Source organism: Streptomyces sp. A012304 (assembly GCF_026008495.1).
Classification (GTDB): domain Bacteria; phylum Actinomycetota; class Actinomycetes; order Streptomycetales; family Streptomycetaceae; genus Streptomyces.
This window is the reverse complement of the sequence record NZ_BQUN01000030.1, coordinates 1-41,679: the sequence shown is the minus strand read 5'-3', so window position 1 is coordinate 41,679 and position 41,679 is coordinate 1. Positions and strand designations below refer to the sequence as shown.

Annotated in this window: 46 protein-coding genes and 1 pseudogene; 15 read left to right on the top strand and 32 right to left on the bottom strand. The window is 69.7% G+C overall.

The window, feature by feature from the left end; genetic code table 11:
* Positions 1-434 precede the first annotated feature (434 nt).
* Both ALMP_RS06550 and ALMP_RS06545 read left to right on the top strand, forming a co-directional pair.
* Positions 435-1,586: a bacterial transcriptional activator domain-containing protein gene (locus tag ALMP_RS06550; protein ID WP_264925267.1), complete on the top strand. Its 1,152-nt coding sequence runs from the start codon at positions 435-437 to the stop codon at positions 1,584-1,586.
* 136 nt (positions 1,587-1,722) lie between these two features.
* On the top strand, positions 1,723-2,004 hold the full coding sequence (locus tag ALMP_RS06545) for an HU family DNA-binding protein (protein WP_007490405.1): 282 nt from the start codon (positions 1,723-1,725) through the stop codon (positions 2,002-2,004).
* Positions 2,005-2,064: 60 nt separating this feature from the next.
* Here the strand turns inward: ALMP_RS06545 and dndC are convergent, their stop codons facing one another.
* The 13 genes from dndC to ALMP_RS06480 all read right to left on the bottom strand — a co-directional run bounded on the left by dndC (position 2,065) and on the right by ALMP_RS06480 (position 9,579).
* Positions 2,065-3,669, bottom strand: a complete 1,605-nt coding sequence (dndC, locus tag ALMP_RS06540; RefSeq protein ID WP_375803444.1) for a DNA phosphorothioation system sulfurtransferase DndC — start codon at positions 3,667-3,669, stop codon at positions 2,065-2,067.
* A 108-nt stretch (positions 3,670-3,777) separates the two neighbouring features.
* Entirely contained in the window at positions 3,778-4,623 is an 846-nt protein-coding gene (locus ALMP_RS06535) for a hypothetical protein (RefSeq protein ID WP_264925266.1), read from the bottom strand.
* Positions 4,624-4,674: 51 nt separating this feature from the next.
* Positions 4,675-5,112 carry a hypothetical protein gene (locus ALMP_RS06530; protein ID WP_264925265.1) on the bottom strand — a complete coding sequence of 146 codons (438 nt, stop codon included), beginning with the start codon at positions 5,110-5,112 and terminating at the stop codon, positions 4,675-4,677.
* A 34-nt stretch (positions 5,113-5,146) separates the two neighbouring features.
* A complete protein-coding gene (locus ALMP_RS06525; protein WP_264925264.1) occupies positions 5,147-5,824 on the bottom strand; it encodes a GNAT family N-acetyltransferase in 678 nt (225 codons plus the stop codon).
* Positions 5,825-5,938: 114 nt separating this feature from the next.
* Positions 5,939-6,571 carry an RNA ligase family protein gene (locus ALMP_RS06520; protein WP_264925263.1) on the bottom strand — a complete coding sequence of 211 codons (633 nt, stop codon included), beginning with the start codon at positions 6,569-6,571 and terminating at the stop codon, positions 5,939-5,941.
* Entirely contained in the window at positions 6,558-6,965 is a 408-nt protein-coding gene (locus ALMP_RS06515) for a hypothetical protein (RefSeq protein ID WP_264925262.1), read from the bottom strand. Before ALMP_RS06515 ends, ALMP_RS06520 begins: the two co-directional genes overlap by 14 nt.
* A 133-nt stretch (positions 6,966-7,098) precedes the next feature.
* A complete protein-coding gene (locus ALMP_RS06510; RefSeq protein ID WP_264925261.1) occupies positions 7,099-7,425 on the bottom strand; it encodes a hypothetical protein in 327 nt (108 codons plus the stop codon).
* Positions 7,426-7,447: 22 nt separating this feature from the next.
* Positions 7,448-7,837, bottom strand: coding sequence for a hypothetical protein (locus tag ALMP_RS06505; protein ID WP_264925260.1), 390 nt, complete (start codon positions 7,835-7,837; stop codon positions 7,448-7,450).
* Between the two features lie 59 nt (positions 7,838-7,896).
* Positions 7,897-8,379, bottom strand: coding sequence for a hypothetical protein (locus ALMP_RS06500; RefSeq protein WP_264925259.1), 483 nt, complete (start codon positions 8,377-8,379; stop codon positions 7,897-7,899).
* Between the two features lie 92 nt (positions 8,380-8,471).
* Positions 8,472-8,882 carry a hypothetical protein gene (locus tag ALMP_RS06495; RefSeq protein WP_264925258.1) on the bottom strand — a complete coding sequence of 137 codons (411 nt, stop codon included), beginning with the start codon at positions 8,880-8,882 and terminating at the stop codon, positions 8,472-8,474.
* Positions 8,872-9,129 (bottom strand): hypothetical protein, encoded by a 258-nt coding sequence (locus ALMP_RS06490; RefSeq protein ID WP_264925257.1) that lies wholly within the window; start codon positions 9,127-9,129, stop codon positions 8,872-8,874. Before ALMP_RS06490 ends, ALMP_RS06495 begins: the two co-directional genes overlap by 11 nt.
* A 7-nt stretch (positions 9,130-9,136) precedes the next feature.
* Positions 9,137-9,403, bottom strand: a complete 267-nt coding sequence (locus ALMP_RS06485) for a hypothetical protein (protein ID WP_264925256.1) — start codon at positions 9,401-9,403, stop codon at positions 9,137-9,139.
* Positions 9,400-9,579, bottom strand: coding sequence for a hypothetical protein (locus ALMP_RS06480; protein ID WP_264925255.1), 180 nt, complete (start codon positions 9,577-9,579; stop codon positions 9,400-9,402). The genes ALMP_RS06485 and ALMP_RS06480 overlap by 4 nt, the downstream gene beginning before the upstream one ends.
* Before the next feature lie 315 nt (positions 9,580-9,894).
* On the opposite strand from ALMP_RS06480, the gene ALMP_RS06475 reads away from it, so the two are divergent.
* The 4 genes from ALMP_RS06475 (at position 9,895) to ALMP_RS06460 (ending at position 13,184) form a co-directional block, all read left to right on the top strand.
* Positions 9,895-11,832, top strand: coding sequence for a hypothetical protein (locus tag ALMP_RS06475; protein WP_264925254.1), 1,938 nt, complete (start codon positions 9,895-9,897; stop codon positions 11,830-11,832).
* An 88-nt stretch (positions 11,833-11,920) separates the two neighbouring features.
* Positions 11,921-12,280: a hypothetical protein gene (locus ALMP_RS06470; RefSeq protein WP_264925253.1), complete on the top strand. Its 360-nt coding sequence runs from the start codon at positions 11,921-11,923 to the stop codon at positions 12,278-12,280.
* An 81-nt stretch (positions 12,281-12,361) separates the two neighbouring features.
* Positions 12,362-12,814: a hypothetical protein gene (locus ALMP_RS06465; protein WP_264925252.1), complete on the top strand. Its 453-nt coding sequence runs from the start codon at positions 12,362-12,364 to the stop codon at positions 12,812-12,814.
* 166 nt (positions 12,815-12,980) lie between these two features.
* Complete coding sequence (locus ALMP_RS06460; protein WP_264925251.1) at positions 12,981-13,184, top strand: isochorismatase family protein; 204 nt, start codon at positions 12,981-12,983, stop codon at positions 13,182-13,184.
* A gap of 257 nt (positions 13,185-13,441) precedes the next feature.
* Here the strand turns inward: ALMP_RS06460 and ALMP_RS06455 are convergent, their stop codons facing one another.
* Both ALMP_RS06455 and ALMP_RS06450 read right to left on the bottom strand, forming a co-directional pair.
* A complete protein-coding gene (locus tag ALMP_RS06455) occupies positions 13,442-14,575 on the bottom strand; it encodes a hypothetical protein (protein WP_264925250.1) in 1,134 nt (377 codons plus the stop codon).
* Positions 14,576-14,677: 102 nt separating this feature from the next.
* Positions 14,678-16,207: a hypothetical protein gene (locus ALMP_RS06450; protein ID WP_264925249.1), complete on the bottom strand. Its 1,530-nt coding sequence runs from the start codon at positions 16,205-16,207 to the stop codon at positions 14,678-14,680.
* Positions 16,208-16,428: 221 nt separating this feature from the next.
* On the opposite strand from ALMP_RS06450, the gene ALMP_RS06445 reads away from it, so the two are divergent.
* Positions 16,429-16,695 carry a WhiB family transcriptional regulator gene (locus tag ALMP_RS06445; RefSeq protein ID WP_375803445.1) on the top strand — a complete coding sequence of 89 codons (267 nt, stop codon included), beginning with the start codon at positions 16,429-16,431 and terminating at the stop codon, positions 16,693-16,695.
* A 132-nt stretch (positions 16,696-16,827) separates the two neighbouring features.
* Here ALMP_RS06445 and ALMP_RS06440 read toward each other — a convergent pair.
* The 8 genes and pseudogenes from ALMP_RS06440 to ALMP_RS06405 all read right to left on the bottom strand — a co-directional run bounded on the left by ALMP_RS06440 (position 16,828) and on the right by ALMP_RS06405 (position 25,964).
* Positions 16,828-18,612, bottom strand: a pseudogene (locus ALMP_RS06440) (RNB domain-containing ribonuclease).
* A gap of 284 nt (positions 18,613-18,896) precedes the next feature.
* Positions 18,897-20,321 carry a DNA cytosine methyltransferase gene (locus ALMP_RS06435; RefSeq protein WP_264925248.1) on the bottom strand — a complete coding sequence of 475 codons (1,425 nt, stop codon included), beginning with the start codon at positions 20,319-20,321 and terminating at the stop codon, positions 18,897-18,899.
* Between the two features lie 252 nt (positions 20,322-20,573).
* The gene (locus ALMP_RS06430) at positions 20,574-21,161 is read right to left on the bottom strand and encodes a hypothetical protein (RefSeq protein WP_264925247.1); all 588 of its coding nucleotides are present in this window, start codon (positions 21,159-21,161) and stop codon (positions 20,574-20,576) included.
* 122 nt (positions 21,162-21,283) lie between these two features.
* Positions 21,284-21,616 (bottom strand): HU family DNA-binding protein, encoded by a 333-nt coding sequence (locus ALMP_RS06425; RefSeq protein WP_264925246.1) that lies wholly within the window; start codon positions 21,614-21,616, stop codon positions 21,284-21,286.
* Positions 21,617-21,808: 192 nt separating this feature from the next.
* On the bottom strand, positions 21,809-23,857 hold the full coding sequence (gene ligA, locus ALMP_RS06420; RefSeq protein WP_264925245.1) for an NAD-dependent DNA ligase LigA: 2,049 nt from the start codon (positions 23,855-23,857) through the stop codon (positions 21,809-21,811).
* Positions 23,858-23,967: 110 nt separating this feature from the next.
* Positions 23,968-24,462: a hypothetical protein gene (locus tag ALMP_RS06415; RefSeq protein ID WP_264925244.1), complete on the bottom strand. Its 495-nt coding sequence runs from the start codon at positions 24,460-24,462 to the stop codon at positions 23,968-23,970.
* Between the two features lie 84 nt (positions 24,463-24,546).
* On the bottom strand, positions 24,547-25,203 hold the full coding sequence (locus ALMP_RS06410) for a GNAT family N-acetyltransferase (RefSeq protein WP_264925243.1): 657 nt from the start codon (positions 25,201-25,203) through the stop codon (positions 24,547-24,549).
* Between the two features lie 149 nt (positions 25,204-25,352).
* The gene (locus ALMP_RS06405) at positions 25,353-25,964 is read right to left on the bottom strand and encodes a hypothetical protein (protein ID WP_264925242.1); all 612 of its coding nucleotides are present in this window, start codon (positions 25,962-25,964) and stop codon (positions 25,353-25,355) included.
* 281 nt (positions 25,965-26,245) lie between these two features.
* On the opposite strand from ALMP_RS06405, the gene ALMP_RS06400 reads away from it, so the two are divergent.
* Both ALMP_RS06400 and ALMP_RS06395 read left to right on the top strand, forming a co-directional pair.
* On the top strand, positions 26,246-27,061 hold the full coding sequence (locus ALMP_RS06400; RefSeq protein ID WP_264925241.1) for a GNAT family N-acetyltransferase: 816 nt from the start codon (positions 26,246-26,248) through the stop codon (positions 27,059-27,061).
* A 219-nt stretch (positions 27,062-27,280) separates the two neighbouring features.
* Positions 27,281-27,781: a hypothetical protein gene (locus tag ALMP_RS06395; RefSeq protein WP_264925240.1), complete on the top strand. Its 501-nt coding sequence runs from the start codon at positions 27,281-27,283 to the stop codon at positions 27,779-27,781.
* A 211-nt stretch (positions 27,782-27,992) separates the two neighbouring features.
* Here the strand turns inward: ALMP_RS06395 and ALMP_RS06390 are convergent, their stop codons facing one another.
* From ALMP_RS06390 to ALMP_RS06380, 3 genes are all read right to left on the bottom strand, one after another.
* Entirely contained in the window at positions 27,993-28,256 is a 264-nt protein-coding gene (locus ALMP_RS06390) for a hypothetical protein (RefSeq protein WP_264925239.1), read from the bottom strand.
* 19 nt (positions 28,257-28,275) lie between these two features.
* Positions 28,276-28,635 (bottom strand): hypothetical protein, encoded by a 360-nt coding sequence (locus ALMP_RS06385; protein ID WP_264925238.1) that lies wholly within the window; start codon positions 28,633-28,635, stop codon positions 28,276-28,278.
* Between the two features lie 136 nt (positions 28,636-28,771).
* Positions 28,772-29,878 carry a hypothetical protein gene (locus ALMP_RS06380; RefSeq protein WP_264925237.1) on the bottom strand — a complete coding sequence of 369 codons (1,107 nt, stop codon included), beginning with the start codon at positions 29,876-29,878 and terminating at the stop codon, positions 28,772-28,774.
* Between the two features lie 269 nt (positions 29,879-30,147).
* On the opposite strand from ALMP_RS06380, the gene ALMP_RS06375 reads away from it, so the two are divergent.
* A complete protein-coding gene (locus ALMP_RS06375) occupies positions 30,148-30,444 on the top strand; it encodes a hypothetical protein (protein ID WP_264925236.1) in 297 nt (98 codons plus the stop codon).
* A 92-nt stretch (positions 30,445-30,536) separates the two neighbouring features.
* Here the strand turns inward: ALMP_RS06375 and ALMP_RS06370 are convergent, their stop codons facing one another.
* The gene (locus ALMP_RS06370) at positions 30,537-31,085 is read right to left on the bottom strand and encodes a hypothetical protein (protein WP_264925235.1); all 549 of its coding nucleotides are present in this window, start codon (positions 31,083-31,085) and stop codon (positions 30,537-30,539) included.
* A 45-nt stretch (positions 31,086-31,130) separates the two neighbouring features.
* Positions 31,131-31,856, bottom strand: a complete 726-nt coding sequence (locus tag ALMP_RS06365) for a SpoIIE family protein phosphatase (protein WP_264925234.1) — start codon at positions 31,854-31,856, stop codon at positions 31,131-31,133.
* A gap of 248 nt (positions 31,857-32,104) precedes the next feature.
* Between ALMP_RS06365 and ALMP_RS06360 the strand changes: the two genes are divergently transcribed.
* The 5 genes from ALMP_RS06360 to ALMP_RS06340 all read left to right on the top strand — a co-directional run bounded on the left by ALMP_RS06360 (position 32,105) and on the right by ALMP_RS06340 (position 37,152).
* On the top strand, positions 32,105-33,355 hold the full coding sequence (locus tag ALMP_RS06360; protein ID WP_264925233.1) for a hypothetical protein: 1,251 nt from the start codon (positions 32,105-32,107) through the stop codon (positions 33,353-33,355).
* A 176-nt stretch (positions 33,356-33,531) separates the two neighbouring features.
* On the top strand, positions 33,532-34,497 hold the full coding sequence (locus tag ALMP_RS06355) for a DNA-processing protein DprA (protein WP_264925232.1): 966 nt from the start codon (positions 33,532-33,534) through the stop codon (positions 34,495-34,497).
* On the top strand, positions 34,494-35,237 hold the full coding sequence (locus ALMP_RS06350) for a ComF family protein (RefSeq protein WP_264925231.1): 744 nt from the start codon (positions 34,494-34,496) through the stop codon (positions 35,235-35,237). The genes ALMP_RS06355 and ALMP_RS06350 overlap by 4 nt, the downstream gene beginning before the upstream one ends.
* A gap of 271 nt (positions 35,238-35,508) precedes the next feature.
* On the top strand, positions 35,509-36,390 hold the full coding sequence (locus ALMP_RS06345) for a M48 family metalloprotease (RefSeq protein WP_264925230.1): 882 nt from the start codon (positions 35,509-35,511) through the stop codon (positions 36,388-36,390).
* A 213-nt stretch (positions 36,391-36,603) separates the two neighbouring features.
* Entirely contained in the window at positions 36,604-37,152 is a 549-nt protein-coding gene (locus ALMP_RS06340; protein WP_264925229.1) for a hypothetical protein, read from the top strand.
* Positions 37,153-37,381: 229 nt separating this feature from the next.
* Here ALMP_RS06340 and ALMP_RS06335 read toward each other — a convergent pair whose 3' ends face one another.
* From ALMP_RS06335 to ALMP_RS06320, 4 genes are all read right to left on the bottom strand, one after another.
* The gene (locus ALMP_RS06335) at positions 37,382-37,912 is read right to left on the bottom strand and encodes a hypothetical protein (RefSeq protein WP_264925228.1); all 531 of its coding nucleotides are present in this window, start codon (positions 37,910-37,912) and stop codon (positions 37,382-37,384) included.
* Between the two features lie 384 nt (positions 37,913-38,296).
* The gene (locus ALMP_RS06330; RefSeq protein WP_264925227.1) at positions 38,297-38,980 is read right to left on the bottom strand and encodes a hypothetical protein; all 684 of its coding nucleotides are present in this window, start codon (positions 38,978-38,980) and stop codon (positions 38,297-38,299) included.
* A gap of 287 nt (positions 38,981-39,267) precedes the next feature.
* Positions 39,268-39,864: a hypothetical protein gene (locus tag ALMP_RS06325; RefSeq protein WP_264925226.1), complete on the bottom strand. Its 597-nt coding sequence runs from the start codon at positions 39,862-39,864 to the stop codon at positions 39,268-39,270.
* A 710-nt stretch (positions 39,865-40,574) separates the two neighbouring features.
* Complete coding sequence (locus ALMP_RS06320) at positions 40,575-41,207, bottom strand: TetR/AcrR family transcriptional regulator (RefSeq protein WP_264925225.1); 633 nt, start codon at positions 41,205-41,207, stop codon at positions 40,575-40,577.
* Between the last annotated feature and the right edge of the window lie 472 nt (positions 41,208-41,679).

Below are 41,679 nucleotides of genomic sequence, written 5' to 3'. Positions count from 1 at the left end.
CAGCTCGGTAGCTCGCTGGGCTCATAACCCAGAGGTCGCAGGTTCAAATCCTGTCCCCGCTACTTCTCTCTCAGGCCCCGGCGCGTCAGCCGGGGCCTGAGTCGTCCGTGGCGCAGAAAAGCCGGACCTCCATGTCACACGGACACCACATTTCACGCCTCTATAGGCACGTAGATACCCGACCGGGTTCCTCGATGCCACGGAGGCGAGACATGCCCGCTGCTTCATCACCCATCCCCTGCTCGGCTTCACCGGCCGGCATCCCCGTGACGTCTTCGGCGCAAGGCGGTCGCGAGGCCTGTCCCGACGTGCCCGCCGTGGCGACGTGGAGCACCACCTGCACATCACCGGCCTGCTGAACCAAGCGCGCACCAGCAGTGGCCTCCGACAGCAGTGAACACCGCAGTCCAGCAAGGGATCTGATCTGGAGCATCATGACCACTCTCTCCGCGCTCCCCTCCACCGCCCCTGTGCCGGTCGACCGGAATCCCGAGTTCCTTCACCCGGGTTCCGTGTACCGCCTCGGGCAGATCACTCATCGACTTCTCCAGGAGGCCGAGACACTCGACGCCAACAGTCCGATCTCCGTCCTCGCCCGCTGGCGAGCGGCCGCCCTGGTTGTCATCCAGTCCCTCTGCCGGCCCGAGGACCCCGCATGGCAGATCCTTCGGCCCGAGGCGCCATGGACCATGCCGAGCACCGTCGACGGCGACGCGCGGGAGGAGATGTTCGCCGAGGGGTGGGCGATCACGTGCGGCGTGCTGGAAGGCCTGCTCCATGCGCTGCCGCTCCCAGAACATGACCGCCCGGAACCGGCAGAGCCTCCTGTTCCCGTCGAGCGGGAACAGGCCATCGACTGGGCCACGCTGCCCTTCCCCCAGCCGTCGGCCGGCATCTACCTGGTGTTGCTGGGGTCCCCCCAAGTGCACGGTGCCCGAGGCCGCGTCGAGACCCAGCGACTCTCGCGGCTGACCGAGTACGCGATCTGGCTCCACCTGAACCCCGGCACCGACCGGCACGCCATGGACGCAGCTCTGTGGCCGGAACAAGTGACGCGGGCGGACAGCCGCAACACGGCCATGAGCCGACTGCGGGCCTGGCTCGGAGTCGCCCACTTCCCCAAGTGGACGCAAGAGAGCGGGTACGTCCTCGCCCCGTCAGTCACCAGCGACTGGAGCCAGTTCCGCGCACTTGCTGCCCTGGGCGAGAGCGACGGCTCGCCGACCGGCACGCGATGCCTGCGCGCCGCCCTTCAGCTCGTCGAGGGCCCGCCCTTCGCCGATGCCGTACGCCCGGACTGGTACGGATGGGCGGCCCCCTATGTCCGGGAGATGACCGAGGCCATCGTGAGCGCGGCGCGGGAACTGGCCCACCGCTACCTCAAGGACGGTGACCTGCCGGGCTCGAGGTGGGCAGTCAAGCGCGGCTACCGGGCACTTCCGGGCGGACTCCAGCAGTTCAAAATCGCGGCTGAAGGAATCACCAATGCACATTCCGAACCCGACGGGCTACGCCAGCTCGCCGACCAGATGACGTACGCCCCCGTGCCCGACCCGCCAGCACACAAGCAGACGCTGCTCGGCTGAGTCAGTGGACTGTACAGATGTCGCCGCAGTGCACCGCCCCGCAGGCGGCGGGAGTGCTCGGTGGCGAATGCAAGGATTGACCGACCCGTCGCGCCGCTCCGCCGCGGTGCGATGTCACGAGATACGGAGATGCTGTATGAACCGAAGTGAGCTGATCGCCGCACTGTCCGACCGAGCCTCGGTGGCCCGCAAGGACGTCGATGCCGTGCTGACCGCTTTCGCCGAGACGGTCGGCGAGGTCGTCGCCAAGGGCGACGAGAAGGTCACCATCCCCGGCTTCCTGACCTTCGAGCGCACCCACCGCTCGGCGCGCACCGCGCGGAACCCGCAGACGGGCGAGCCGATCCAGATCCCGGCCGGCTACAGCGCGAAGGTCTCCGCCGGGTCCAAGCTCAAGGAAGCCGCCAAGGGGGCCTGAACAGCTCCGGCCGGCCTTCCCGGCGCCGGAGCCGCACGGCAAACGCCATGAGGTTCCGGCCTACGGGCCATCCAACGATGTGTCGGCCGGCACCAGTCCGGCGGCACGCAGGTCCGCGGCCAACGTCTCCGCCTCCGTAGGGGAACGCTCCTCCGGTGGCGGGGACGGCTGCAGCTCGCCGGCCGCGGGCAGGTCCCGCAACTCGGCCGTGTGCTGCTCCCGCCTGAGCGCGAAGTCGAGAGCGTCCTCCTCGTCCTCGAACGCGTACTTGCCGACGACCTTCTCCAGGGCGTCGAACAGACCCGCGCGGCGCGTCATCGTCCGGAAGACCCGCTCTACGCCCAGAAGTTCGCGGATCATCAGGAACTGCTGCTCGTCGTCCCCGCACACCTCGCGCAGGGTGTCGACCATCTCGGCACCGTTCACGGCCAGGGCGCTGTCCACCGGCGGGTCCGGATAGGGCTCACCGGTCGCAGACTGGTAGATGCCGGGAAGCGAGTCCTCGATCTCGTGCTTGACATACACCCACTCGTGCCGGATGGCCCGCAGCTCCTCCAAGGTGATCAAGGTCAGGTCCCGGACGTACTGCGGCCCGTTCGCCCGGATCCACGTCTGCGCCTCCAGAAGCCGGCGCAGCCACTCCTCACGGGCCTGCTGCAGATAGGCGCCGTGCACCAGCCGGCCCTTGAACGGATGAAGCCGCCCGCTCATTCGCCGGAAGTCCCTCAGTTCCCGGTCATCGTCCACGTCCAGGGCGTTACGCAGCTCCAGCAGCGGCAACATCCACTCCTTCTCCGCGTCATTGCTGATCATGGCCTGCATCGACTTGTCCTCGGAGACCAACGTGCAGGTCCAGCAGCCGAACCGGCTGTCGCCGCACGACGGCGTCGTGGAATCCACGACCAGCGGGCACTCGGCGTCCGGAGACGCCCCCTGGTACATGGTGAGCAAGTCCTTGTTGCTGTGCCCCCACGGGTTGGGATGCTGCATGAGCAGCTCCCACACCTCGTCATTGCTGAGGTCCTCGATCGGCGAGTACACCAGGGAGTTGGGCAGCGAACCGTTCGGGCTGAGACGGTCGCGCACCCTGCGCTTCTCGTGGCGGGCCATGGTCCGCGCCCGCGCCCGCGACTCGGCCTTGCGGGTGCCCAGCACCAAGATGACCTCGCCGAACGCGGCCACCACAGCGCGGATGAACGCATTCGAAGGCTTGATCTTCAAACGTTCTGTGCACCACCGGAACTTCGGCCTCGGCGCGGCGTAACCGCGGCCGATGAGGCACACCCAGAACGAGTCCTCGACCGCCGGCGTCAGCCGGTGCGCCTCGATCGGCAGACCCTGCTCTGCGGCTGCCCGCCGCATCGAGTCGAGCGAGGCGTTCACCCAGGCGGCGACCACCGGGTTCTCGACACCGGTGTCGGTGCTGATGACGTGCACCACCTTGGTGCGCTCGCCCGGAGGCAGGCCGGCCAGCGCCATCCACACGAGCATGAGGCACAGCGTCGAGTCCTTGCCGCCGCTGTAGCCCACCACCCAGGGCACCTGATCAGCCCGGTACAGATCGCGGATCTCTTCGAGGATGCCGGTGAGCCACTGGCCCATGGTCTGGCCGGCGAACGGCACGGCTCGGGTGGGGGAGAGGTCCAGGAGCACAGGAGGACGCATACGGAAGCCTTCGCGCAGAAGCCGGCCCGAACGGACTGCGGTCGTCCGTGCTGCCGGAGGAGAGTGGACGTGGGGCCGGGGCGCGGACAGCGCCCCGGCCGGTGCAGATCAGATGTCGGTGTGGAAGCGGCGCACGACGGCGCAGACACAGGCACCGAGCACCTCCAGGTCGTCGGCGTCGGACACGTCGTTCAGGTAGGTGCGGGACTCGTCGACGAGGTCGGCCGACACGTACAGGTGGCCCTCGGCGACAGCCAGGGTGTAGCCGGCGCCGGGGGTGTCCCGGTGCGCGATATGTGCGGCGACGCCCCACGGTGACGACGTTGCGCTCCAGCCGTCGCCGAGGAGCAGGGCGGCCGCCTCGCCGATGTCGCCGATGCTGAACCGCCGTGCGGTGCCCGCCGCGCTGTGCAGCACGGCGAACACGGTGGCCGCACCGCGCGCCCTGGTGATCTCGATGCACGGGGAGGAGATGACTCCTTCGTCGCTCGCCCACAGCACGGCGCGGCCTCCCTCCCAGCGGATGTCGGCCACCCCGGGGCGCGAGCCGTAGGAGACGGTGGCCCCGGTGATCTCGGCGGCGCGGGGAGCGAAGTGCCGGATCGCCGCCCGCGTCCGGGCCGTGCGGGCCTCAAGCTCGGTGACCAGCTCCTGCCAGGCGGGCATGATGTGGGAGCGGATCTCATCGGCGACCGGCCCCGGGTCCCCGATGACCCCTGATGCCTCTCCGCGGTAGTCCGAGCGCCTGCTCCAGACCAGATCTCCCCGCGGGCGGGTCGACACCGCCACCGGGGTGTGCGCCCGTACGGGTGCGGTGGTGCGGACGTCGAATTCGACGCCGGGGCCTTCGAGTACGGCGAACGTCGACGAGTCGGCGCTCGCCGCGCGCCACTGCGGCCCCAGGAGGTCAGCGAGTTGGGCGGCGTACTGAAGGGCATAGCGGGCGACGGGCACGAGAAGCTCCTGAAGAGGTGAGGCGGTGGAAGGGAGGGGCCGCGAGGGCGGCTACTGGTCCTTGAACGGGTGCCAGTGCGCTGCCGCACGGTGACGGAAGACGGCCGCCACGATCGCGGGCCAGTCCGTGTCCAGGTGTTCGCGGGGCGCGACGGGGCGGGCGTCCCAGTTCTGGGCCCCGGTGTCGTCGGCGAGGAATGCCTCGCGAAGGCATTCGCCACACACGCCGTCCACTGGGGCGGGGTAGTGCGGGTCGTCCTCGGCTACGAGGTCGGGGTGAAGCCGTAGGTGACGGGAAGCCGCCTCGAACAGCAGCCGGGGCCAGTTCACGGCCCCGGCCAGGCGCTGCACGATCGCTGCCGCGCCGTCGCGCATCTCGTGGTACGCGCTGGTGGGCATGGACTCGCATTCACGAGTCAGGCCGTTCCAGCGCTGGTTGCCGAGCGCGTCCTGGGTCAGGACACGCACGGCCGCTTCGTAGTTGGGCATGGGGTGGCTCTCGGAGGCGGTAGGAACGGCGAGGTCAGTAGCACAGCCCGGCGCCGTCGAACCAGGCATGCTCGGGCACCTGGCTGCCGGGCAAGACACCGGAGATGACGGGCGCGGGCGCGAACGCGACGTCGGCCAGGCGGACGTCGGGAGACAGCGGCTTGAGCGCGGTGAGCATGTCGAGGAAGTCCTGCCCGATGAAAGGGTGCGGGCTGGGGAGATTCATCAGGAGCGCCGGGTGCGACACGTAGCCCAGCCGCTCGTAGTAGGTCGCCAGCGACGGGGCGTGGATGAGCATGGACAGGCCCCAGCCGAGTGCTCGGTAGCGCTGCTCGGCCTGGCGGATCAACGCCCGGCCGATTCCGCGTCTGCGATAGCGCGGTGCGACAGCCACTCCGTGGATCATGGTGATCCGGTGCACCAGGTCCAGCAGCAGTGCGGAGTTCTGCAGCCCGGGATGCGCCACGAGCCACTCCGGCGGGCCGGCCACCAGCGCCCCGACGGCCTTGCCGCGCTGGTCCTCGGCGATGAGACAGAGGTCGAGCTGGTGGGACAGAGGCGGTTCCGGCGGGAGGCTCAAGGTGAGCCGGGCCGCGTGGAACGGCGAGGGGTGCTCGGGATCGGCGTGACGGATCAGCTCCATGAAGACCTCCACATCGCGCTGACCGGCGTCGCGGAGGCGGAACGGGGAACGGGAGCGTCGAGAAGACATTGCGGTGTCCTGAGAAGTGGCAGCGAAGCGGGCGCGGTGCGGCACCGGGAGAGACAGCGCGACCGATGCCGCAACCGATACCTCAACTCTACTGCGGTAAATCCAATTACGCAATCAATGATTGGCGGGCCATCGCGCTCCGGTCCGCACATGACCGCTGCGGACCCACTTGGCCACCCGCCCGGCGAACTCCCCTCGCGCGAAGCCCTGCGCGTCGCGCACCACGAACCCCTCGTCCCGCTCGACGTCCGTGCGCTGGTCGAAGGCTTCGCGTAGGCGCTGCGGCTCGTCCGGCCTCGGTCCGCGGGCCAGCAGCGGGACGGTGAGCAGACCGAGCATGTCCGCCCAGGCCACCGTCTCGTCCCACGGCAGGCAGACGTCACCGTCCCACACCGAGAAGACCATGAACGGCGGGAGCTCCCGCTCGTAGACGATCGAATGCGCAACGGTCAGGTCCTCACCGCACACCCGTACTCCCTGCGGGATCAGCGGACACACCGCTGCGGCGAAGGCCCGCATCCGGCTCTGCCACGGCCGGCTGCGCCCGGTCGGGAGCGCCCATACATACCGCCCGCGTGCAACGTCGTGTTTGCCCCGTCCATCTTGAGCGTGGTGACGAGCTCGCGCCCCGGCTCGGGAACGAAACTGGACCAGTCGCACCAGACGTCGTCGTCCGTCGCCCCCGGAGACCCCGGCAGATGAGGCGTACGCGGATACCTCGGCAGATCGGCGGTCACAGCGCGACATCCCAGTCACCCGGGCAGCCTCGCTCACGGGCGAGGGAGTACAACAGCGCGCGGTGAAAATCGGTGAGGTCGCCGGAGCGCCACAGCCCGCCGACACGGCCCGCGCCGAGCACTACCACGGGCCCGCGCAGCGGCCGGGCCAGGACCTGCCCGGTCGCGCGGCGAACGAAGGCGGTGGCCAGCTCGTTGGCCGGCAACGCCGTGCCGGAATCCGTGGCCGCCCGGCAGATCACTCGCAAAGCCGCGCCGTCGGCTGCCGCATACCGCACGAAGTGCGGTTCACCGCCCAGTTCATCGTGCAGCACCGCCCTCTTCAGGGCCCAGGGGCCGGGCACGGCAGTGTTCATCGTCGTGGAGTCGGCGTCGATGCGGACTCCGGACCGAGTGGTAGTCACGAGGGGTCTCCTTGAGGGTGATGGTGTTGTCGGAGCAGCGGTCAGACGGGGCCTGACTGTCGCGAGCGGGAGCGCCCAGGCTCTTCGGACGAGCCGAAGCGACCGCACGGGCGGGGTTCTCGGGGTGCTGGTCTTACTGCGTGGAACGCAGCCGTTCGTCCCAGCAGCAGGCATCGCCGACCCAGCCGCCGGTGTGCCGGTGCGCGGTGGCCAGCAAGACGTTCTCCCGGCAGAACATGCAGCTCGCCACCTCGGCGTCGATGTCGTGCTCCGCGAGGGTGTCGGCGATCTGTTCGTCCGTGGGGTAGCTGTCGAAGGACTCGTCCTCGGTGAGCACAGTGCTGTCACTGACGCGCACCAGGTCGAATGACCGGCCGACGTCGCCGTTCCAGACCAGTTCCAGGACGGCGTACTGCTCCCCGAGCACGGTGAACGGTGCGTGGCCGATTTCACGGATCACGATGCTTCCGGGGCGCGAGGAGTTACCCATGGTGGCGACCTTCCGATTTCTTCCTGGCGGGGGATGGGGTGTGGCCGGGCATGCCGGCCCAGGGGCTTCTGACCACGCGGCCGCGGGGTGTGAGCGTCCACACCTCGTCTGGTGCCTCGTCCTGCTGAGGAACGGGCTGCGCTGCCGTGCGTTTCCACACGAGCAGACAGGCACTGTGATCGGCGTCGGGGAAGTCCGCGGCAGGCCGGTCCGCCAGAGCGACGGTGCGGTTCACGCCGTCGTAGTACGTCGGGCCGTGCTGCCCGCGCACGCGCTGCTTGAGGGCCCACTCGGGGACGGCCTGGTTCGGGGCGAATTCCAAGGAACCGAGGCGCACCGGGCGCCTCTCGCGTGAGGGGACGAAGGCGAAGTAGACGGTCATGGGTCTGGATTCATCACGGGGTGCGGAATGCGGTGGGAGGGACGGGGCGGGCGGCCAGCTCAGAAGAGGATCTCCTGGCCCGCTGCCTCAAGGACTTCTGCACGGGAGGGGGCCGACGCCTCTGCAGGCGGTGCCGGTTCGAGGGCTCGGCGGGCCTGCAACTCGTCCGCGTTCGCCCGGCGGACCATCACCTCGTGCTTGTCGAGCCCTTCGAGGTCCTCCACCGTGTAGCCGACCGAGGGCTGTTCCAGGTGAGTCCGGAGCCTGACCAGTAGCGCACTCCAATCCGGACCGTACGCGCCGAGCACCGACACGACGACGCCGGACGGGTGCGCGGAGTCCCGGAGTGTGAAGCCCTCCGGCTGGGCGGAGGTAGGCAGATCCCTCACCTCGTACGCGGACAGCCGGTCGACGTCCAGAGCTGCCAGTGCCCGCGCGACCGTGTGACTGCGGGTGGGGCGCACAGCTACGCCCTGCGGCGTCGCTCCGGGCCTGCCGGGCGATCGGCCCGCGGTCGGCGAACTGCCAGGCTCTCGTGCCATGTGGGTTCCTCCTGATATTCGCAAGAGAGGTGGGCGCGGAAGGTGCCCGCCTCGTGGCGAGGTGCGGGCCGGCCCTGCGGCCCGGCGCCGTATCACCGAGCCTGGGCCGCATCCATGTCAGCGGCCGGATGGGTGGAACCTGGGCAGCCTTCGTGCTCCGCCGTACAGGCGTGGACACCCAGAATCGTGACGCCACCCTCCGCGGTGGCCAGGACGGCAAGGGCCTTGGCCAGCGCGACTCGGGCCGACTTCTGGTGAGTTCCACCGAACTGCAGATCGTCCCCGTGCTCCGCGATCATGTCGATGAGCTCTTCGCGTAGCGCATCGGTCCGTCCCGCTGACATACGGCTCTGTTCCTGGATGGCGAGGGGGACAAGGAAGCACAGGAAGTCGGCCAGTCCGCTGCGCAGACGAGGGTTCGGCAGAAGGGCGCGGTACGCCTCGTCGGTCTCATCACCGACGCGGACTACCCGCCCGAAGGGGCCATGGGCCTTAGAGGGCACGGTTGGCCTCCGCTCCGGCGGCGAGCACCTGGACGTCCAGGACGTCGAGTACTTCCGCCCGTCGGTGATGATCGATGGTGTCGGGCGTGCACGCGGCGTCGAGAACGCCCGGCTCAAGCTCCTCAAGGAGGTGCTGGGCCTCGGCGCGGCTCGGCGTGCGGTCGCCGGGCACTCGTACGGTGAGCGAGACGTCATGTACGGCGACAACGACAGCTTTCGTCCGGACAGTGATGGTCTGGTGGGTCATGTGGCTCTCAGTTCCTGGAGGTCTGGCGGTGCTGCGGAGAGCGCGGCCGCGACGAGCCGGCGCGCGAACCCATGCACCCGGCGTGCCGGCAGAAGCGGCTGGGGTCTGCGTCATCGGCCAGGGCCAGCGACTCGGTCTCCAGCCGTTGGGCGCGTCCGCATCCGGCCCAGGGAGCGGGGCCACTGCGGTAGACGACGGCGCGGTGCAGTTTGCCGCCGGGGGCGGCCTCGCCGACGACGGGACCCTGTCCCTCGATCAGGTATGCGGAACTCATTCCTCGATCTCCGTACGGTCCTCGCGGATCTCGGCAGCGGCAAGGCGCTCCTCGGCACGCTTGGCCATGCGGCGGGCGTTGCGGCGCTGGTTGCGCCGGTTCTCACCGCGACGGCGCGGGAAGGGCCGGGTCTCGTCGTGAAACCAGGGTCCGGTCCGGTAGTTGAGTACCGCCAAGGCTGCTCCAGTCCAGAGTCAAAGGGGGCCCGCCACCCCGCACCTTGAGGTCTCTGGGGTGGCGGTCATCGATCCCGCGGGTGCGGGCCGGGTGTGCCGCGTCCCGCACCGGTAAGGGCGGGATCGGCGAGGAGCGCCGACTTGGTGCCGCGCCCCGATTGCTAGCTATACATTACATGATGCAATCCAATTAAGCAATATAGGTTCGGTTGGTCGAGCACCACGCAAGAAAACGGCCCGCCACGTGTCACACGGACACCGCCCTTCACACCTCTATGGGCGACATCCGCTCTCTCCCCGGACGAAGGAGACTCGGTGCCCGACGACTTCACGGCTCCGCCCCGACGCGACGACCCGTTCGACTTCCCGGACTGGCCGCCGGGACCCTCCACCCTTGCGGCATGGCGGCAGTGGGTCACCCGCGAGCCCTACGACACGGCCCGACAGGAAATCCCCGACACCGGCCCGCTCATCCCCGAACCCACCACGTCCCAGACGCACGCCGAGGCCCGCATCCTGACCGCGCTCATCCGCGAGTACGGCATGCACCGGCCCGAGCTGACCGACGGCCCGTACGGGATCACCAGCATCACGCCCCGCACGGACGAGCTCACCATCCACATCGCCGACGGTGAACTCGAACGGTGGGCCCGTGCCCTCACAGCCGCAGGAATCGACATCCGTGCGGAAGCAGCCGCCCAGAACACCGGCACGGCGACCGCCGGCGTCACGCTCGCCATCAACGGCGCGCGCATCAACCTCGCCCCCGCCACGCCCTCTGCCTGGCACGACGCGGCCGACAGCGCAGCACAGCGCCCGGCCCCGCCCGCCAGCCACGATCACACCACCCCCGAGCACGAGCTGGCGACGCTGCTCTCTGCCACGCTGCGGCGCATCGGCCTGCTCTGGGACGTGGCCCACCGGCACTCCAGCGTGCACCTGATGCTCACCGAGCACGCCGGCAAGACCCGCCTTCTCGACGCCTCGGCAGGACGGCAGAGCCTGAGCGTCATCCCCCTGTGGCAGGCCCTCTCCATGCCCTTGCAGCTGTGGCCGGCCCGCCGCGCACCGCGCAGGGCGGACGCGGGAGCAGCCGTACTCGACGCCGTGAACGCCTTCAAGCCCCAGCCGACCGCCACCGACCCGGCAGAGTCCCTGTGCCATCTCATGGACATGGAGGCCACCGCGGTCACCCGGCGCGCGGCCACGCACGCGCTGAAGATCGCGCAGGCCGTCCTCGACGATCCGGCCCATACCTCGATCTGGGACGCCGGGGGCTGGATCGGCACCTGCCGTCGCTCAACGGCCCGCGGCGAATACTCCACCCACGAGGACCGCCTGGTGCCACCCGGAACGGAGCAGCTGCTCGACGCTCCCGGTATCGACCTCCTCGAACTCGGGACTCTGGCGCTGCGTGCCCAGTTGTCCCAGAAGGAACTGGACGACCTCCGGGGTCTGGAGAAGTACCAAGTCCCCCTGTGGTGGGGCGTGGACACGCTGATCGAACTGCTGAACTGGGCGCTGGCCGCAGCGACCAGCCCGCCCATCGTCGATGCTCAAGAACACCCCGCCCCCTGCCGCACGCTTCAGAGGGCGGCGCAAGAGGCCGCATCGCACATGATCGCTGTGCACGAAGCCATCGAAGGCGTCGGTGCGGCTGAACTCCGGCGCGAACACGACACGTGGCGCCTCTCGAAGCCGGATGCCATCGCCACCGACAGCGTTCCGACAATCGCGGACCTGATCCTCGCCGCCCACGCGCACGACGTGCTGGACTTCCGCGGGCTCGTCCAGGCACTGACCTACTTCAGCTACCGCGTCCACTCCACTGCCGGCCTTCCCGACGGACACCGCAGCCTCGAAGACGACGGGGACTTCCCCAACAGCTTCACCGGACACATCAGTACTTGGTACGGCCAGCCCTGCACCCTCGTCGGCGAAGAGGCCAACCACGCCGCCGTCGGCAGTGCCGCCTACCGCCGGCATCTGGCGGCACACCGCGCGGCCTTCGACCCCTTCGTCGAGTGCTACCTGGCCGCAGCCGACGAGATGCCGGGCGAGCACGACGTGGCCGAACGCCACCGCGCCGGGGCCCAGGCCCTTCGGACAGCAGATCTCGCCGCGCTGAGGGACCTCGATCCGCGGTGGCGGCCCGGCGGCAGCGACGAGTTCCTGAGCATCGTGGCGACCTTCCCACTGGAGGTGCACGAGGTCGAGTCCTGGGTCGACGACGTCTTCGGAGACGACGCCTGACCCGCACCGTGCCGGGGCGCCCAGGAGGGGGCCCCGGCACGGCGTCGGACGCGAGTCGATGTCAGCGCCAGCGGTTACGGTCACCTCCATGACAGCCGCACCTCAAGGTCCTCGCGCAGGCTGGATACTGCGCATCTCCGCCCGATCCGCCCCGACCGATGACCAGGCCTTCGAGCAGCAGCGCCAACTCCTATGCTCGGTAGCCGGATTCGATCCAGCCACCGCCCTGTGGACAGCCTTCATCGGCCAACTCGACGCCCGCGCACTGCAGATCCTGCAGAGCCTGTACGACGCGTCCAACAGATTCGGGACCGAGGTCCGCCTCGAACCCATCGACGCACCACCGGCATGGCAGGGCCCCACGTTCGCCGACGACAGTGACGTGGCGGCGATCATCACCGCGCGGTCCGACCAGGACCGTCCGCTGGGCCAGCTACCCACAGCCTGAAGGAAACCGCCCAGGGGCCGCGACTGCGAGCCCGAGGAGGCGGACGTGCCTCACACCACTGCACCCACCTAGGCTGACGGCATGTCGATGTACGACGGAGTCCCGCCCCACCGCCAAGAGCAGTTCGAACAGTTCATGGCGGCCTACGCCAACACCGCCACGGTGATGGACGCCGTGCGAACGTGGATCGACGAGATGCCCACCCCCAAAGGGCTTGCGGTCAACGAGATCACGGCGCCCCCACACGCCTGGCTCAGTGAGCGCACCGGTCTGACCGACGGGATGCTGGCGACCACGCTGATCGCCCTCTTTGCCTCTGGCGGCATACAGCCACACCCCCACAAACGAGATGTGTGGCTCTTGGCCGGCGAAGGGGAACTGGACCCCGAACCTGCACGCGAGCGCCTGCTGACCGCCCTGGACATCATCACCGCGTCCGGTCATCACATGACCCCTCTGCCGACGCAGCCACGCGGGAAGCGACGCCTGCTCGGACTGCTCACCCGCAAACGAAGCCATCGCAGACGCCCTTGAACGACGAAGCTGCGCCCCGTCGCGCTACGCGGACGGCACGATCCGACCTCTCCGGAGCAGCAGCCGGGAATCCCGAGCTGACGAAGTGCCCCGCTCGCAGGGCCTGGGACCGTTATGAACGGTGTGGCGCCCTGAACCCGTCTCGGAGACCGGCCACACTCGCACCATGACCCCTCCGGTCACGGGCACGGTCACCCAGGTGTGCTGCGTGTCCTCGGCCCGCGACGCGTTCACCCTCGGCTACCGAGTGGTGATGGTCGCCGACGTCGACGCGACCGGCCGCGATCGGGACCACAACGCCACGCTCTACTGCTCCTTCGGCGACGTACACCCCACCGCAGAGGTCCTCGACCTGATCGGCGCGGCCTGAGAGACCACCGTCAACATCCCGGACCTCGGCAGGGGTGAACACCTTGCGGGATGACAGACCAGATCCGACCTCGAGCTGGCCCCGCCTGAGCCGACCCTGGGGCGACGTCGGAACTGGATGCCCACCACGTGAATCTGTGGGTCGACCAACGGCCACTGGTCGCCATCCGTGAAACGGCCGCACGCCCCAGGGCACGCGCTGGCGCGATCCACAAAGCCCCGCGCCTAGGCACTGAACCGATCCCCAGCTCGGCCCGCTCACGCTTTCGCAGCGGGAGGCCGCAGGAGGATCCCGTGAGCTGCGGCCGTGTCTCCCGGCCGCAGAGTCCATGGCACGGACGGGATCTCGGCGAGCCATCCATCGGCCAGGAGTTGCTGGATGATGATGCCCCGTAGCGTCCGCGGCCAGCCCAGACTGGAACACAGCTGACCGTACGAGGGGCCGTGCCTGTGCCTGGCCCGGAACAAGGCGGTGGCCTGGGCAGCTTGAAGGCCGTGGCCGGGGTGATGCTCCTTCCAGGCGTCGTACGCGTCGCACAGGTGGCGCGGGGCCTTGCTGGTGTAGCGAGTGCTCGTGAACGCGGCCGCCACCTGGGCGCGCGGAACGCGGCAGACGGTGCAGCGCTCGACCGCTTCCGCGTTCTGCCGCACCGTCGGGCGGGCCTCTTGCTTCCACTGCGCCCATTCAGCCTTGGTGGTCCGTGCTGGCCGGGGGACCTTCCACGGGCCTTTGCGCGGTGGCGAGTCTTTCGGATCGGCCCGATGAGGCAGCCGTCCAACCACGTTCCGCATGGAGGAGTCGAGCCGGTAGCGGTCGCCGTCGAGATGGGCGAGGAAGCCGCTCGTCATCAGGCCGGGCAGGCAATCACGGCAGGGCTGCGGCAGGTCGTCCGGCAGCGTGCCGTTCAGGTGGTCGGAGGCGTGAGCCGCCAGGAACAGCGCGGCAAGCTGAGCAGCTGGCGAAGTCCCCGCGAGCGGGGGGACAGCCAGGGTGCGCGCGGTCCAGCCAGATACCCGCGACCGCGGGTCCTTCCCGAGGGGAAGTGGGTGGCCCTCGTCCGGTCCGACCGCCAGGGCCGGCACCGTCACTAGGGCCGGGGTGTCGGTGCTTGGGTCCAGAAGCAGGTCATGAAGCTGCCAGCCCAAGGCACGCAGATCAGCAACGGCCCGGTCCGCATCGTCCAGGCGAAGCGCCCGCACAGCGGCGGCCGTGATCCTCCCGGTACCGCCCCGCGCGGCCCGGATGGCGATGACCACGGCGAGCAGCTGGGCGTCAGGCGAGGACAGCGGCAGGGAAGCCGCGTAGGAAAGGAGACGACGGGCGGCATGCCCCTGCGGGATGGTCAGCAGGAAGGACGCTACCGGCGCCGGGTGTGCGGCATGCTTCGACATGATCGCCATTGTCTCCTGGAGGCCGGCTTGCCCGTCATCCCGCAGACGGCCGGGCCAAGACGGCCGTACCGTCACGGTGTTCGTTCGGACGGGCGCCGTGCCTCAAGCCGGGAGCGGACAGGTGAGCGGAAGCACGCGCTCCGTCAACTGCCCCCTGAGTTGGGTGTCGGTAAGGGCGGCCTCGGCGAGCCAGTCTGCTGTGGTCAGCTGGTCAACCAGGTGCTGCAGCTCGCCCGCGGCGATTGGGACCCAAGCAGTGAGAGCGTGCAAGGCGATGCCCTGGCCACCGGGACCGAGGCGTCCCGCGGCGTCGGTCTGGGTGGCCAGCGTCAGCGCGAGGAGCCGCGTGCCGGCGGTGGCCTTGGCCTTGCGGAGCTTCTTGTCCGAGATGACCTTCTGGGCCCAGCCGGAGAGCTTGGGCCGCATCTTCTTGCCGAACGTGAACGGGCCCGCATCGCCGTCGCGGGGGACCAGGGAGGGGATGGTGATCGGGGTGGGGTTCTCCGGACGGGAGGCGAGCAGGTCCCCGGCGGTGCCGGGCAGAGTGAGCCAGCCGCAGCCGGTCAGCTTCTCGACCAGGTCCTCCGGGTCGGTCAGACCCAGCGCATTGAGGTCCTGGCCGACGAGGTTGCCGGTGCCCTTGCGCGCAGTGCGCAGAGTCAGCATCAGCGTGAGCAGTCGTGCCTCGGAGCCGGGCAGCGGGCTGTGGTCGGCCACGTACGCGAGGACAGAGCGCGCGTGGTCCCCCTGTGTCGGTGCGGTCAGCAGGTGCGATAGGGCCGGCCCGTCGCTGCCCGCGATGCCGCCGGTGCGCTGCTGGTGCTGGAAGCGGGCGGCGGTAGCGGCCTGCTCGGCGCGCCGGGCCTCCAGCCGCAGGCTCGTGATGCCGCTGACGTCGGCCCAGGTGGTGAAGGCCTGTGCCTTGCGCTCGTGGAGGTCGGCGAGGAGCTTCAGGTCGGGCTCGGTGCGCTGCTGGTAGGCGCGGAAGAGGTCACCGAGTTCGACGAGCTCGTCCCGCAGGGCGACGGGCCGCAGATCGTGGGGGATGACACGCTGGGCGATCTTCGCTTGTGGCGGGCGGCGGCGTGCCGGGGCGGAGCGGGGAGCAGGCACCCCGGTCCCGGCTGCGGCCTGGCGGTCGGAGAACTGCGGCGTGCCCGCCCCCGGGGCTACGGGGGTTGGGGGTTCGCCGGTCTGGGGTCCGGGGGCTTGGGAGGTGGCTGCCGTCTTCGCGCCGGGTGTGGCGGCTGCGCACCGCGAGCAGCACTCCATGGCCTTCCACCAGCGTCCTTCCCGGTCGGTGATCACGGCCAGGACGACCGGGCCGCCGCATCGCCAGGGTTCGGCACGGGCATGCCGGCCGGTGTCCGGCAGATGGGTGTGGCAGCCGTCGGCTCTGCATGCGCAGTACGCGCCGGGCCTGGGGGCTGGGGCAGCGCGCAGATGCGCCTTGAGGTGGGCGACCGCCGCCGCACGGCCGGCGGCCGCGGACGGCAGACGCTGCTCGGCGCAGGCGGGGCGGCTGCACGAGATGCGTACCGCCGCACTGCCTCGGCCGACGGCATCCAGACGCACAGTCCACCGGCGCCCCGGCACCCGCTCGTCCAGCTCGCTCACCGCGGCCTGCGTCATCCTGCTCTTCCTCCCGTTCGTGTTCCCGACATCCCCCACGCCGATGGTGCGGGGCGGGGGGCCCACCGTACGCGGAATGGGCTCGGAGAGCGGTGAACTCGCCCTGCGCGCCTGCGATGCCTTGCAGACGCAGACCCCGACCACCGTGCCTAGGGGCGGCCCGGTCGACCTGACACGACAGCAGTGATCACGCGGCCTGCCGGGCTGCCGACCCTGAGGAACTGCTCGCCGACGGGGCGGGACAGAACAGGTCGAAGGCGATCTGCTTCGGATGCCCCGTGCGCACGGAATGCCTCGCCCACGCCCTCGACAACCGCGTCGAGCATGGCGTGTGGGGCGGCATAACCGGGCGCGAGCGGCGCGCCCTGCTGCGCCGTCGCCCGACAGTCACGTCCTGGCGGCGGCTACTGGACACCGCACGCCAGGAACACCGAGCCCACGTCGGGCGTGTTGCGGACCCTGGCGCGCGGTTGCCCGAGGCCAGTTGAGGGATCGCCCGGACGTCCTGGCCACGGCGCGGTCAGATTGTGCCTGACCAAGGAGCGGCACCGGCGGCCTGAGCCGGTGCAGCGGGCACTACGCCACGGTGGCTCGTGGCCTCCGCGGCGTCCTCGGCGGTGTTAGGCGTGCGATTCCGTGTGTGCGGCACGGATCTGTGTGAGCAGGCCGTCTGCCGCGTGCGCCTTGGCAGTTGCCTTCTTCGTCGCAGAAGCGGTGGCGGACAGGCTCTGACCGCCCATCTCGGCGTGTGCCGTGCACGAGAAGACCATCTGATGGCCGGGGCCGTCGCTGGACATTCCGTACTTCAGGCTGGTGATGACCCGGGTCTGCTCGAGTTCGTTGAGTACCGACACCGGGGAGCGGTCCTCAGCGGGCGGGAGGGCCTTCGCGGCGGGTGCGGCTTCGGTGCGGCCCCAGGCTGCAAGATCACGCGAGGGGTCGGGCAGGTCGGCCAGGCGGGCGAGCAGGCTCAGAGCGGCCTGGTGACGGGCTCCCTTCTTCGTGGAGGCCGAGCGCTCGGCACCGGTGACCTGGTCGTCGCCGGAGGTCCAGGAGGCCTGGGCACGGAAGGCGGCGTCGTGCCCCTTGCCCCGGGCCTCGACGGTGAACTCGGGCAGCTCGCACCCGTTGACCTGTGCGTGTACCGAGAGGACGGACACGGCCGTCTCCGGCGACGCCGCGATGGCTTGCAGGCACGCGACGCGGGCCGGCTCCCAACCGGCCCCGCCCGCGACGAGCAAGACGAGCTGCTGCTCCAGGGAGGTGAGCTTCTGGTCGGCGGCGCGTCGGGCGGCCTCGTCGACGAGCGAGGGCCCGGCGATCTGCTCCTTGCAGCCTCGCTTGAGGATGGCGTGGAAGGCCGCGCTGTCGAGCCTGGAGTAGTCGGCTGAGTCATCGGCTGCGGCGCGCCGTGTGCGGGAGTGCGTGACGGACTTCCTCGACTCGCTCTCGGCTTCTCGGTCCTGGCGCGCGCCGTCGTTCAGGGCCTGCGCGACGGCGTGGAGCTCGTCGGCGGAGTAGGGGCTGGCGGTCTTGTCGAGGTGGCTGAGGATGATCCGTTGCACCACCAGGTCGGCATAGCGCCGCAGCGGCGAGGTGCCGTGGAGGTAGCCGGGAAGGTTCAGGCCCCAGTGTCCGCCCATGAACGGCGCGTACTCGGCGGCCCTGAGGGTGCGTTGCTGCAGCGCTGCCAGCCGGGCGTCGGAGCGGGCGGTGAAGGCGAGGTCAAGGTCGTGGAGTAGGACGTCCCGGGGCGGGGCGACCTTGGAGGCGGAGTGGTTGCGGAAGAGCACCGGAAGGTCGCGTTCGGCAGCCCACCCGGCCAGCGCCGTGTTTGCGGCGATCATGCACTCCTGAACGATCACATAGGCGATGTTCCGTTAGAAGGATGCCAGCCGCACCACGGTGCCGTCCTCGTCGGTGGCCCAGCCGGACAGCAGGTCGTACAGGGCGAGTGCCCCGTGCTCCCGCCGGCGCGCGAGGAGAACTTCGCTCACCGCGGCGGCCTGGCGCAGACCGTCGTGCAGGGGGTGGTCGGAGTTGCGGACCGCGGCGGCGACCTCGGCGTGGTCCATGGCCAGGGCGCCGCGCACCGTGGCCCGCTCGACCTCGACGTGATTCACGGATCCGTCCCGGCCGATCTTCATGTGCACCGCCAACGCCGGGCATGCGCGCCCGGGTGCCAGTGTCAGGCGGTCTTCCACGGGCCGTGGAAGCATCTTGGCCCGGCCACGCCAGCCGCCGTAGGCCGACTCGCGCCGCCGCAGGGCCTCGCGGTCGGCGTCGCTGCCCAGGGCGACTCCGGAGGCGACGTCGGCGACATAGACCGTCAGCCGCCATCCGTCGCTCGTCGGACGGACCGCGATGGCGTCGTCGCGATCGACGGTGTCCTTGCTGTCGATCATGACCGGGTCGGTAAGAGCACCGACGGGCGAGCCGGCGGTGAACTGAACGCGGGACAAAAGAGGAGTTCCTTCCTGGGCCACACAGTGTCGTCGGGCGCCGGTGCAAGGCGGGCGCACCAACGAAGTCCTTCGCATGATGCCGAACGGCGGGCGCAGTTGGCCGGGCATCGGCAGAAGCGCGCCAGCCGGCGATCCTGACGAGGGACAGCAACTGCGGCTGAACATAGAGGTTTTGGGTAGGTAGGTGCTGTCTGCGGGGCCGTACGAGCTCCCGGCGCCGGGGGTTACGCGGTTTCGGTGGTGCCGTACAGCTTGGTGACGTATGTGCGGGTCTGCTCCTCCCAGTGTAGGTTCAGAATGCGGCCGATCACGGCCGCTGCGGTCATCGGACACACCACGTCGGCGGCCTGCTGGGCTCGGGTCCTGATGCCTTCGCCGCGCCCGATGTGAGTCCATGGGTAGTCGCTGCGGAAGCCGACCAGACGGCCGATGTCGTTCTGGTGGATGCGTTGTCCGCTGTCCTCGTCCTTCCAGCCGTAGGCCGTGGCCGTCACGCAGTTCGAGGGCCGGTCCGCGGAGAAGCCGCCGCCGCCCTTGGGGCGGCCGGTGCGCGGGTCGATCCCGCGCTGTCCCCGGGTGTTGACCCGGCGTCCGGGCCCCCAGCCGACGCACTGGGCGAACGTCGTGACCGGGAAGGGCGTTTCGGGGTGAACGCTGATGACAGGCGTCTGGTTGCGGTAGGCGGTCAGGAAGCGCCGCTTGCGGTGCGAGGGCGACCCGTGCTCCACGGAGTCCAGGGTCATGGCCTCCGTGGTGCGCCATCCGGCCTGCTCGAACTCGAAGAAGATCGCTTCCTCGATCTCGGCCGGAAGGGCGCTGGACTGCTCGACGGCGACCCACTCGACCGATCCGTTGCTGCACAGCATGGCCAGCGGCCAGATGGCCGCCTCGGCCATCAGCCCGGCCCGCTCGTCCTCGAGGCCGGCGAGCTGGGCTCGGACCTCGGGCCACGTCTCTCCCGAGCGCGGGGCGCACCCGGCACCGGACCCGTCGGCGTGCACGGTCTGCAGGTAGCCTGCCGCGCCTCCCACGGATCGGATCACCGAGCAGACCAGCTCGATCGCCGCGACCTCGTGCCCCCGGCGGCGCCCTGCGGGACTGAAGGCCTGGCACGGCGGGGAGAGGATGACACCGACGACCCACTGCAGCGCTGGGTGTTCAGGGTCCAGGGCGGCGACGTCGGCGACGATGCACACGTGTCCGGCGGCATTCGCGGTAGCGGCCGCGCCGGGGTCCAGGTCGACGCCGATCATGTCGACGTCCGCCCCCAGCACACGGCAGATCCCCTCGCTCCAGCCGCCCGGTCCGTGGAACAGGTTCACGATCCGCGGCCGGAGCGCCACCCCGTGCGCATCTGTCTCGGGAGGCCACAGCCAGCGAACTGGCCACGGCGCGGCGTACCAGGTGAGGAGCGCGAGCGTGTCCGCGTCCAGCGCCGCCAGCCGCTCGGCCGTCATGGGACCGGCCTCGTCAAGCAGGCCCAGCGTCAGTGCGGCGAGCTCGCCGCGGGCAGCGTCGGCCAGGCCCTGGAGCTCGTCCTGTCCGGCACCTTCGTCAATCCGGTACGTGCACTCGGTGACGCGCTCCTGCGCCACGAAGGCCCAATCCGCCGCCTCGGGTCCCGGGTGCTGAGCGGCGTACGCGGACAAGGCCTCCGCCGTGGCCCGGCACGCGGCGAGTGCCGGGTTCCCCTCGGCGGGGGCGAGGGCATGGATGTCGCCTGGTACCTCATCGGCCGCAACCGGGACGAACCCGCGAGGCTCGCGCCGGACAGGCTGTGCCGGCTTGCGGCTCGGATGGGCGCCGGAGCGAGACGGCCCGCCCGGCCGGGGCCGAGCCCCTGGCCGGGCTGATGGTGCGTGCGCGGGCCTGCGGCCGGCGCGTAGTGCCTGGCCCATCACCTAGGACCGCGGGGTGTTGTCGGTGTAGCAGCCGCGGTTGAACCGCTTCCGGCCCTCACGCCAGCCGTGCTCGTACGCCTCGTGCTGGTCACGGTGGTAGCTCGGCACGGCGGGGCGGCGGCGGTCGTGCTCCGTGCCGTACGCCCTGACGAAGGCGGCGTGGTCCCAGCCGTGTTCGACCCCCGACTGCCACGCCCGTCCGGCGGACGAGAACGCCTGCCCGTACGCGACCGGCACGGCACTTATGGAGCGCAGCACGAAACCCTCCAGCAGCCCCAGCACGTCGTCCGTGCGCCCCTCATGGGCGACGTCGTACCCGGCGGCCCGCAAGGCCCCCTCACACGCGCCGAGCACCGCGCGGGCCTCTCTGGCGAGCGTGGTGATGAGCTTGTGCTCGGCACGGCGCCGGGCCTTGCTGCCCAGCTCATGCCGGTCGACGGCGGCGCGCTCCTCGGAGGTCACGTAGCGCGGCGCGAATGTGATCAGCACGCCTTCCTCCGGGACGGCCGTGACGGTGGCGCGCCCGCGGTGCGCGGCCGGGATCGAGACGAGTGCGTGCGTGGTGGCGTCATGGACGGAGGCGGTCATGGAAGCGGTGCTTTCTGCACAGGCGTGCGGCTGACGTTGGCGTTCCCCACAGGAGGAGCGTCGTTCGTGGTCCCGCCGGGCCGGAAGATCCGGCCCGGCGGGACCACGACATGGGCTGGGCGTTACGCGCTCTTGGGACTCTTGCGCGCGGCGCTGCGCCCGGCCTCGGGGACGGGGCGCTTGCCGCGGGCCATCGCGGTGAACGCGGCGCCCGGGCGGAACACGATCCGCCTGCCTGCGGGAACCAGGACTCGTTCACCGGTCTGCGGATTGCGTGCGCGGCGCGCGGGGGTGTGGACCGCCTGGAGCTTGCCGAACCCGGTCACGGAGACGGCGTCGCCGTCCAGGACGCGCCGGACCAGCGTGTCCAGCACTAGTTCCAGGGCTTCGGCGGCCCGGGCGGTGGAGATGCTGCCGTTGGCCGCGATCTCCTTGATCAGCTGCTGCTTGTTCAAGGTACTTCTCGTTTCTGCTCATGAAGTCGGCGTGCTCGAAGAGGCGCTAGTGGCGCCTCCGCTCGCCCAACTCCCCTAAGATTACTGCAATAAATCCAATTAAGCAACTATCAGGGAAGGGGTGTGCCCACGGAAGAGCGCGATGGCGGGGAGGGAAGCCCAGCGTCCCGCCCCGCCACCGCGTCCACCGGATCAGCCGAGGTAGTCCATGACCAGTGCGGCGAAGGCGTCCGGCGAGAGCACCTCCACACCCAGCTGCTGAGCCCTGGCCGCCTTCGTACTCAGTTTGCCGCTGGCCGCCGGAGCAGCGACGAGGTAGTCCGTGTTGGCGGTGACGCTGCTGCCCGCCTGGCCGCCGGCCTTCTGGATCAGCGCGGTCATGTCGCTGCGCTCGAGGCCTTCGAGGAAGCCGGTCATCCTTCCGGTGACGACCACGACCTTGCCGGTCAGCGGCCCCTGGCTCGTGCTGGCGGCCTCGGGCTCCGTCAGGGTGACGCCCGCGGCCACGAGCTTGTCGATGACCGGCCCCTGGTCGGCGAGCTGCTGGACGATGACGGGCGCCTTCTCCGCGCCGATGCCGTCCACCTCGCGCAGGGCCGCCGCGTCCGCGCGGCGGATGGCCTCCATGGTTCCGAAGTGGGCAGCGATCCGGCGGGACATGCTGCGCCCGGTGCCGACGATGCCGAGAGCGCAGAGGATGCGGCTGAGCGGCAGTGACTTGGCCTGCTGGATTTGTTCGGCCAGCTTGGCACCGCGCCTGGCGCTGCCGGAGGCATCGGTGAGCTGTTCGGTGCTGAGGGTGAAGAGGTCGGCGACATCCCGGACGGCTCCGGCGTCAACGAGGGCCTTGACGTACCGGGCGCCCAGGCCGTCGATGTCGAGCTGGTCGCGCCCGGCGGCGTACTCGATCAGGGCGGGCAGACGGCACGCGGTGCCCTTGACGCAGCGCCACCGCTCCTGGCTCTTATCGATCCCGCCGCCGCAGTTCGGGCACCGCTCCGGCAGCGGCACCGGCACGGCGTCCTTGGGCCTGCGGGCCACCACCGCGGCCTCGACCCTGGGAATTACATCGCCGGCCTTGTGCACGGTCACCGTGTCGCCCAGGTGGAGATCCCTGCGTCGGATGTCGCCGGGGTTGTGCAGCGTGGCACGCGACACCATGCTTCCTTCCACCTCGACGGGCTCCAGCTCGGCGGTCGGCGCGATCATGCCGGTCCGGCCCGTCTCCCAGCTGACAGCGTTGAGTACGGTCATGCGCTCCACGGCCGGCAGCTTGTGGGCGACCGCCCAGTACGGGAACCGGCTCCCGGCCCCCAGTGCGGCCTGTTCAGCCGCACTGACGGCCTTGACGACGACACCGTCGATGTCGAACGGCAGCGAGCCGCGCTGTTCCCTGATCTCATCGATGCGCCGTGCAGCATCGGCCAGCGTGTCCACCACGACGCTGCCGGTCGGCGTGTCGCTGATCGTCTGGACCCCCGCATCGCCGACCGCCTTCAGGACCTCCAGGTGCGTGGCTCCCTCTGGTACGAACGTCTCTCCCGGGAGGTCTACCGCGCCGAATGCGAAGAACGTCATCGGCAGCGTGTAGTCGCGGTCTCTGGCCCGCAGCGTGCCGGAGGCCCCAGCGCGCGGGTTGGCGAACGGCTTCGCACCGTGTGCGGCACGCACCTCGTTCGCGCGCTGGAACTGGTCACGGGTAAACAGGGCCTCGCCGCGCACTTCGAAGGTCAGCGGCTCCGTCAGCCGGACGGGCAGTCCGATGATCGTGCCGGCCACGTGGCTGATGTCCTCACCGTGGCTGCCGCTTCCCCGGGTGAGAACCTGGGTCAGGCGGCCGCGGACGTAGCGGGCGGCGATGGCGTTGCCGTCGAGCTTGGCCTCCACTGCCCAGCCGCCGACGAGGGGGCGGCCCAGCCTCCGGTCCGCCGAGGCTCCCCAGTCGAGCAGCTGCTCGCGGCTGAAGACGTTGTCCAGCGACAGCATCACCTTCGTGTGGGGGACATCGCCCGTCGGTGCCGCGCCCGCCCCGACCTTGCCGGTCGGAGAGTCCGCGGCAACGTCCTGCGGGTGGTCCTTCTCCCAGGCCGCGATGGCTCGGATGAGCCGGTCGTAGGTCACGTCGTCGAGCGGGCTGTCCCCGTCGCCGAAGTAGGCCTTGGCGGCCTCGACGGCCTGGCGGACCGCTGCCAGGTAGTCACCGCGGCTGGACAGCACCGGTTCTGAGGCAAGGGTGGTCATGAAGAATCCCGATTCATATGAGATGTGGTGATGTCGCGGCGCATCAACGTGCCGCCGCGGGACGGCCCGCCGGGCGGCGGGCCGTAGAAGGAGGGCGCAGAGCCGAGGTGTCAGGCCCGGCTGCCGACGGCGACGGCCGCGGCGATGTGCGCCAGCTTGGTGCGCAGGGTGAGGGAGACGGAGGCGTACGCGGGCACCATGTCGGGGTGCTGCGTGTCGAGCAGCCACTCCTCAACGAGCGCCAGCCGCGCCCGCAGCCGGGCATCCTGTTCAGCGAGCTGTGGGGAGGCCGCGCCGGCAGGGGCGGGCAACTCGGGAGCGTGGCCCGTGACGGGCGCAAGGACGGCCGCGGTGAACCCCAGGGGCAGGCCGGCCCCCGGGGATCGGGCAGCAAGGACCTCCGCGTCCTGGAGTGTGAGGACTGCGTCCGCTGGAGCCGAGACGGCGTCCGGCTCGGCGTCGACGAAGGCGATGACCACCGTGTCGAGCAGTTCCGCGATGCGCTCCAGGGCCCCGCGGTCGGGGTGCTGCTTGGCACCGCTGCGGATGACGTCCGCGAGCGCACTGGCGATCAGCGCGGCGTGCTGGGAGGGCGTTGTGATCAAGGAAGCGTCCTTCCGGGAGTCGACGGGGCCTGACCGCGGGGGGCGGTCGGCGACGCGGCGAGCGGCAGGGGCCGTGAACGCGGATCAAAGGACAAGGCGGCCGTGGCGGTAGCGGGCGGACGGCGGCACCGCACACCCGGGAAGCAGACCGGTGACGACCCTTGCCGGAGCCCCCGGCACTTCAGTGAGCCCGACTCCGGGGACGAGGGGCTTCACAGCACTCTGGTGCCCGGGCATCTTGCGCACCTGCATGCCGTTGGGCAGTGCGACGAGCAGCCGCTCCTGCCCCGCCGTGTAGCCGTGCCGGGTGTAGAAGCTGGTGAGCCCGGGCGGATGCTCCAGCGTGAGCAGGCGAAGCCCCGCGAGGCGGCTGTGATGCTCGGCCGCGCGCAGCAGTTCGCTGGCGAGGCCCTGTCCCCGGACGTCGGGCGCGACCGCAACACCCCCGATGTACAGGACGCTGCGTAGCAGTTCGATGCGTAGGGGGTGGGTCTCGGTCCAGTGAGGCGGGCTGGCCATCAGCACGCCGACGATGCGGTCGCCGAGCCGGGCCGTCAGGCACAGGCAGTCTCCGTGCGTGAGCCGTCCCGGCGGCAAGGAGAGGGCCACCGGGACCGTGCGCGGGACCGGCTCGCCAGGGCTGACCAGCGACAGCAGATCGCAGACCGCGTCCAGGTCGCGGAAGCGGGCGCGTCCGATACGTACAGCGGGTGTGGGTTCAGGAGAAGCGTCGTGCTGCATGGATTCCGTCCAGAAGGCGGGAGACCGCCGGGTGATTCATCGGTGCCGGGCCCACGTGGGCGTCCGGGAAACGGCCTGTGAGGAGGTCGGCGTGTGAAGGAGAGCGGTCAGCTCTCCGATATGCCCACACACTACAAGAGTAAATCCAATTATGCAACATTCTTGGTTCGGTTCGCCACCCATTCCGGCCCGGTCAGCCGGGTGGGTGCAACCGGGACGGCGAGGTGGAACTCGAGGACCCCCAGGTGCCGAGCCACTGGATCGCCGAAGGCGAACGTCGCGCGCCGCAGCTTGCCCCCGGCCGTCACGCCTACGATCCGGTCCTCCATCAGCGTGTATGTCTGGGCAAGGGCGACTTCGATGCGATCGCCGGCGGCGTGAAGCCGCGGGCACACCTGCAGCGCATACGCCGCACAGTCCTGGTGGAGCGGCGGCTCCAGGTAGTATCCGGCGTCCGTCTCGCCGACGAACGCCACCTGTTCCACGGTGGCGATATCCTTCGTGCACAGGCCGCACAGTCGCTGGACCATGAACTCGCGCTGCCGAACCGGGCATTGCTCGCCGAACGCGGGAGTTCCGCGCCCCGGCGTGCATGAGCAGGTGATGTGACCTCCCAGCTCGTCGTTCGACGTTACGAGGATCGAACCGTCGTCATCCGCCTCGTACCACGAGATGTTGCCGGGAACTGGACGTCCAGCAGTGTTGCGGGGCAGCTGGGCCACGTGCTGCGGCAGGGGCACACTGCGCCAAGAACCGTTCATTGAATTACTCCGTTCCGCACCGCTCGGTAGCGGCGTGGTCGTATGTCCCGTCGCTGACCTGCAAGGCCAACTCCCACGCCTCTGTGCTGGTGGTGGCGGAAAGGCTGAAGCGCACGGGACGTTGGGGAGAGGTGAAGCTGAAGTGAGGCGTGGTCTCTCGTGTCGATGAAGCGTCGCGAGTGGGTGCGAGCGAAGCCCGCCGCCAACACCAAAAGACTACACTAGTAAATCCAATTACACAATATTAATCCGGCTGTGCCGCCACCTGGCAGGCTGACACCATGACCACCACCTCCGTCGACGTCGCCCTGAGGCTCGTGTGGCCGGCCGAGCTGCGCACCGACCGTCTCCACTTGCGGCCGGTCACCACAGATGACGCTTCCCTCGTACGCCAGTTGCTGACCGATGCCACGGTCCGCGCCCACCTCGGTGGCCCGGCCTCGGAGGAGCGCGTCGCCGCGCGGCAGACCACGTACCCGACGACAGCAGGCGCCTGGACCGTCGTCCGGGCAGCCGACGACCAGCCGGTCGGCCTGGTGACCATCGGCCCCGACCACCGGTGCGAAGGCGCCGCCGAGATCTCCTACCAGTTGCTCCCCTCTGCCTGGGGTAAAGGGCTGGGACGGGAAGCGGTGGCCGCGGCCGTCAGTTGGTGGACAGAGGCCGTACCCAAGGGTGGCCCCATGGTCGCGGTCACCCAGGCGGCGAACGCAGGGTCGCGCCGCTTGCTGGAGTCGATCGGGATGACGCTCGTCGACGAGTTCGAGGAGCACGGGCAGCCTCAGTGCCTCTACACCCCCGCAGGAGACCAAGAGGACGCCGACCTGCGCTGGGCCCGCCTGATCGCCGAGCGTGTGGACGCCGCCGAGAGGCGCCGCGGCGCACAGGCCCGCGCGACCGCGATGGGCCAAGACCTTCCGGACAACCTGACAGCACTGTCTGACGACGATCTGTCCCGACTCTGCCCTGATCGGCATGGTGCCTACGGCCGTATCTGTGCCCGCACCGCCGGCCACCTGCCGGACCTTCACCTGGGCCGAGCCCCTGACGGCGCGTGGATCGCCTGGCTGACGAGCGATGGGCTCGAAGACACCTGATCCGGTGATCAGCGCGCGTTGGCGCTCCTCGACATGGTCAGAGGGCGTCGGGCGTGCGAGTCGGGCACGCACCTGCATCCCGGTTCGGCGCTGCCCGCGGGACCGGGAGTCTAAGGGCTGGTCACCTCGTGCGAGTGGTCATTGACCGTTCACCCCTCGCCGGCCTGTTTCGACGTGCAGGCTCGTCCGTGAAACGACGTCAGGCAGGGGAGGCCCGCGGTGCTCGACACGGAGCTGCACGACGACCTGGAGGAGATCGTCACCATGAGGGCGATCATGTGCGTGGAAGGGCAGGAAGCACTCCAGTACACCGGGGCCGTCACCCGGGCGGTGGTACAGCTGTCCGAAGAGGCGCCGGAAGTCGCGTGGATCGATGCCAAGGCTCCGCGGGACCGCGCCGCGGCGGTGGAAGCCCTGTACACCGCGCTGCACCTGCGCAGCGCCCATGGCCCGCGGCCACGTCGCCTGGCGGATGCCGAGAACCTGATCGTTGCCGAACTCACGCGCACCCCACGCCTGGTCGTGGTGCTCGGCGCCCACGAACTGCGCACCGTCGCGTTGGAGATGCTGTACGGCATGTGGGCGCACCTGGTGCCCGGAAACTTCGCGTGGGTACTGACCGGCCGGAGCGGAGAGCTGGAGAACGTCCTGGCGCACCCGGCCCTGGCAAGCCTGAAGTCCTGCGTCTTCCTGCGGCACCGGGTCCCCGAGCCGGCATGACGTTCCAGCCCCCCGGCGCTCCCGACGAACACGCCAGGGTCGCTCCGACCCCGCTGGCCGGGAGGCGGCGCATCGCCTCCCGCCTCGCGGCTTCCTCAGGCGTCTGCACGATCGGCTGTGCCGGGCGCCAGGCCTTGACCGCGTGAGCGTGCTCCGCGGCCGACAGCGCGCTTCAGGCCTCATCTTCGCGGAGTTCCGCGGCGCCCGTTCCTCAGATGTAGAGGTGTTGTCGGTGGTTGGCGTGGCGCTCGGACTCGGTCGCAACGGTCGGGCTCCCGTGCTCTCGGGCGCGGTTGTTGGCGGCGGTCACACAGTCTGAGCAGACAAGCAGCTGGATCGAGGTCGGCGTGCGGCCAAGAGTCGGCTGCCCGGTTTCGGGCTCGATCTCCACTACGGTGGCGCACTGGGCACACATGGTCGTGAGGGCGCCACAGGACCAGCACGGTCCGGTCACGGTCAGTTCGTCGGGAGTCATGGGGAAGCTCCTCCTGAAGTCAGGGCTTTTCGGTAGCGGGAAGGGCGTGGACATCGGCGAGCACATCCGCGACGAGCCGGTGCTCGAACAAGGCCAGTACCAAGAGCAGTTCGCAGATGCGGGCGGCGTAGTCGCGGAAGCGGGTGCTGGTGAGGGACTTCACGTACCCCGGCCACACGAGGTGGGGCTTGTACTCCGGGAGGGCCGTGAGATGCGGAGGGAGGGGCTCGTGGTCGGGACGTGTCCATATCTGTCCGCCGGGCGGCTCCGTCTCCGCCTTCGTCCAGCCCTTGCTCGCGAGGTAGGTCTCTACCTGAGCGGGTGTCAGGGCCTGTACGGCGTCGACGTCCAGGAATACGTACTGCTGAACGAGCATCATGCCTCCGTGTATCAAGGTCACCGCCAATGACTCGACTCTACATGCATAAATCCAATTAAGCAATATCGACGGGGTGTGATGCTGCTGTGGGATGGCGGCCCGGCCCGCGCGCGTCGGCGGCGGGCCGGGGCGGCTGTTACGAGCGAGTGCCGGAGCGGTGGGGGACGATTCGCACCGCTCGGCGGGGGTCGACGTCGCGGCCCCTGGGGCCGTTGACGTGCGCCTGGACGGGGACGCGGATGGGCTTGCACTCGCCGCCGGCCTCGATGATGGCGCGGTGCTGGCGGGGGTTGGGGCAGCGGTTCTGGTACCTCGCGCTGACTTCCCAGCGGAGCGTGTCGTCCTTCCACTTGGGGCCGGAGTCGTCGGTGGCCGCTCGGGCCGGGTCGCTGGAGGCCTGCGCATGGACGGGTTCGCGGATGATGCGGATGTGGCGCTTGCGGACGGTCCGGTTGCTGCGCTTGTTCTTGCGGCTGCGGCCGGTTGGCTTGGCGTCGGTGCTGTCGTTCTGGGGGACGCTCACGACGTCCTCGTCCGGGGTGGTGAGGGCGTCTGGCGCGTCGGCGGGGCGGCGTAGATCCCAGAAGGCGAGGAGGATCGCGAGACTGCTGGCCGGGTCTGGCGCTCCGAAGAGGCGGTAGTTGCTGTAGCCGCCGAGCATCCCCTCGTGGAGGGTGATCACGCCGTTGGGGCAGTACGGGCCACGGGGCAGCTCGGCGGAGGCGGCGAGCCGGGGCGGAAGGCGGGTGGGGAGCAGGCGGGTGGCGGTGATGGTCTCGACGTCGAGCACGAGCTCATCGCCGGTGCCTTCCATGTGCCAGGCCATGCCGTAGAGCGGGTGTAGGTCGTCGAGGCTGATCGGGGTGGGGAAGTAGACGAGCCCGTCGCGGGCGGGGGCGGCGTCTTCGAGGTTCCCGGCGACGACGCTGTCGTTGTTCACGAAGGGGTGCTCGGTGATGCGCTCGCCCATGCTGTGAGGGGCGACCCATACGTCGCTGGTCCGGTAGGCGGCGGCGAAGTTGGCGCACTGGGCGAGATAGGCGCTGAGAGCGTCGGCGGTCGGGTCCTCGCCGGTCATGGTGATGTACATGGCCTGGAAAAGGTCCATGCCGAGCGGCACACCGCGGACGGGCTTGCCCCAGAAGTCGGCAAGCCGTGCACGCATTCGCTCGGCGTGGCGGGCGAGTCCGGTGACGGTGGGAGGTGCGGCGGGGATCGGGGCGAAGGGGTTCGTCTTGGTCACGAGGGCTCCTGTGGGGCGGCCTGCGGCTCGGCAGAGCGGCCGCCGGGGCAAGTGGTGGGAGCTGCGGAGCAGGCGCCAGTGGGCCGCGACGGGCCCTCGGCGGCTCTGTCTCACCCGAGGCTCACCCTCGATATTACAGCAATAAATCTAATTAAGCAATGTATAGATCGATGGTGATCCCTCAGAGGCATATCGTGCAGCTCTACGCGCCCGTGCCGCGCGACCCTCAGGTGACAGACCGACCACCGACCACCGAAGGATGTTCACCGATGCCCGTTGACCTGCAGACCGGCATACGTACCTACCAGTTCGTGGTCGACCGGCTCGAGGAACGGCGTGGTGAGCAGTACCCCGCCGGGCGCGAGGAGTACGAAGTCTCTTGGACCGCCGCCCATGATCTGGAAAAGACCTTCGCCGAGGCCGTAAACGCCAACGACCTCGCTACAGCCGAAAGTCTTCTCCAGGAACTCACGAATTTGGCCGAACCGTGGCGGGACCATCCTGACCACCCGGATAACCACGACGAGCGCCGACCCCACGACGCTGTACTGGGCAACCAGGAATAAGGCGGCATCGGGTAATTCCATGAGCCTTGGATATCCCGGCGATCGAGTAAGCGTTCCGGAGTCAATCGGGCAGACGGCCGTCTAGTGGCGCATCAGCCAAGGCCGGTGAGCAGGGACAGCGTCACGCCAAGCTCATGCTCCGGCTCGGCGTGCGGGACACCGTCCGAGCCCAGGAACAGGTAGAAGTACGCCGTCGTCAACTGCCTCGGCGTTGAAGTCCCGCCCACGGTGCTCAAGTTGCCGGCAGAGTAGACATGCGGCAGCCACCTCGGGCCCACGATCGCTTCCACCCAGGCCCGCGCCTCCGCCGGGTCAACGGCCTGGCGCGTGCCGAGCTGCTTGTGCTTCGCTGCGACCGACAGCGTCAGCACACTCCCTTCCCGGCCCGGCCGCTCCAGGAGTACGGCCTGGTCCGTGATGTCCCCGACGATGGTCAGGACGGCATGCCGGTCAGTCACTGAACGCACCGGTCCGCAACTGTGCGGCACCGTCTTTCCCTCCGCACGCATCTGCTCCAGCACGGTTGCGGGCACTGCGGCGGCCAGGCCGCTGTCGGCCGCGTCCGTGGAGAAAAGGCTCCGGCGGAAACGCCGCAGCTCCTCCTCCTGTTTACGCAGGACAGTACGAATATCCACACACATGCCGTCAACGTTACAAGCCGTCCCCGCCCAGGTCAGGGCGGGTGCTCACCCCTCTGCCCGGAGCAGGGCGATCACGGTGGCGTCGTCGCGGTATCCGCCCTCGTCCTCCGCGGCCGCCGCGACCAAGGCCGCCGCGAGCAACTGCGGGTCGTCCGCGTGCTTGCGGCACAGCCGTGCCAGCATTTCCGCGGGCACCTGGTCGGAGACCCCGTCGGACATCAGCAGCACCAATGAGACCTCCGAGGGGACCTGAACCTGCCGGCACGTCGCCGCCCCGGCCTGGGCCAGCCCGAGCCTCGACCAGTTGTCATGCTTGACGGCGTCGAGTTCCACGGCGGCGCCCCCGTTCCACCGGAGCCAGTTCCCCATCGTCTGGTCGGTCGACCACTGCCTGAGCATGATCCCGTCCCACCCGTAGGCCCTGCAGTCCCCGATCCAGTGAACGCTGGTCGGCTGTCCCGGCTGCGCGCAGGCGAGGACCGCGGACGCGTGCGGGGGCCGGTCGTAGGCCGCGGCCATCTGCCCGGCCGTCATCAGGCCGGCCAGACCGCCCACCGCGATCCCGATGTGGGTGATGACCGCCGGGGTAATCGCCGCATACCGGACCACCTCCGGATGATGGCCGGCCCCGTCGACCACCGCGGCGCACACGACGTCACCGCGGCGCTGCACGTCGGCTCCGTCCGCGCAGGGCGGTTCCGTCCCAGGCCGCTGTGCCAACCCCACCACGATCTTCTCAACGGCCACCGCGCGGGCGCTGTGCTCTTCCATCGTCCATGCCTCCGTTCCACGGGCCGGTGTGGCCCTCTCGCCCTACAGGCCGCTCGAGGCAGAGGAGTGGACTTTCTGGACGAAGTTGAGGCTGGTGTGACGTGTGTGGAGCGGATCCTCCGTCCACGGAGCCCTACGGGCGGCTGCGACGGGAGCGGGGATTCGGAAACCGAAGGTGCGCGGTCAGACCGGCTGAGATCATGGCAAGAGGGTCAGCTGATGACCATGGCACAGCAGTGGGGGCGGCGATGGACGAGACGAACACGGTGCGCGCGGTCGCGATCGACTACAAGGCGGTCCTCCGCTCGCCCGGGCACGCCCACGACGGGATCGCCGACTTCCTGCAGTGGCTCGGCGAACGCGGCATCACGTTCGTGCTGCTCACGACCGACTCCCTCGACGCCGAAGCCGCCATGAGGGCCGCTGGCCTGCCCGCGCCCGCCCTCCACCTGTGCCGTGACGACATCCCCGGCCAGCCGGCCCGCGGCGGCGCAGCCTGGCTGCTGACGGTCGCCGACCGCCTCAAGCTGCGCGCAAATCAGCTCGTCATCGTGGGGACCTCCGAGCTGGACTGGCGCACCGGCATCAACGCCGGCGTCGTCCACATCTTCGCCCGCTGGGCCAACCACGTGCGGAACGCGAAGGGCATGATCACCCTGTCGGCGGACCAGCCGACCGATGTCGGTGAGCTCCTGGAGCACTTCCTCCTGGACGAGCCTCGCTGGGCCTTCAGCCACGACGATGACGCCCGCTCCTTCAAGATCCGCTCGCTGCTGCCCCCCAACGTGCGCTTCCCTCAGGCACCCGCCCGGACCTTCGAGCTCCAGGACGTCTTCACCCGCGGCCGCAGCATCACCGTCGGCACCCAAGACGCCCGCGACATCCTGATGCTGCGGCTGCTCTCCTCCGCCTACCTCGACGGCACCCTGCCCCACCGCAGCCTCTTCTGCGTCTACCCCAGCAGCTCCCCGGGCCAGGTCAGCCAGCAGCTCGCCGGCTTCCTCACCAAGGCCAAGGCCATGGTCGGCTCCTACTACCGCGAAGACCTCCTCGAGCGCACCGGCCAGGCCCCCGACACCAGCCTGGAGCGGTGGAGGAGGAGCCGCGGCGAGGCGAGCACGGCGGACATCTCGATCGGCGCCCAGGCCCGCACCGTCCGGATCAACCCCAAGTACAAGGGCAAGCTCAAAGGCAAAACCGTGATCGTCTTCGACGACTTCACCACCGAAGGCAAGTCCATCGAATGGGCCCGCACCCTCCTGACCAGCGCCAAGGCGGAGCAGGTCATCGCCCTGACCATCGGCAAGTACGGCGCCTCCCGCCACACCGCCTACCAGCTGCGACCCGGCACAACGATCGACCCCTTCCAGGTCAGCTACCACCTGGCCGCCACGAACTTCGTGACGACGCCCGTCACCGGAGCCGCAGGCCCGGGCCCCGACGACGCTCTAAAGGCCACGATGTCCCACTTCATCGCCGCCGCGCAGAGCACCGAATGATCTTGCCCCCTGTCCGGCCGCCGGAGCCGGCGCGGCCCGGGCGGCCGGTACCGAGGATCGAGTCGACCGTGCCCTTGCCTCCCGTACGCGGACCGCGTACGCCATGATGGAAGTGGCCCGAGTACCTCGCTTCATCCTTCGAACATCCCGGGGCCACGAGTAGAAGGACACCCTTGATGGACCTCGATATCACCGCTGAGCAGCACGATCTGCTGACCCTGTGCGCGCTGCGCACCGGCGACGCCACCCTCGACTGGAGCCTGATCGCCCGCGGCGCCCACAGCCCCGAGGGCCTGGCCGCGCTCATGGACGGACAGCTGCACGAGGACTCACGTGCCGCAACCAAGAACCGACCCCTGCTGCAGCAGGCCCTGACCGTCGGCCTCGACGACGCCCGCGCCCGCGTCGACGACGAGCTGGCCGCGGCCGGCAAGATCGGCGCACGCTTGGTCACGGTCCTCGACAAGGACTACCCGGCGAACCTGCGCGTGATCGGAAACCTGCCGCCGTTCCTCTTCTACCGCGGCGAGCTCGACCAGCGCGACGCCCGCTCCATCGCGATCGTCGGCACCCGCCAGGCCTCCGAGGCCGGGCTGCGCCGGGCGGCCCGGATGGCCCGCGAGCTCGTCGACCACGACGTCGTGATCGCCAGCGGACTCGCCAAGGGCATCGACGCAGCCGCCCACCAGGCCACGCTCGCTGCCGGAGGCCGCACGTTCGCGGTCATGGGCACCGGCATCGCCGCCGCGATCTACCCGGCGGAGAATCGTCCGCTCGCCAAGGCCATCCTGGACGCGGGAGGGGCTCTGCTGAGCCAGTTCTGGCCCATGAGCCCTCCGGCGAAGTACACCTTCCCCCGCCGCAACGTCGTCACGTCCGGCACCACCCTGGGCAGCGTCGTCATCGAGGCCTCCAGCACCTCGGGCGCCAAGATGCAGGCCCGCCTGGCCGCCGAGCACGGCAAGCTCGTCTTCCTGATCCGCTCCCTCGCCGACACCCAGCCCTGGGCCAAGAAGATGCTCGACGAGGACCGGGCGATCCTGGTCACCGCCTCCGGCGACATCACCGACCGCCTCGGCCAGGCCGCGGACATCCAGGCCGCCGGACAGCAGCGCCAGCAGCTCGCCCTGGCCGGCCTGTGACGGCAGGTCTCCCGGATCCGGCAGGCTTCCCCGACTGCCCGGTATGCGCCTACCGCATCACCGGCACCGCCCGCCTGTGCTCCGACTGCGCCGGCCGCACCCTCCAGCCCGTCGCGGAGCCCCATTGCCCTGTCTGCTCCCAGGGCCTCGCACCCGGCAGGCCGTGCAGCAACGCGGTGTGCTCGCTGCCGGAGGCCGAGCGGGGGTTCTCCCGCGTCGACGCGGTAGCCATGTACTCCGGAGCCCTGCGCGACAAGATCCACAAACTGAAGTACGAGGGGAAGACGGGCTGGGCGATGATCTTCGGCCGCCTACTCGTCGGCTGGATGGAGAGCCACCCCGAGGCCATGCGGGGCGTCGACTATGTCGTCGGCAATCCGACCCACAATGGGCGTCAGCCCATCCAGCACATCGAGGCGATCATGGACGCCGCCTACACAGAGGACGTCACACGGGCATACCCGCTCAGCCCGCCAGGCGGCCACCGGCTGGTGAAGCAGACCGAGACAGCCCGGTCCGCGAGCCGCACCCTTGACGAGAAGCGCGCGGCCGCCGCCGCGCATGCCGCCGCTCTGACCTGGACCGGAGACACCGGCGACATCAAAGGGGCCACCGTCCTCCTTGTCGACGACGTCCTCACCAGCGGATCGCAGCTCCAACACGTCGCGCGTCGGCTCCGGGCGACCGGTGCCGCCGACGTCCGGGGACTCGTTCTCGCACGCGTCCCCTGGAGCGGATGACCTCACCGTCGCGAGCGGGCTGGCTTTCCCTGCAGTCGCGTCGGGCTGGTGGGTTCACCGTCGCGGACAGAGTCTGGCGCCTTGTACCCGGCGTACGGGACTCATACGCCCCACGACGGGCCGACACCCGAAAGGCAGGATCACGCCGTAGCCGACCCGGAGGACCGGTCGCCGCGGCCCGCCATGAGACGCATGGGCACCCTGTCGAGGTGAAGGGGACGTGACCGGCAGGCGCCGGGACGGTCGCGTCTGCCCGACTACGGTGATCACCATGACACTGGGGGACAATCTGCAACGCCACGCCGGGCAGGCCGTGGTGGCGATGTCGATCATCAGCGAGGCCGTCATGACGCAGCTGCGCGGGCCGGCAGCCGGGATCGCGGTCGCCGTCGCGGTGGCCGCGGGCGGCCTGTGGGCGATTCAAGGGCGCGCCCGGCAGCGGTCGGCGGTCGCCTTGGGGCCGACAGCCCAGGTTCTGACCTGGCAGGTTCACGCAGACCGCAAGCCTCGCCCCTCCGACAGCGACACGTACAAACGCATCGCTGCCAGGATGCGGCAGACCACTGAGCACGTACGCCGCACCACCGCCGAGCGTGGACTGGAGAAGGTCACCCTGGGCACCTCCGACGAGACCGGCAGCTGGGCCGATGCCCGCTCCACCGGCCACGGCGGCCGGGGACACGTCTGGCTCGGCATGCGGTGGCTCCACCCCCGTCACACCGCCCACCTCCCCGCGGTCCTGGAGCATGAGCTCGCCCACCTCCAGCGCCGCGACACTGGCAAGCGCCTCGCCGCCGAGTCCCTCGCCGTGGCGGCTGCCGGCCTGCTCGCCGGCCTCCTGTCCTTGCCCGCCTTCCTCCTTGCCGCAGCGGCCGCCTGGATGCTGACCGTCCTGTTCTTCTGGTGGGGCGAACTCGCCTGTGACCTCGCAGCCGTCCGTTTCTGCGGCCGGGCCGCTGTGGCCGACATGTGGCGCGAGGACCTCGAGCGCGACCAAGCACGCTCGCTCCTGCCCCGGGTTTGGGTGACGACCCGCAGCCTGTGCACCCATCCACCGACGCGCCTTCGAATCCTCTTCGCCGAACACGCCCCGACGCCCAGCCAACCGGCCGTCCTGCCCCAGCACCCTCTGCACGTGCCGGCAACCAGCTGACCCTCGCAAGCCTGCTGATCAGGCTGCCCGACGGACTGTCGGGGCTCTGCCGGGTCACCGAAATAGCGAACCACCGTCTCGTCTCGCATGCCCGCCCGAGGAGTCCTGGCCCGTCGCGCTGTCCGGCCTCACGTTGCTGCTGGACGTGCAGCCTCCGGTGCTGGTAGGAAGCGGACCGGAACGCTGGAAGAGCCCCCGGCAGGGGAGGGAAGCATGCCGAGTGATGCGAACAGCGGGGGAGTCCTGGCGGACGTGACGACGCTCCGCGACGTCGTCGGCGGCGCTGTTGCTCCTGCCCGCCGGGCGTCCCCCTCCGAGCAAGTGCTTCTGGACTGGCTGGAGTTGCACCTTACGCTGGAGGGCCGGCTGGACCACGACGGCACCGCCAGCTGGAAGCATCGTTCGGTGTACGAGCTCGTGGCCGCGCACGGCCGCTGGTTCACCCCCGCCGCCCTCCCGGCCGAGGTCCAGGCCCTCCCGGAGCGGCAGTGCTTCGCCAACGCGGCGGCGACCGAGCAGGAACACCCGCACCTGGCCTACACCGAGGGTTTCGCCGTCGCGGACGGCAGCCCCGTACCGACGGCCCACGCCTGGTGTACGGACGCGAACGGCTATGTGATCGATCCGACCTGGTCGGACCTCGGGGGCAGTGCGTACCTGGGAATCGTTCTGCCCCCGACCCTGCGCCCGTGCGCGCCCCGCAACTGGGGCGTCTTGGAGGCACCTGACTCCCTGTACCGGCTGCTGCGCGACGGCCTGTGAGCCGGCCGGGCGCCCTGATGGGCGCCCGGCCAAGAAGGAGCGCGGTGTTCTGCCCAACGGATCCGTCGGTAGCTCCTCTCCGCAGCTACGTCAGGGGAAGGCGACCCGCCGGAGCTCGGTGCGCACTACCTCTCTGCGGCTCGTGACCGTCGCACGCCGTTCTGACGTCATGCCCGCCGCCCGCCCGGACCCGGGTCGCCGCCTTACGCCGACCCTGGGGGTGTGGGGGTTAGTCGTTGCCGATCCGTGAGGCCCAGTCGGCGAGGGCGGCGAAGTCGTGGTGCTGCAGCCCCTTGCGTGGGTCGACGCGGTGAAGGAGCGCCGGGCCACTGTGATTTCGAGCGACGTAGTCGCGGTCGACATCCTCGATTTGATCATCGACCCACGCGAAGGGACGACCTGCCGCATATTGGACGACCGTCCATGTTTTCACATAGGTACCGTCAGGGCGGATAGTGAATTGGTCGTCAAACTCGATGACGGGAAAGTCGTGTTCACGTGGCAGACCGATACGCCAACCGATCCACTCGTTCGCGTCGTGCTCCCAGGTGGTGGCCCAGACCAGATCGAAAGGTAGCGCCATCAGGGCCGAGCCGTGTGCGGGGTTGAGCCATACACGAAGGGGCCTGATTCGATTCTCAGGCACCCCCGGATGCTGGGAAATCCAGTTATCCGGCTTGAGGCGGTGTGTTTGATAGCCGGGCGGTCGTCGGTGTGGCTTTGCGTCGAATGGGTTCAGTGGCCCGTCGACGTCGAGCATCAGCAAAGGCCGAGGACGAGGCAATTTAGCGATTCCTTCTGAGCTGCGTAAGGCGTTTACGGTCGAATGGCAACGTAGAGGCGCTCCTGGCGGGACTCGAACCCGCGCCGAGTAGGTGGGCTTGGACAACGCGCTTCCCTGCCGGGGGTTCGAAACTGCTCGCGCGGTTTCTCGTTGAGGTTCCCCAACCCTGGAGCTTTTGGCTGGCCAGGGCCCGGTCCCGGTGCATCCGCAACCGTCCCACCGTGTCGTCGTTCCGTTTTACGACCGCTCTTCCTTCTGAGCTACAGGAGCCTGACTGCAATCGTCACACTACAGGATTAAATCCAATTATGCAACTTACGAGACGGGGGCCCTCCGCTGCCGCCGCCCGCGACGGGGGCGTCAGGAGGGGGACGTGGACCTCGCAGCCGCAGGAGACGATGTCAGATCCCCCAGGAGCGACCGGAGGCTCTCGACGGTGCCGCAGAACTCGGCCAGGAACTGCACCTGAGCCGTCGCCCCCTGATTGTTCACGCTGCTCGCCCGCGCGTCGGCCGCCTCATGAACTCCCTCGTAAGCGTCCGCGTCGCTCAACTCCGGTTGCACGCCGCGGTTGTACTCGTTGGCTCCGTCCTCGTTGGCCGCGTCGTACACGGCTTCATCGAGGTCGCCCTCCCCGATGCCGAACTCAGCCACCAGGGCTTCGGCTTCCTCCTCGGAGATGACGAACTGACGCTCGTCCTCGGCCGGTGGCGTCACGTCCATCCGAAGAGCGCGCCGCGTAGCGGTCCGGCTGCTCTCCACCCGCCACACGTGCCAGCCGGCGGCCTGGAACACGGAGGCGACGCCGTCCAGGGCCTGATTCCGGGCGGCCCGCACGCTCCGAGTGTCCCGCGTCCTCATGCCCCGCTCGTCCTGCGCCCCATTGATGAACCAGACCACTTCCAGCGTCCGGCCCGCCCCCGGCCACACGAACGCGCCCTGGGGCCCCCGCGCGCTGTGCCACTCCCGGTAGAGCATCTTCCGGCCCGGCATTGTCGCCAGCGTCACACCGCCCGCCCGTAGCACTCCCAGCGCTGCGACCACCGCCGGCTCCTGCGCATACTCGGGCAGCATGCCCACCGCGTCCGGCTCCGCTCCGCTGCTCGGCCTCTCCCCCACGGGGGACGTCGTACTACGCATCAAGTGATCCTCTCTCAACAGGATGACGGCGAGCTCGTGCCCGTCGCCGTTCGATGGTCTGGTGCCCAGGGTTGGCCTGGGCTCCGGGGATGAAGCAGTGGCCCAGGTGCAGCGACGACGGCTGGCGTAGCGGGGCTTGGCGAGCTCCACGCCATGCCCCTGACCGCGCCGCCCCGTCTCCGGACGATTGATCAGTTGCCTCGCTGCGACGTGTAGTGGAAGTGGGCGTAGGTGATCGCGTCGGGCCAGACGCCGAGCGCGCGCAGATACTTTCGGACGGCATCGCCCTTGGTGCGCTCGGTGACGCGGATCGGCTTGCGGCCGTCGTGGCCGCATGCGTCGTCCACGTACCAGCCGGTGGCACGGCCAGCAGCGTTGCGGGTGCGCCCCAGAGTGCCCTGGGGTGGCTTGCGGGAGCGGGTGCCCTGGGGGACGGTCACGACACCGTTGCCCGGCTTGGTCAGGGAGACCTCGACTACGGCGAGACGGCCTGTGGCTTCCAGGTGCAGTCGCATCACCTGGTCGACTGCGACAGTCGGGACGGCACTGCCCCAGTGGTTGGCTCGGCCGTCTGGGAGATCCTTCAAGTGCGCCTCGTACAAGGCAAGTCCTGTGTCGGTCACGTGCAGGTCGTAGGGGCTGCTCCTCGTCGCGAGCAGGCCACAGGCGACGGCGTCGTCGAGGTGAACCCCCAAGCCCATCGGGGTGATGTGCTTGATCGGGTCGCCTTCAGCGGCTCCCTTGACCAGGGCAAGGATGTGCGTCGGGCTGGCGACGAACTGGGTCACGTTCAGTCTTCCTTCTCAAGGGCGTGGCGCCAGGCTTGCTTCTCGGCCGCTCGCGCCTGACGCCGTTCGATGGCCTGGTGCCAGCCGCGTGGAGGGGCGGAGAAGTAGTAGCAGGTGCAGCCGCGACGGCCGGCGTAGCGGCAAGGGTGGCCGGTGTGGCGGCGTGCGGACTTGGCGAGCATGCGTGCCACAGGGGGGACTCCTGTCGGGCCTCTGCTGGGGCCGTCGGATACCGTGATGCCGCCTCACCGCGGTAAATCCAATTAAGCAAGTTGCGTAATGCGAACAACCCCGAACATCCCAGGGCGGCACCGGCGTGCGGCAGCCGGGGCGGCGCAGGCGGCGGCAGGCATGAGCGATCCGCGCGCTGGGGGGCCGCCGGGGACGGAGGCGTGCAATCTAGGAAGGTTGAGGGATCCCCGCCGCCGCGCCCGGCCCGCCCCGTCCGCCGTTGCCACCGCCTCGCCTCGCGCTCGGAACTGGAGGCGGCGGGTGGCCCACTGCCGCAGCCGGGCGAAGCGCGTGGGGTGGGTTGTGCCGCCAGGCGGTGGCGAGCACGCCGTCCTCGGTGAGGAAGCTGCAGGACGCGCCGCAGGTGCACACCCAGAAGCAGGGCTCGGAACGGGTGTCGCCGCGGACGGCGGTGATCTTGGCCTGGGCGCCGTCGTGACGGCCGTGGGAAGTGCCGAACGGCCGGATCGCTAACGAGATCACGCTGCCTGGATGCTGTTGACCAGCAGTGACGCGAGGCAGTCGCGTAGTTCGTCCTGTGTTCCCCAGGCTGCGAACCCGCTCTCATGGGTGGCTGCCGACGTCAGGAGCGTGACCAGGGCACCAGTCAGGACCTTCGGGCGCACTGTGGACCCTGCAGGGGGTCCTTGCCGCTCCATGGTCCTGTCCAGGGGAGTTCCGGCAGTGCTGAGCAGATGGTTGCGAACCTCGACGAACCGCACGTCCCCATCGGCCGCCTTCGCGTCGATCGTACGAATGATCGCCTGGTGCGCCCGCCAGAAGTCGAACAACCGGTCGATCAGCTGACGCGCGGCGGTCAGTCCGCCGCAGCCTTCCGCCGCCACGGTGTCGGGTGCCAACTGACCGCTCTCCTGCACGACGTGATGGGCAACCAGCAGAAGCGCGTCCTCGATGCTGGAGAAGTACTGGTAGAAGGTGGCGGGCGAAGTACCCGCCCGACGGGCGATGTCAATGACCGTGATGTCACGGAAGGGCTGCGAGCTCAGGAAGTACGCGAGGGCATCGGCGAGCCGCTGCCGGGTGGCAAGGGCGCGCTCGCCGACGATACGTCCGTTGACGTCCATGGCGGGGCCGGTCGTATTGATGGTCATGGTGTCCTTCGAAGCTGCTTACGGAGGGGTGAAGTTGCCGAGCGGGAGTTGTGCGCGAGCAAAGGCCCGCCATCCGGGCGCCGGGTGGCCGGCTCGTCAGGTATGGGTGGGGGTGGGTGCTCCTGGCGGGACTCGAACCCGCGCCGGGTAGGTGGGCTTGGACAACGCGCTTCCCTGCCGGGGGCTGAGGTTCCCCAACCCTGGGGCTTTTGGCTTGCCAGGGCCCGGACCCGGTGCATCCGCAACCGTCCCACCATGTCGCCGTTCCGTTTTACGGCCGCTCTTCCTTCTGAGCTACAGGAGCCTTCTCCCGAAGAAGATGACTCGACTCTACCGCATTAAAAGCAATTAAGCAACTATGATGGTGGTTGGCGCCCCCTCCTCCGCCGCCGCGCCGCCCGGCGCGTGCCGCCGCCGCTGCCTCTCCGGCCCGCCGCCGCTGCCGCCGGGCCGCCGCGCCCCGCCCGCGACC

Excerpts from the sequence above, each read along its gene's own strand:
- ALMP_RS06410 (WP_264925243.1), bottom strand. The coding sequence starts at position 25,203 with ATGCAGCACGACGCTTCTCCTGAACCCACACCCGCTGTACGTATCGGA.
- dndC (WP_375803444.1), bottom strand. The coding sequence starts at position 3,669 with ATGCGTCCTCCTGTGCTCCTGGACCTCTCCCCCACCCGAGCCGTGCCG.
- ALMP_RS06490 (WP_264925257.1), bottom strand. The coding sequence starts at position 9,129 with ATGACCCACCAGACCATCACTGTCCGGACGAAAGCTGTCGTTGTCGCC.
- ALMP_RS06460 (WP_264925251.1), top strand. The coding sequence starts at position 12,981 with ATGACCCCTCCGGTCACGGGCACGGTCACCCAGGTGTGCTGCGTGTCC.
- ALMP_RS06355 (WP_264925232.1), top strand. The coding sequence starts at position 33,532 with ATGGACCTCGATATCACCGCTGAGCAGCACGATCTGCTGACCCTGTGC.
- ALMP_RS06550 (WP_264925267.1), top strand. The coding sequence starts at position 435 with ATGACCACTCTCTCCGCGCTCCCCTCCACCGCCCCTGTGCCGGTCGAC.
- ALMP_RS06335 (WP_264925228.1), bottom strand. The coding sequence starts at position 37,912 with ATGCTCGACGTCGACGGGCCACTGAACCCATTCGACGCAAAGCCACAC.
- ALMP_RS06485 (WP_264925256.1), bottom strand. The coding sequence starts at position 9,403 with ATGAGTTCCGCATACCTGATCGAGGGACAGGGTCCCGTCGTCGGCGAG.
- ALMP_RS06465 (WP_264925252.1), top strand. The coding sequence starts at position 12,362 with ATGTCGATGTACGACGGAGTCCCGCCCCACCGCCAAGAGCAGTTCGAA.
- ALMP_RS06365 (WP_264925234.1), bottom strand. The coding sequence starts at position 31,856 with ATGGAAGAGCACAGCGCCCGCGCGGTGGCCGTTGAGAAGATCGTGGTG.
- ALMP_RS06360 (WP_264925233.1), top strand. The coding sequence starts at position 32,105 with ATGGACGAGACGAACACGGTGCGCGCGGTCGCGATCGACTACAAGGCG.
- ALMP_RS06375 (WP_264925236.1), top strand. The coding sequence starts at position 30,148 with ATGCCCGTTGACCTGCAGACCGGCATACGTACCTACCAGTTCGTGGTC.
- ALMP_RS06470 (WP_264925253.1), top strand. The coding sequence starts at position 11,921 with ATGACAGCCGCACCTCAAGGTCCTCGCGCAGGCTGGATACTGCGCATC.
- ligA (WP_264925245.1), bottom strand. The coding sequence starts at position 23,857 with ATGACCACCCTTGCCTCAGAACCGGTGCTGTCCAGCCGCGGTGACTAC.
- ALMP_RS06390 (WP_264925239.1), bottom strand. The coding sequence starts at position 28,256 with ATGACTCCCGACGAACTGACCGTGACCGGACCGTGCTGGTCCTGTGGC.
- ALMP_RS06340 (WP_264925229.1), top strand. The coding sequence starts at position 36,604 with ATGCCGAGTGATGCGAACAGCGGGGGAGTCCTGGCGGACGTGACGACG.
- ALMP_RS06320 (WP_264925225.1), bottom strand. The coding sequence starts at position 41,207 with ATGACCATCAATACGACCGGCCCCGCCATGGACGTCAACGGACGTATC.
- ALMP_RS06385 (WP_264925238.1), bottom strand. The coding sequence starts at position 28,635 with ATGATGCTCGTTCAGCAGTACGTATTCCTGGACGTCGACGCCGTACAG.
- ALMP_RS06450 (WP_264925249.1), bottom strand. The coding sequence starts at position 16,207 with ATGACGCAGGCCGCGGTGAGCGAGCTGGACGAGCGGGTGCCGGGGCGC.
- ALMP_RS06545 (WP_007490405.1), top strand. The coding sequence starts at position 1,723 with ATGAACCGAAGTGAGCTGATCGCCGCACTGTCCGACCGAGCCTCGGTG.
- ALMP_RS06345 (WP_264925230.1), top strand. The coding sequence starts at position 35,509 with ATGACACTGGGGGACAATCTGCAACGCCACGCCGGGCAGGCCGTGGTG.
- ALMP_RS06405 (WP_264925242.1), bottom strand. The coding sequence starts at position 25,964 with ATGAACGGTTCTTGGCGCAGTGTGCCCCTGCCGCAGCACGTGGCCCAG.
- ALMP_RS06400 (WP_264925241.1), top strand. The coding sequence starts at position 26,246 with ATGACCACCACCTCCGTCGACGTCGCCCTGAGGCTCGTGTGGCCGGCC.
- ALMP_RS06430 (WP_264925247.1), bottom strand. The coding sequence starts at position 21,161 with ATGACCGCCTCCGTCCATGACGCCACCACGCACGCACTCGTCTCGATC.
- ALMP_RS06520 (WP_264925263.1), bottom strand. The coding sequence starts at position 6,571 with ATGTCGCGCTGTGACCGCCGATCTGCCGAGGTATCCGCGTACGCCTCA.
- ALMP_RS06370 (WP_264925235.1), bottom strand. The coding sequence starts at position 31,085 with ATGTGTGTGGATATTCGTACTGTCCTGCGTAAACAGGAGGAGGAGCTG.
- ALMP_RS06525 (WP_264925264.1), bottom strand. The coding sequence starts at position 5,824 with ATGTCTTCTCGACGCTCCCGTTCCCCGTTCCGCCTCCGCGACGCCGGT.
- ALMP_RS06455 (WP_264925250.1), bottom strand. The coding sequence starts at position 14,575 with ATGTCGAAGCATGCCGCACACCCGGCGCCGGTAGCGTCCTTCCTGCTG.
- ALMP_RS06530 (WP_264925265.1), bottom strand. The coding sequence starts at position 5,112 with ATGCCCAACTACGAAGCGGCCGTGCGTGTCCTGACCCAGGACGCGCTC.
- ALMP_RS06500 (WP_264925259.1), bottom strand. The coding sequence starts at position 8,379 with ATGGCACGAGAGCCTGGCAGTTCGCCGACCGCGGGCCGATCGCCCGGC.
- ALMP_RS06505 (WP_264925260.1), bottom strand. The coding sequence starts at position 7,837 with ATGACCGTCTACTTCGCCTTCGTCCCCTCACGCGAGAGGCGCCCGGTG.